The organism is Nitrosomonas sp., from assembly GCA_031316255.1.
Taxonomy (GTDB): domain Bacteria; phylum Pseudomonadota; class Gammaproteobacteria; order Burkholderiales; family Nitrosomonadaceae; genus Nitrosomonas.
This window is the reverse complement of sequence record JALDQW010000001.1, coordinates 1,557,132-1,614,802: the sequence shown is the minus strand read 5'-3', so window position 1 is coordinate 1,614,802 and position 57,671 is coordinate 1,557,132. Positions and strand designations below refer to the sequence as shown.

The 57,671-nt window shown below is 46.6% G+C and carries 50 protein-coding genes and 1 tRNA gene (1 of these 51 only partly in view); 24 read left to right on the top strand and 27 right to left on the bottom strand.

The window, feature by feature from the left end:
• From MRK00_07275 to MRK00_07255, 5 genes are all read right to left on the bottom strand, one after another.
• Positions 1 to 107, bottom strand: the beginning of a protein-coding gene (locus MRK00_07275; GenBank protein MDR4517172.1) for a peroxiredoxin. It extends 442 nt beyond the left edge of the window; only the first 107 of its 549 coding nucleotides appear in the window; the start codon lies at positions 105 to 107; the stop codon falls past the left edge of the window.
• A 135-nt stretch (positions 108 to 242) separates the two neighbouring features.
• A complete protein-coding gene (locus MRK00_07270) occupies positions 243 to 2,774 on the bottom strand; it encodes a hypothetical protein (GenBank protein ID MDR4517171.1) in 2,532 nt (843 codons plus the stop codon).
• Between the two features lie 27 nt (positions 2,775 to 2,801).
• Positions 2,802 to 3,503, bottom strand: a complete 702-nt coding sequence (dnaQ, locus tag MRK00_07265) for a DNA polymerase III subunit epsilon (protein MDR4517170.1) — start codon at positions 3,501 to 3,503, stop codon at positions 2,802 to 2,804.
• 14 nt (positions 3,504 to 3,517) lie between these two features.
• The gene (gene rnhA, locus MRK00_07260; GenBank protein MDR4517169.1) at positions 3,518 to 3,988 is read right to left on the bottom strand and encodes a ribonuclease HI; all 471 of its coding nucleotides are present in this window, start codon (positions 3,986 to 3,988) and stop codon (positions 3,518 to 3,520) included.
• Between the two features lie 22 nt (positions 3,989 to 4,010).
• Positions 4,011 to 4,724, bottom strand: coding sequence for a class I SAM-dependent methyltransferase (locus MRK00_07255; GenBank protein MDR4517168.1), 714 nt, complete (start codon positions 4,722 to 4,724; stop codon positions 4,011 to 4,013).
• A gap of 117 nt (positions 4,725 to 4,841) precedes the next feature.
• Here MRK00_07255 and gloB point away from each other — a divergent pair, with 117 nt between their 5' ends.
• Complete coding sequence (gene gloB, locus MRK00_07250; protein MDR4517167.1) at positions 4,842 to 5,630, top strand: hydroxyacylglutathione hydrolase; 789 nt, start codon at positions 4,842 to 4,844, stop codon at positions 5,628 to 5,630.
• 289 nt (positions 5,631 to 5,919) lie between these two features.
• Here the strand turns inward: gloB and MRK00_07245 are convergent, their stop codons facing one another.
• From MRK00_07245 to mtgA, 3 genes are all read right to left on the bottom strand, one after another.
• On the bottom strand, positions 5,920 to 6,489 hold the full coding sequence (locus MRK00_07245; protein MDR4517166.1) for a cytochrome P460 family protein: 570 nt from the start codon (positions 6,487 to 6,489) through the stop codon (positions 5,920 to 5,922).
• Positions 6,490 to 6,673: 184 nt separating this feature from the next.
• Positions 6,674 to 8,116 carry a magnesium transporter gene (gene mgtE, locus MRK00_07240; protein MDR4517165.1) on the bottom strand — a complete coding sequence of 481 codons (1,443 nt, stop codon included), beginning with the start codon at positions 8,114 to 8,116 and terminating at the stop codon, positions 6,674 to 6,676.
• A 186-nt stretch (positions 8,117 to 8,302) separates the two neighbouring features.
• Positions 8,303 to 9,049, bottom strand: coding sequence for a monofunctional biosynthetic peptidoglycan transglycosylase (gene mtgA / locus MRK00_07235; protein MDR4517164.1), 747 nt, complete (start codon positions 9,047 to 9,049; stop codon positions 8,303 to 8,305).
• Between the two features lie 218 nt (positions 9,050 to 9,267).
• Between mtgA and MRK00_07230 the strand changes: the two genes are divergently transcribed.
• Positions 9,268 to 9,343, top strand: a tRNA-Lys gene (locus MRK00_07230).
• 146 nt (positions 9,344 to 9,489) lie between these two features.
• Here MRK00_07230 and MRK00_07225 read toward each other — a convergent pair.
• The 4 genes from MRK00_07225 to MRK00_07210 all read right to left on the bottom strand — a co-directional run bounded on the left by MRK00_07225 (position 9,490) and on the right by MRK00_07210 (position 13,340).
• The gene (locus tag MRK00_07225) at positions 9,490 to 9,777 is read right to left on the bottom strand and encodes a hypothetical protein (GenBank protein ID MDR4517163.1); all 288 of its coding nucleotides are present in this window, start codon (positions 9,775 to 9,777) and stop codon (positions 9,490 to 9,492) included.
• Positions 9,778 to 10,033: 256 nt separating this feature from the next.
• The gene (locus tag MRK00_07220; protein ID MDR4517162.1) at positions 10,034 to 10,438 is read right to left on the bottom strand and encodes a type II toxin-antitoxin system VapC family toxin; all 405 of its coding nucleotides are present in this window, start codon (positions 10,436 to 10,438) and stop codon (positions 10,034 to 10,036) included.
• A gap of 2 nt (positions 10,439 to 10,440) precedes the next feature.
• Positions 10,441 to 10,683, bottom strand: a complete 243-nt coding sequence (locus tag MRK00_07215) for an AbrB/MazE/SpoVT family DNA-binding domain-containing protein (protein ID MDR4517161.1) — start codon at positions 10,681 to 10,683, stop codon at positions 10,441 to 10,443.
• An 824-nt stretch (positions 10,684 to 11,507) separates the two neighbouring features.
• Positions 11,508 to 13,340, bottom strand: a complete 1,833-nt coding sequence (locus MRK00_07210; GenBank protein MDR4517160.1) for a methyltransferase domain-containing protein — start codon at positions 13,338 to 13,340, stop codon at positions 11,508 to 11,510.
• A gap of 158 nt (positions 13,341 to 13,498) precedes the next feature.
• Between MRK00_07210 and MRK00_07205 the strand changes: the two genes are divergently transcribed.
• Entirely contained in the window at positions 13,499 to 13,744 is a 246-nt protein-coding gene (locus tag MRK00_07205) for a hypothetical protein (GenBank protein MDR4517159.1), read from the top strand.
• Between the two features lie 441 nt (positions 13,745 to 14,185).
• On the opposite strand, the gene MRK00_07200 is transcribed toward MRK00_07205, so the two are convergent.
• Complete coding sequence (locus MRK00_07200) at positions 14,186 to 17,113, bottom strand: hypothetical protein (GenBank protein MDR4517158.1); 2,928 nt, start codon at positions 17,111 to 17,113, stop codon at positions 14,186 to 14,188.
• Positions 17,114 to 17,707: 594 nt separating this feature from the next.
• Here MRK00_07200 and MRK00_07195 point away from each other — a divergent pair.
• The 6 genes from MRK00_07195 (at position 17,708) to MRK00_07170 (ending at position 24,991) form a co-directional block, all read left to right on the top strand.
• Positions 17,708 to 18,973 (top strand): glutamate-5-semialdehyde dehydrogenase, encoded by a 1,266-nt coding sequence (locus MRK00_07195; GenBank protein ID MDR4517157.1) that lies wholly within the window; start codon positions 17,708 to 17,710, stop codon positions 18,971 to 18,973.
• 45 nt (positions 18,974 to 19,018) lie between these two features.
• Entirely contained in the window at positions 19,019 to 20,812 is a 1,794-nt protein-coding gene (gene lpdA / locus MRK00_07190; GenBank protein ID MDR4517156.1) for a dihydrolipoyl dehydrogenase, read from the top strand.
• Between the two features lie 220 nt (positions 20,813 to 21,032).
• Positions 21,033 to 21,437, top strand: coding sequence for a hypothetical protein (locus MRK00_07185; protein ID MDR4517155.1), 405 nt, complete (start codon positions 21,033 to 21,035; stop codon positions 21,435 to 21,437).
• A gap of 209 nt (positions 21,438 to 21,646) precedes the next feature.
• Positions 21,647 to 22,456 carry a RimK/LysX family protein gene (locus MRK00_07180; protein MDR4517154.1) on the top strand — a complete coding sequence of 270 codons (810 nt, stop codon included), beginning with the start codon at positions 21,647 to 21,649 and terminating at the stop codon, positions 22,454 to 22,456.
• The gene (locus tag MRK00_07175; protein ID MDR4517153.1) at positions 22,456 to 24,003 is read left to right on the top strand and encodes an inactive transglutaminase family protein; all 1,548 of its coding nucleotides are present in this window, start codon (positions 22,456 to 22,458) and stop codon (positions 24,001 to 24,003) included. Before MRK00_07180 ends, MRK00_07175 begins: the two co-directional genes overlap by 1 nt.
• On the top strand, positions 23,984 to 24,991 hold the full coding sequence (locus MRK00_07170) for an alpha-L-glutamate ligase-like protein (GenBank protein ID MDR4517152.1): 1,008 nt from the start codon (positions 23,984 to 23,986) through the stop codon (positions 24,989 to 24,991). The genes MRK00_07175 and MRK00_07170 overlap by 20 nt, the downstream gene beginning before the upstream one ends.
• 104 nt (positions 24,992 to 25,095) lie before the next feature.
• Here MRK00_07170 and MRK00_07165 read toward each other — a convergent pair whose 3' ends face one another.
• The 8 genes from MRK00_07165 to MRK00_07130 all read right to left on the bottom strand — a co-directional run bounded on the left by MRK00_07165 (position 25,096) and on the right by MRK00_07130 (position 31,738).
• Positions 25,096 to 25,359 (bottom strand): hypothetical protein, encoded by a 264-nt coding sequence (locus MRK00_07165; protein MDR4517151.1) that lies wholly within the window; start codon positions 25,357 to 25,359, stop codon positions 25,096 to 25,098.
• Positions 25,360 to 25,420: 61 nt separating this feature from the next.
• Entirely contained in the window at positions 25,421 to 25,981 is a 561-nt protein-coding gene (locus tag MRK00_07160; GenBank protein MDR4517150.1) for a transposase, read from the bottom strand.
• Between the two features lie 126 nt (positions 25,982 to 26,107).
• Positions 26,108 to 26,734, bottom strand: coding sequence for a class I SAM-dependent methyltransferase (locus tag MRK00_07155; protein ID MDR4517149.1), 627 nt, complete (start codon positions 26,732 to 26,734; stop codon positions 26,108 to 26,110).
• Between the two features lie 53 nt (positions 26,735 to 26,787).
• On the bottom strand, positions 26,788 to 27,531 hold the full coding sequence (locus MRK00_07150; protein ID MDR4517148.1) for a phosphorylase: 744 nt from the start codon (positions 27,529 to 27,531) through the stop codon (positions 26,788 to 26,790).
• A gap of 8 nt (positions 27,532 to 27,539) precedes the next feature.
• Positions 27,540 to 29,498 (bottom strand): squalene--hopene cyclase, encoded by a 1,959-nt coding sequence (gene shc / locus MRK00_07145; protein MDR4517147.1) that lies wholly within the window; start codon positions 29,496 to 29,498, stop codon positions 27,540 to 27,542.
• A 96-nt stretch (positions 29,499 to 29,594) separates the two neighbouring features.
• A complete protein-coding gene (locus MRK00_07140; protein ID MDR4517146.1) occupies positions 29,595 to 30,455 on the bottom strand; it encodes a VacJ family lipoprotein in 861 nt (286 codons plus the stop codon).
• 89 nt (positions 30,456 to 30,544) lie between these two features.
• Complete coding sequence (locus MRK00_07135) at positions 30,545 to 30,742, bottom strand: hypothetical protein (protein MDR4517145.1); 198 nt, start codon at positions 30,740 to 30,742, stop codon at positions 30,545 to 30,547.
• 360 nt (positions 30,743 to 31,102) lie between these two features.
• Complete coding sequence (locus tag MRK00_07130) at positions 31,103 to 31,738, bottom strand: MotA/TolQ/ExbB proton channel family protein (GenBank protein ID MDR4517144.1); 636 nt, start codon at positions 31,736 to 31,738, stop codon at positions 31,103 to 31,105.
• 325 nt (positions 31,739 to 32,063) lie between these two features.
• Between MRK00_07130 and xseA the strand changes: the two genes are divergently transcribed.
• The 3 genes from xseA (at position 32,064) to MRK00_07115 (ending at position 35,088) form a co-directional block, all read left to right on the top strand.
• On the top strand, positions 32,064 to 33,431 hold the full coding sequence (gene xseA, locus MRK00_07125) for an exodeoxyribonuclease VII large subunit (protein MDR4517143.1): 1,368 nt from the start codon (positions 32,064 to 32,066) through the stop codon (positions 33,429 to 33,431).
• Between the two features lie 87 nt (positions 33,432 to 33,518).
• Positions 33,519 to 33,905, top strand: coding sequence for a DUF423 domain-containing protein (locus MRK00_07120; GenBank protein MDR4517142.1), 387 nt, complete (start codon positions 33,519 to 33,521; stop codon positions 33,903 to 33,905).
• Positions 33,906 to 33,909: 4 nt separating this feature from the next.
• Positions 33,910 to 35,088, top strand: a complete 1,179-nt coding sequence (locus MRK00_07115; protein MDR4517141.1) for a class I SAM-dependent RNA methyltransferase — start codon at positions 33,910 to 33,912, stop codon at positions 35,086 to 35,088.
• Between the two features lie 131 nt (positions 35,089 to 35,219).
• Here the strand turns inward: MRK00_07115 and MRK00_07110 are convergent, their stop codons facing one another.
• Genes MRK00_07110 through MRK00_07095 form a run of 4 tightly spaced genes read right to left on the bottom strand, consistent with a single transcriptional unit; the run spans position 35,220 to position 40,288 of the window.
• Positions 35,220 to 36,641: an FGGY family carbohydrate kinase gene (locus MRK00_07110; protein MDR4517140.1), complete on the bottom strand. Its 1,422-nt coding sequence runs from the start codon at positions 36,639 to 36,641 to the stop codon at positions 35,220 to 35,222.
• 3 nt (positions 36,642 to 36,644) lie between these two features.
• Complete coding sequence (locus tag MRK00_07105) at positions 36,645 to 38,273, bottom strand: glycerol-3-phosphate dehydrogenase/oxidase (protein ID MDR4517139.1); 1,629 nt, start codon at positions 38,271 to 38,273, stop codon at positions 36,645 to 36,647.
• On the bottom strand, positions 38,270 to 39,052 hold the full coding sequence (locus tag MRK00_07100; protein MDR4517138.1) for a glycerophosphodiester phosphodiesterase: 783 nt from the start codon (positions 39,050 to 39,052) through the stop codon (positions 38,270 to 38,272). The genes MRK00_07105 and MRK00_07100 overlap by 4 nt, the downstream gene beginning before the upstream one ends.
• Positions 39,053 to 39,067: 15 nt before the next feature.
• Positions 39,068 to 40,288, bottom strand: coding sequence for an ankyrin repeat domain-containing protein (locus MRK00_07095; protein MDR4517137.1), 1,221 nt, complete (start codon positions 40,286 to 40,288; stop codon positions 39,068 to 39,070).
• A gap of 174 nt (positions 40,289 to 40,462) precedes the next feature.
• On the opposite strand from MRK00_07095, the gene pgeF reads away from it, so the two are divergent.
• The 3 genes from pgeF to MRK00_07080 all read left to right on the top strand — a co-directional run bounded on the left by pgeF (position 40,463) and on the right by MRK00_07080 (position 42,944).
• Positions 40,463 to 41,236, top strand: a complete 774-nt coding sequence (pgeF, locus tag MRK00_07090) for a peptidoglycan editing factor PgeF (GenBank protein ID MDR4517136.1) — start codon at positions 40,463 to 40,465, stop codon at positions 41,234 to 41,236.
• A gap of 68 nt (positions 41,237 to 41,304) precedes the next feature.
• Positions 41,305 to 42,132, top strand: a complete 828-nt coding sequence (locus tag MRK00_07085; GenBank protein ID MDR4517135.1) for a ZIP family metal transporter — start codon at positions 41,305 to 41,307, stop codon at positions 42,130 to 42,132.
• A gap of 140 nt (positions 42,133 to 42,272) precedes the next feature.
• The gene (locus MRK00_07080) at positions 42,273 to 42,944 is read left to right on the top strand and encodes an arginine N-succinyltransferase (protein ID MDR4517134.1); all 672 of its coding nucleotides are present in this window, start codon (positions 42,273 to 42,275) and stop codon (positions 42,942 to 42,944) included.
• A gap of 9 nt (positions 42,945 to 42,953) precedes the next feature.
• On the opposite strand, the gene MRK00_07075 is transcribed toward MRK00_07080, so the two are convergent.
• Complete coding sequence (locus MRK00_07075) at positions 42,954 to 43,313, bottom strand: YajD family HNH nuclease (protein MDR4517133.1); 360 nt, start codon at positions 43,311 to 43,313, stop codon at positions 42,954 to 42,956.
• A 169-nt stretch (positions 43,314 to 43,482) separates the two neighbouring features.
• Between MRK00_07075 and MRK00_07070 the strand changes: the two genes are divergently transcribed.
• The 6 genes from MRK00_07070 to MRK00_07045 all read left to right on the top strand — a co-directional run bounded on the left by MRK00_07070 (position 43,483) and on the right by MRK00_07045 (position 50,146).
• On the top strand, positions 43,483 to 44,130 hold the full coding sequence (locus tag MRK00_07070) for a MotA/TolQ/ExbB proton channel family protein (GenBank protein MDR4517132.1): 648 nt from the start codon (positions 43,483 to 43,485) through the stop codon (positions 44,128 to 44,130).
• Complete coding sequence (locus MRK00_07065) at positions 44,117 to 44,518, top strand: biopolymer transporter ExbD (protein MDR4517131.1); 402 nt, start codon at positions 44,117 to 44,119, stop codon at positions 44,516 to 44,518. Before MRK00_07070 ends, MRK00_07065 begins: the two co-directional genes overlap by 14 nt.
• A 22-nt stretch (positions 44,519 to 44,540) precedes the next feature.
• Positions 44,541 to 45,434: a hypothetical protein gene (locus MRK00_07060; GenBank protein ID MDR4517130.1), complete on the top strand. Its 894-nt coding sequence runs from the start codon at positions 44,541 to 44,543 to the stop codon at positions 45,432 to 45,434.
• A gap of 462 nt (positions 45,435 to 45,896) precedes the next feature.
• Positions 45,897 to 47,072 (top strand): hypothetical protein, encoded by a 1,176-nt coding sequence (locus MRK00_07055; GenBank protein MDR4517129.1) that lies wholly within the window; start codon positions 45,897 to 45,899, stop codon positions 47,070 to 47,072.
• Positions 47,073 to 47,734: 662 nt separating this feature from the next.
• Positions 47,735 to 48,505: a class I SAM-dependent methyltransferase gene (locus tag MRK00_07050; protein MDR4517128.1), complete on the top strand. Its 771-nt coding sequence runs from the start codon at positions 47,735 to 47,737 to the stop codon at positions 48,503 to 48,505.
• 282 nt (positions 48,506 to 48,787) lie between these two features.
• Positions 48,788 to 50,146: a putative O-glycosylation ligase, exosortase A system-associated gene (locus MRK00_07045; protein ID MDR4517127.1), complete on the top strand. Its 1,359-nt coding sequence runs from the start codon at positions 48,788 to 48,790 to the stop codon at positions 50,144 to 50,146.
• Here the strand turns inward: MRK00_07045 and glgB are convergent.
• On the bottom strand, positions 50,094 to 52,325 hold the full coding sequence (glgB, locus tag MRK00_07040) for a 1,4-alpha-glucan branching protein GlgB (protein ID MDR4517126.1): 2,232 nt from the start codon (positions 52,323 to 52,325) through the stop codon (positions 50,094 to 50,096). The genes MRK00_07045 and glgB overlap by 53 nt on opposite strands.
• A gap of 147 nt (positions 52,326 to 52,472) precedes the next feature.
• Here glgB and glgC point away from each other — a divergent pair, with 147 nt between their 5' ends.
• The 3 genes from glgC (at position 52,473) to MRK00_07025 (ending at position 57,644) form a co-directional block, all read left to right on the top strand.
• Positions 52,473 to 53,753: a glucose-1-phosphate adenylyltransferase gene (gene glgC / locus MRK00_07035; protein ID MDR4517125.1), complete on the top strand. Its 1,281-nt coding sequence runs from the start codon at positions 52,473 to 52,475 to the stop codon at positions 53,751 to 53,753.
• A gap of 23 nt (positions 53,754 to 53,776) precedes the next feature.
• Complete coding sequence (locus tag MRK00_07030) at positions 53,777 to 55,477, top strand: glycoside hydrolase family 57 protein (GenBank protein MDR4517124.1); 1,701 nt, start codon at positions 53,777 to 53,779, stop codon at positions 55,475 to 55,477.
• Between the two features lie 127 nt (positions 55,478 to 55,604).
• Complete coding sequence (locus MRK00_07025) at positions 55,605 to 57,644, top strand: DUF1926 domain-containing protein (protein MDR4517123.1); 2,040 nt, start codon at positions 55,605 to 55,607, stop codon at positions 57,642 to 57,644.
• Positions 57,645 to 57,671: the final 27 nt, after the last annotated feature.

Sequence of the window (57,671 nt, the reverse complement as noted above, 5' to 3'; positions counted from 1 at the left end):
AAATCAGGCGCCAATTGTCCAGGCTCAAGTGAAACCCGTTTAGAGGAAAAGAACCATAAAACCATACAGGCTATTGTCAACACGACGATGGCTAACACCCATTCCATTTACTGCTGTTCCCTTTCAGACTCAATTGATCGAAATGATATAAAAAGGCAATCATAGGATAATTTCCACCGGGATGCCAGTACTCCTTCAACTGGATAGCCTACTGGATACCAATGAGTAATCATCCATAACATTTACCAACTCAAGGCGATCCGCGCAGCAGCTGTATTAAGCGGGGTAACCAAAACGCCACTTGAATTTACAGCAATTATGCGCTCTTCCGCGCCATAATTTACCTTTACCTGCATACCTATCGGCATTCCAAAAACATATAAGGTGCGCTGTTTTTGTTTCGACAAATGACTCCCGGATATGATTTCAAATTCACCATGCGCCACAGTCTCAGCAAATACCACAATGTTTTGTGCGGTTTCTATGCCTTTTGCAGCCATGCCGTTGATCAGCAGATGATTGGGTTTATCAGCACGCGGCGCATTCAGGCTGGGTGATAAGACAATAAGGAACTCATCTCTCAATCGCGGTGCTCCGGGTTGAACTTCAATACGCCACATTCCGATATCAAACCAGGGATGAAAGGAAGCCCCACTTGAAAAATTCTCGCCATCCAGCACGGTTTCATCGCCATCAGACTCTACATAATACTGATAATCAGGCCCGCCAACCAATCTGATCTTTGCATCTTCCGGGTAAATACGGTCAATACGCAAATGTCCGGAATCATTCTTGATTAAAGCAACAGAATCGGTTGTCTCAGAAATTCCATTGGTCAATTCTCCCTTCAGCGCTGTAGCATTCTTCACTTGAGGCTGATTCACTGTATGCAGCAGCCATTTCTTGGTATACGACGGATCCGTACTTACGACACGATCGTAAACCAGCACACGGTCTTCATTGGCCAAATACACCAGATCGCGTTTAACTTCATTGACTTTCCCGCCGCGACCGCCTTCATCATGAGCCGGTGTGTTATAGGCATTCGTCAGATCCGAGGAAATATAGGTATATTCCCTGTCGATCGTGTGAAAATGGTTTATTTTACCGCCACTTAAATACGGGGCAGCATTGTGTTTCCTGCGCCAGTCGTTGACACTCTGTACTGCACTCCCGGTAGGAAAAACTATTCGCTGCCCACCGTCAGATACATTTTGTTCAAAAAAACGGTTCGGTTGCACCTTCTCATGCGGCCTTAAAATTAACAACGAATTCTTTGCAACAGTCCGAATGGAATAGTTGAGCCGGTTGGCGCCGAAGTATTCGCCGTATGCACTGCTGTTTATCGCCAGGGGCGCGCCTTTAAATATCGTAAAATGTCCGGCGTCGTAATGGCCATGATGCGTGAATATGTGTCCCGCACGGAAACTGATAAACGTGGCCTCAGGCGACCAATCCGAGCGAATATAAGCCTGGTTAAGGCCGCCACGGCCAAACAAATCAGCAAGCGGTATCTGCGTTTCAAAATAATTCAAATTTGCGGTGTTTTGACGCAACACTTCGTACGAACGAGTTAAAGCCGTATTCGCAATGGTCGGATCGTTAAACAGCCTGATTCCCCAACGATATCCGTGAAAATAACTTTCCGCACCATGCAATTGTTGTAAATAGTTCGAGTAATTCACAAACACCGGCTCACGCGTGGTCTGAGCAATGATGTCGATAACTCGGCGCGTTTCATCTTTGAGATCAACCCTGGAGCCCTCGTCACCCAGATTCTCAATCCGATTATCGGGACGAGTGGCATAGATATGCCAAAGTCCAATACGTTTTAAAATATATACAACGCGTTCTGTGTGCTGTGAATTGGTCAACCCATTCACATAGGCGCTCGCAGCCAGGCTGATAATAAAACCGCGATTTTGTATCCAGTAATTAAAACCTTCCGGCCATCCCTCGGTAATTTCAAGTGCCTTGATCACATCGAGAAAATGGCCTTGAGCACGTGCGATTAATTGATAACGATGTTTATCTTCAGGTGTTGCGTTGAGGGTTACGGCATTCAGCCAGGCAATTGACGCCAGCGAAGCGCGTCCATGCCACAACGATGGAGAGGGATCATCGAGCAATCTCAAGTAACTTTGTAGAAGCTGCTCAATTTTTGTTTCAATTTGTACGCGATCATTTTGTGACAAACCTGAGTAATTCGCAATTAAATTATAAGCGAATGCCAATTGCCAGCCATATTGGTAATTTCCACTTGCTGTAGGTGTTTCTTGCTTGAATTGCTTAAGATTCTCAATGAGTTGCGATGCAGTTTGCTGATCACCTTGACTGACCCAACAAGCGGATAACATCAGGATATCGGAAGACGGTTTGCAAGGATCAAAATCAAGGATACCGATTTTGGAGTACAAAGCAATGCGCTGCGCAATTAAATCCGGCATTCCCTGACCGGACCAGCCGGATAATTCAGGTAACACTATCCGTGGATAACTGACACGAATCCGGCCATCCAATATGTGGTCTGAGAATCTAGGGGCTGGTGCTATCGCTTCAACCAACCCGGGCATGTTAATTGGACTCTTTTCAACAGCCCTGACAAGCAATTGATTGGGTGTCAGCTGAAAATATTTTAAAGCTGCAATAAAACCAATAATTACAGCAATATGCGCAAATACCCCAACAACAATCAAATAACCTGTAACTATACGTCGTAACAGGCCAGCTTTTGCAGGATAGAAACGGCGCCTACTGTCTTCTTTTAATCGCATAAGGTATTATTATTTGCCACTTCAAACTCATAAACCCAATTTTTTCCATACACATCGATGATTACTTTCTTTTTCAATACGGTCTAACTGTTCGGCGTGCAGTTGAAGTTCTATTTCAGTTGCAGATAAGACACTTAAATTAAGGTTTTTTATCTCATCGGCACCCTGATTACAGATCGGACTGACAATATCCAAATCCATTAACAGAGTCTCTTGACCGCGCGTCATGGAAAGATACACTTCTGCCAGGAGTTCCGCATCAAGTAAAGCGCCATGCAGCGTCCTTTTGGAATTATCGATTTTATAACGCTCGCACAGGGCATCAAGATTATTACGTTTACCGGGATGGAGTTCTTTTGCCAGCTTAAGTGTATCGGTGATTTGTAAACAATAGGCATTCACTGTGGACAATTTTTCCAGGCCCAGTTCATGATTTAGAAAACCCACATCAAAAGGGGCATTATGAATAATCAGTTCAGCATCATGGATAAAATCGAGAAAGTCTTTGTATATTTCCCTGAATTTGGGTTTATCCTCCAGAAAAGCGCGGGTCAAGCCATGAACTTGCAGCGCGCCTTCATCACTCTCCCGTTCCGGATTCAGGTAGTGATGAAAATGGTTGCCTGTTAGCTGTCGGTTACAGATTTCAACCGCCGCAATCTCAACTATACGGTGCCCGAGCTTGTATTCCAGTCCTGTTGTTTCAGTATCCAGTACAATCTGTCGCATATGAATCTCAGTAATTATTCAGCTTGACACTTAGCATTGATTTTTTCCACGCCCTGGTTAGCCAGCATATCCGCCCGCTCGTTTCCTTCATGTCCGGCATGTCCACGCACCCACAACCAGGTGATATCATGGTTCTGCGATAACTGATCCAGCAGTTTCCACAAATCAACATTCTTGACCGGTTTATTATCGGCCGTTTTCCAGTTGCGCGCTTTCCAGGTTTGTATCCATTGGCTGATACCTTTATGCACATATTGCGAATCTGTATGCAGGCGCACATTGCAAGGGCGTTTTAGCAGCTCAAGCGCACGGATTACGGCAAGTAATTCCATCCGATTGTTGGTGGTCAGTTTTTCTCCGCCAAATATCTCCTGCTCACGTGCCCCGTATTTCAATAATGCGCCCCAGCCACCGATACCCGGGTTACCTTTGCACGCACCGTCAGTATAAATTTCGACTACCTTGTCTTCTTTTTCCTTCACCATACTTAATCTGAATTGATCATATTCATGGCTTTATTCGCTGGGTTGCCGCTGCTATTTTCTTCTTGCCCGCCAAGCTGTTTTTCCAGCCCGGCTTAATAATTCGCATACCATACTTATGTTTTACCGCATGCAAAAAGTAAACACCCCCAGAAATAGGCCACCAACGGTCGCCGGCATCTTCCATAAACTTAAATCGTTGACGCCAGTTTTTCTGCTTGAAAGGCGGCACGTAGCAGCATAGTTTTCCACCTTGCATTTCAAAATTGAACAATTTTAACCAGTCCTTTAAGCGGGACAGTGTAATAAAATTCCCATTCCATGGAAATTCATTCTGGCCAGATACAAAATGGTGGTGCAGCCCCCACAGGCTGAAAGGATTAAATCCTGAAATAACAACATGCCCTTCCGGTATCAAGACACGATATACCTCTCGAAGTATTTGATGTGGATTTTCATTAAATTCGAGCACATGCGGCATAATTATCAAATCAATCGTGTCACCGGCTATAGGCAGATAATCACAAGCAGAGATCAGCGAGTTATTTTTTTCAGTCCCTACAAAAAAACGCAGGGGCATCCTGTTTGTTCTCAGGAAATCATATTGCGGCATACCCATTTGTATGGCGTTATAGCCAAAAATATTGGCGACAACCTGATCGAAATATTTAAATTCATTATCAACAATATATTGCCCCAGCGATGTTGCAAACCATTGTTGAGCTGTCTGTATGGTCATGCCTGAAAAATGAAAAACGGTTTTAACTACGTTTTAACTACAGTAATCTGATACTATATTCTAAATTAAGCTAAACAGCAGATTCTTTCAATTCTACATCAATAAACCCCCGGCATGATGGCGCTTCAAATCAGTCCAATACCCGCATTTAGAGATAATTATATCTGGATTATCCATAATTCCAGGCATGCGATAGTTGTTGACCCGGGCGACGCCACACCTGCATTAAATTATCTGCAATCGAATCAATTGCAGCTTGAAGCAATCCTGATTACACATCATCACAGCGATCACACTGGTGGCAATCAAGCACTACTGGATCGATTTGACGTACCTGTTTATGGTCCGAAGCTGGAAGCAATTTCAACTGTAACACACCCTGTTCAGGAAGGTGACACAATCCATATTTCAATGCCGCAACTTTCACTTGAAATTATCGAGATACCCGGCCACACAAGTGGACATATCGCATATTTCGGATCTCCACAACAATCCCAAAACAAAAATATCCTATTTTGTGGAGACACGTTATTTGCCAGTGGCTGCGGGCGCGTTTTTGAAGGAACGCCGCAACAAATGTATCGATCCTTACAAAAACTGGCAGACTTGCCTGAAGATACACTGGTATATTGTACGCATGAATACACACTGGGAAATATCGCCTTTGCCAGGATTGCAGAACCGAATAATGTCGACCTGGAAAAACAGGAGCACCGTGCAAAACTGTTACGCAACAAAAACACGCCCACATTGCCCACAAGTATAGCAATCGAGAAAGCCTGCAACCCTTTCTTGCGATGTCAGCAACCGGAAATCATCAAAACCGTCAGTCAATATGCAGGAAAAATGCTGAATAAACCGGTAGATGTTTTTACCGCATTACGAGAATGGAAAAACAGTTTTTAGATTTGCCTGAGACGATTCTCAATGCGTGAATTATTTCTGTTGCTCCCAGAACAGGCCAGACACGGCATAAGTCACGAGGTTTGGGATTCCAAATGAGCGGGCTACGCTACACTCACTCTGCTTTGCCGGGATAAAAATGGATGCTAATTGATACAGTTCATTGCCCCGAGCTAAGTCAGAAACAATATAAAAAAAAAACGGTTAACTGAAATAAATCCAGTCAACCGTTTTTTCTGTTACGTTTATCAATCGAAAAACGATTGATCATGATGTCAACAAGCAAATAGACTTATGGTTTGGCTGCACGAAGAACAGGATAGAATTGTGTGAATACCTGGTCCTGTTCTGCATTCTGTTGATGACATGCTGAACATGCTGAATCTTCCTGAATTGCGCCGTGTCTGGAATCTTCAGGAAAACCAAAATACGCCCAGTTTCCTGGCCTGTCCGGATAACGTTTCGCGCTCTTGACCATTGCAGCCATGCCACCGTATTCTCCCTGGAAATAACCGTTTCCACTCGGTGCTGCCTTGCCGCCAACACTGGTCAATTCTTTAACAATCACTGTATCATCACGAAATTCGCCGGTTTTTTTCCAGTGTGCGTAACTGCCTGGATCAATATAAACATTATGAAATTCTGGAAATGCTGCAGCGCCGTCATTCATATCATTCGGTGTAACGTTTGAACCAATAAAGACCCACTCGCGATGATTTCTAGGTGTATACAACTCGTTATCTTTTGTGAAACGGCCATATAATCTTTCGCCGGAAGCAATTGCTTGAGTTGTCACACCCAGCATACTCGCCACCAGCAGTGGAGCAATACCGCATAATAAAGTTTTTTTCAACTTTGACATAAATAAAGCCCTTTAAATGGTTAATAATAGTTAATGAAAAGCATAGAAAACAACTTAAACAGTATGTTTTCTTACGCTATGTTAGTCAGACATCCTATGCACGTCAAGTGGCATACAAGGTTCAGTGAAAAATCAACTGGAACAGAGCCTAAGAAAAATTTTTGTATTTATTCCCCAATACTGCTTAAAGCAAAAACAGCGTGGCCAGACTCAGAAAGATGAAAAATCCGCCACTGTCGGTTACCGCCGTAATCATGACACTGGAACCCAAAGCTGGATCACGGCCTAGTTTGCGTAACGTAAGCGGAATCAGTACACCCAATAACGCCGCAAGCAGCAGATTCAGCAGCATCGCCAGCATCATGACAAGCCCAAGTTCAACGTTTTGATAGATCGCAAAAGTGAAGATACCCACAACTGCACCCCAAATCAGGCCATTAACCGCGCTCACCCCGATTTCCTTACTGATGAGCTTCCAGGCGCTGCTGGTATTAATTTGCCCCAAAGCAAGCGCACGGACAATCATGGTAATCGTTTGATTGCCTGAATTGCCACCAATACCGGCAATAATGGGCATAAGCGCCGCCAATGCCACCAGCTTTTCTATTGAATCTTCAAATAAACCAATCACACGCGATGCAATAAATGCTGTAACCAGGTTAATCGCGAGCCATACCCAACGGTTTTTAACGCTCTTCAACACAGGCGCAAAAAGATCTTCTTCTTCGCGCAGACCCGCCAGATGCAATGCTTCATTCTCGGCTTTGTCACGAATAAAATCGATTACAGAATTAACAGTAACCCGGCCGAGCAATTTCTTATCCTGATCAATAATAGACGCCGAAACCAGATCGTATCGTTCAAACGCATGCGCCGCATCCTGTGCCTTATCATCGGGATGCAGCGTCACCATCTCCTTGGTCATCACATCGGCAACCAACATATCGGGGTCACTGACCAATATCCGGTTGATCAGCAACACACCCTTTAAACACTCATTCCTGTCGACCACAAACAGCTGATCTGTATGATCCGGCAATTCTTCCAGACGGCGCAAATAACGCAACACAACTTCAAGACGGACATCTTCACGCACTGTAATCACGTCGAAATCCATTAACGCACCCACAGAATCTTCCGAATACGACATCGCCGCACGCAACTGTTCACGTTCTGCTATGGGCAACGAACGGAACACGTCTTCCATAACAACCTGTGGCAAATCTGGAGCGAGATCGGCAATTTCGTCCGCATCCAGTTGTTCAGCAGCCGCCACGAGCTCGTGTGTTCCCATGTCAGTAATCAGTGTTTCGCGCACTGCATCGGAGGCTTCCAGCAATACGTCACCATCGTATTCCGGCTTGACCAGTCCCCAGATTAGCAGCCTGTTCTCTAACGGCAAAGATTCCAACAAGTCTGCAATATCCGCCGGATGCATTTTATCCACCAGTTGCTGCAACTCAATCAGGTTCTCTTTTTGGATGTACGACTCTGCCAACGCCTCGCCCATATCATGCTGCATATCGACAAAACCCTGCAGAAGCTTGTACTTGTTCAACAAGGTATAAATACGCTGCAACTGGATATGCAGTTTTTCGTTTTCTTCGTTTTTATTTTCTTCAGTCATGGCATGTTAATTAAATTGATGATAGTGACTATTAGCCGCATAACAAAACAGTACGGTTTTTGCCGCATGCTCAACTTTCTCGCTGTCCTGCAATTTACCGTATACACATAGCATAAATGGTACACCCCAAGCGTACACATTGTGATATTTGGCCAAAATCGTTCTCATCCCCGCGATTTCAATCTTTTAAGGTATTTTCGCCGAATGTAGCCGACTGAGTAATACATCTCTTTTCTTCAACAAGTGCTGCGAATTCCGATTCGCATCATAATAACGTGGATTGTTAACCATTGCGGCCAGATAAGTCGCCTGATCTTTTGTCAGCGAAGCAGCTGAACGCCCATAATAATGCTGCGCTGCTGCTTCTACACCGAACACGCCGTTTCCCCACTCGATAATATTCAGATAAATTTCCAGTATGCGCTGTTTCGACATAATTGTTTCCAGCATTACTGTTATCAGCGCTTCCTGTAGCTTGCGCCAGAGTGTTTTCTTCTCGGATAAAAACAAATTTTTAGCCAGCTGCTGGCTGATGGTGGATCCACCGGCTGTTATTTTGCCTTGCGACAGATTCTTTTTAAACGCGTTCTGAATTGATTCATAATCAAAACCGTTATGCTGGAGAAACTTGCTGTCCTCAGCAACTACAATGGCACGCTTCATTTCATAGGATATTTTCCGGTAAGGTATCCATGTATGACGTAAAGTAACGTTAGGGTCTTCGTTTCTCAGCATTTTCAACTGACTCTGCATAAACGCACTGCTTGGCGGATTGTTATGCTTCCAATAAAGCACATGGCTCATCAACCAGAGTTGATACATGATCAAAACATAAGCAACCAACAAAAAAGACCGCCATAGCCATCTGCTGACCAATCCGTTGATATTTCCTTTTTTCTTTCGCGCTTTAACTACTACTTTTTTCTTCTTCATCTCAATGCTTTAATTTGCTTATAAATCAATATTTTTTATACCATGATTTACCTATAATTTTACCGGCTTATGATCTGCATAATAAACCCTACAACACGTCTTTTAACGATTCACCCCCTGCACCCCTTGCTTTAGAATAGGCGATTAATCCACTCAGAATTATTACAAACCAATTTGGTATTACCTCTCAAATCAGGTATACTACTCGCCTTTATTTTGGGTCGTTAGCTCAGTTGGTAGAGCAGCGGACTTTTAATCCGTTGGTCGAGAGTTCGAGTCTCTCACGGCCTACCAAACAAAAAAACAGTGGTTAACAACATGCTAACCACTGTTTTGAACAAGCAATACTGCTCTACTCTCTAAATTCCAGCTTAAACTGGGTGTGTTTGATGGATTAACACCTATAATCTATTCATCTCCACTACAACCCAAAATTTAAATTAAGGCATATATTTGATAACCGCAATAATAATTCCACCCACCGTTAGTGTAGTGGTAAACGACCATATCAAAAAACGGTCAATACGCAAGGTTAAAACTTCAAAACGTTTATCGAATTGTTCAAACCGTTTATCCACTTGTTCAAAGCGTTTATCGACTTGATCGAAGCGTTTATCGATTTGTTTAAAGCCTTCAATCATCAGTTCCCGCTGATGTTTTAACTCTTCCTCAACCCGAACGATTCTTTCTCTGATTTCCAGTTCATAACGCACATTATTACTACCCATATCAGGCTGTTGCACTGATATGGGTAGTAATAATCAGGTTCCTGATTTCTTCAATGTCTTCTTTTGCAAGTGCCATAGTTTATTACCAGCTTTGCTGTTGTAGAAACATTTTACATCAATATGTTTTCTTTATTATTAGTTCCAGCAATATTTTACTCTGCATGCTGCACAGAAACTTGGAAAATTCATAAGCACTCTCTCAATCTTACCGAACAACCTCAAAAATGCTTTAAGGGCGCTCCCATCTTCTCATCGATCAGGTCAGCCAGTTTTCTATTACAAGATCAGGCACTCGTGAGAATTCCTTGATATTGGCTGTAACCACAATAAGTGCTGCAGTCAATGCATGAGCTGCAATGAACATGTCATTGGGGCCAATAGGTGTTCCCTGAACGCCTAAACGAAAACGTATATTTCCGTAATGATTATCAGCGGGTGTTTTTAATGGCAAAATAGTTAACACTGAAAGAATCAGGTCAACTTGCTGTTGTAATGGTTTTGAACCGGATTTAATAGCACCAAATCGAAGTTCCGATGCGACTATTATACTTGTGCATACAGCATCTTCTCCAACATCAGAAATTTTTTCCGCTATGATACCTCGCGGCTTACGAACCAGATCGGAGAGTATGTTGGTATCGAGCAAATAACGAAGCGACATATTCAGAGAGTCGTATCTTCCAGCGATGACAAGTCTTGATCGACATCCGGAAAAGGATCATCCAGTTGCGGCAGCCTGGCTAGTAGTGAGAGCAAGCGTCCCTTAGAAACGGGTTCAATAATCAAGCGACAACCTTCCTTACGGATAATGGCTTCCGTCCCTTCCAACTCAAATTCTCGCGGGATGCGTAGCGCTTGATTTCGGCCATTGCGGAACAACCGGATATGTCTTTCAGTTTGCGGCATTTTAATAACTCAACATGAATGTATATGCCTCAGCCTATGCCCGGTTTCTTTATTTGTCAAGTGTTTCTGCATTATGGCAGAGCACACAAGCAACTCCAGCCTACCATCAATTAACTTTCCCCAAAAACTGCTACCAGGGCACCTCTTTCAAGAAACAATTATAACTCTTTGATTATATGATGCATAAAAATTCCTACTTATCGACTTTATATTTTGTTTCTTTCAAACGCCTTTCGGGAGAATCCCGATTACTACGCTAAAAATCCATATTTCGTCACAATACGTCGTTGTTCACAAAAAATATCTCCTTATATATCAATCATATGCTGCGTCAATATTTTTTGCTATCAACAAGAACTGGCCTCGTCTTGTTTAAAACTCTAAATTTTTTAGAGGCGCCCTTAATATTGTTATTCCAGCTTAACTTTAATTCTGTTCTTAAACCTTTAAACAATTACAAGAGTGTCAAATCTATATTTAATTTTTACAGAATTTTGTCTTATGCTTATCGCTGTTATATGAAGTATGCTTCATTTTCCACATTCCATCCGATTACCGGCTTCATTATAGAAAGTATAAACCTGACCTACGCTCACACTCAATCTTGCTGAACAACATCTACAATGCTTTAATGAAAGACCTTCGCTTGTTTTAATGCAAAACCTGACGTCTTTTTTGTGTGATGTCCTTTTCCGTCTTTTTCACATATACATGGGGGTTCAAGATTTCTATAGATCAACATTCTGTATTGCATTAATGTTGGTCTCATCGACCATCTTGCTATGTCATTTCTTAATGAGAAAGTTGCGATTGCTTTCAACTGACTAAACTTGAGTTTGTAGCAACGGAAAATGCTGTTCGGCTAAGTTACAAATTTCATCATGCGTAATTTCTGATTTACTTGCAACAGCCCATAAATCATAATGTGGGTGACCTCGATTAATCGCTGCAGTAGTCATGAATCCGGCCTGGCGCAAAGTTCCAATTAATACTTTCTTAGTAAATCCGCATTTATGTGCCATGTTGAAATTGCCTTGCTCAATAAAGGGGCGATATCCATAAAGTATATCAATTGGCGCTATAGGACCGGCAGGTGATGTATAGGCTGGCTCAGTCAGTTTATCGTTCGCCACCAAGGCACAAACTGATTGCAGATCAGGACAAGTGATTACTAAAAAACCATTCGGCCTGATTACTCGCAGGAATTCCTTAAGCGCTAGCGTTACTTCGTGTGCATACAAATGTTCAATATTGTGGCTAGAAAAAATGGCATCAACTGAAGCGTCATTTACATCCGCCATATTTGTCATAGTGCCTACAATATCGGGGTTAACTGTTTCATCAACATCTAACCTGATTTCCCGCCAAAGACTAGTATTGAACCCTGGAGTTGTGTGCGCCTTATCTCTTGATCCACAACCCACATGCAGGACAACTTTCTCCATTGAATCATCGCCCATACGCATTTTCACCTTTTGTACGCGTTTTGTTTCAAACATACTATTAAATGCTGCCCCCAAGTTTTTAGCAAACTGATTTGCATCCATTAGGGGGGATTTCCGTACATTCTCCCTTAAACTGAGTCGTAATTTAGCCAATCCAGACAAATCGGTACATAGCTCAACTGCCTTCCTAACATATTCATCAGTATTTTCTGCCACCCATTCTGAAAGACCTGCTGCAGTAAGCATACTTGCACCTTGTTGTGCAAGTAGCGTTTTACCTGTCAGTGTTAATGTCGGCACTCCCATCCATAGCGCCTCGCAAGTCGTCGTTCCACCTGGGTATGGAAAGGTATCCAGAATCACGTCAACATTTGCATAGCTGGCCAAATATTCCTGCCGTGATTGTGGTCCGTACATCGTTACCCGCTCCATATTTATTCCGAATTGCTCAAAACGTTTAATAACCTGCATTCTTGTCTCTGGACACCCCAATTGTTTGTTCTGAATCCGAAATCGCGCATGCGGCATCAGTCTGAATATTTCAGCCCATAACTTCAAAACATCATCGTTCAATTTTGACAGCATTTGATAGCACCCAAAAGTGATATATCCATTTCTGATCGCTGGTAACGATGTTACATTCAACGAAGCGTTATCAGCCGGTGGTGAAAAACACATCCGCGTTTCCGGCAAATACCAAATTTCTTCGGTGAAATGTGAATGGCTGGATTCAGGCACAGAAATTGGATCAGCTAAAAGATAATCAATACAATCCAGGCCTGTAGAAGCAAAGTAGCCTAACCAGCTCACTTGTATGGGCGCAGGCCGCCAGGCAAATAATGAAAGCCGGTTAAACGCTGTGTGCCCTGCCAAATCCACCAATATATCTATTTTATCTTGATGTATTTTAAACGCAGCTTCTTTATCAGTTAGGCTTGCAATGACATGCCATTGGCTAAAAAAGGGTTTTATTCTTTCTGTTAGCTTATCTTCCAAATCTCTAGTTGGATAAGCAACGCATTCAAACTGATTCCGGTCCAGATAACTCAGCGTATTCTCCAGGAAAAAGCCGACTGGATGCGACTTTAAATCACCTGATATAAAACCGATTCTTATCGGTCGTGATGCTTTTTCACCAAGAATATCCTGATGATTCTGAAAAGGTTCCGCTGTTGCATTAGCCTTTTGTCCGTATATTTTTGCTTCTGCCAAATACACTTCAGGTAAGCAATTCGCATCCGCACTGAGTGCATAAAGCAAATTACTGTTAATCTCAAGATCATTTGGCTTCAATAAAAGCGCTTTTCTATAATATTCAACCGATTTATCAAATAAACCCTGGTGCTTGAAAACATTGCCAAGGTTGTTAAGTGTTTGTGCGTCCTTATGATCCAGTTGTAGCGCCAATTTTAAATGCTGTTCAGCAGCAACGAGCTGTCCTGTCGTTTGCAGAATATTGCCCAAATTATTATGCGCATTTTTATAGTTTGGATTTAAAAGTATTGCTTCCCGGTATGCATTTTCCGCTTCTCCAAATTTTCCTTGGATTTGCAGCGCATTTCCAAGGTTATAGTGAGCAACCGGCAACTCTGGTTTATACTGAATCGCCAATTTGAAAGCTTCGATCGCATTTTTCTGATCTCCCAATGCGTTTAATGTAATACCCAGATTACAATAAACTTCTGCACAGTTTGGCTTTCTTGCAATAAATCTTTGGTAGATTTCTTTGGCCTGTATCAATGCTCCGTTTTGCTGCAAGATTGCACCCAGATTTAGGCAAGCATCTACATTATCGGGCTTCAAATTTAGCATCTCTTGATAATGCTTAACTTTTTCGTTTAAATCGCCTGTCATATGTTTATCAAGTACAAATTAAAGGCTTGTTATATCTTAAGCCTGATTTGTAGCACTTCGCATCAGATGTGATTAAATTGCTGATCAAACTCAACCTTACCATAATTCACACATGAAAAAACCCTTGGTTATTTTCATAACCAAGGGTTTTATGTCTATCAAGTGAACCCTAACACGAATTCACTTTGATGGTTCGCTCAATATTAGGTCGTAATGAGCATCAGATCACCACTCACTATGGTAAAGTCGGCAGCGAGTAAGGTATCTGTTGCAATACCGGTTAAGGTCACTGCAAATTCACCAGCCTCAATAATTTTATCGCCATCAGTATCCTGATAAATATGTGCAACTGTGGCGCTATCGATATTGACGAAGAAGTCACCAGCATTGGTAACCGTTGTGGTTCCCAGGACAACATCGGTATTACCCGCTGTTACAGCCGTTGCCTGAACTTCTGTATCAAACTCTGCAGAAATACCTGCGGCTGCACCCAGTGTCGCACCATCCAAACCGGTAATGGTATCTGTCAATGTTGCGCTGATACCCGTGGTTGATGAATCACTCACTGAATCTCCTGCTGCGAATCTAAATACCAGACCGTCATTAGCACCATTACCAATCACATTGTTGGTAATCGTATCGGCACCTGCACCACCGATGACTGTTGTTCCGGATGTTCCACCCTTCTTAGCTGTCAAAGTAATGGCGTCATTACCGGCTCCGGTATTGATGCTGTTACCACCAATCACGTTATCGGTTACGGTATCAACATTGGTGCCGCCCAGGAATGCAAAAGCATTTGTTTTTGCTGCTGCAGCATTAAATGTTAATGTTCCTGTAAGTGCCGAGAAATCGAATGTACCATTAACGCCAAGTGCCTGAGCGCCCGTCGTAATGCTTACATCGCCACCGCCCGTTACCGTCAGGTTTGTCATGCCGGTAATATTTGCCATTGAGGTAAAGGTAGCATCATCAATTGCATTCATGGTGATGTTCTCAACACCAGCCATGGTGATATCACCACCAGCAACCAATGCTTCTGAAGTGGTCGTATCTCCATCTGAAATGGTCAATGCCAATGTATCGATAGTGCCGACCATTGTTGCATCTTTAATGCCTAATGTGGTTGCACCCAAAGCGCCGATTACCGTTACATTTCCAGCTTGCGTCGCGTTCATGTCTGTAACATTGGAGCCCGCAGCGCCCAGCCAGATACCGGTAATTGTAGAGCCGGTAATCAGGTCCATATCGATCGCTGCAGCAGCCGATGACAGAATTTCAAATCCTTGATAAATAGCACCTTCAGCTGTTGTATCAATGTGTGTGGCGTTTGCCAGTGTCAACACATCCTTGTCACCACCACCTGCATTTACTGCGCCTGTTTGACCACTCGTACTTGTTGTCACCATGTCCTGACCAGCACCACCGGTAAATGTAGCCGCTACAGTTGCTGACAACGTTGCTGATACACCACCTGCTGTTAAGCCTGAAGCATCTACTGACGCAAAGTCAGTATCAAGTAGGCCTAATACAACTGCTGAATTTTCAGCTGCCGAAGCTGTTGCGGCAACGTCTGCTGCCGCACCGCTCACTACCAGAGACTGAGCTGCTGTATTGGTACCGATCGAAAGGCTTGTTGCATTCAAGGCCGCTGACGCATTGATTGTAGTAGTTGTAACAGTACCGTTTGCAGTAATTGTGCCAACTGTATTGGCTGCACCGCTTGAGTTAATTGTCAGCGAGGTTGGATCCGCAGCAGCTGCGCCATTAACTACAATGGCGCCAGTACCTTTTGTACCACCAGAAATATTCAGTACTTGTGCTGTTGCACCAGCTGTATAGGTTGCTGTTGTCGCTGCGTTCTGTACTGAACCATTACCAACCACACCAACACTACCACCTGCCGGCAGATTCGTAACTGTAAGCGCACCCAGACTCTGGAAATTGTTGACTTGAGTTACACCAACTGAACTTGATGCATCGAATGCAAAGGTGTCAGCAGCCGCTGAACCGCGCAGATTGAATATTTCAACTTCACTTACCAACGCACCATTGGTATTTGTTACACCGGCACCAGAGGTATTCGTAATATTGAGGGTATCAGTCGCTCCACCGCCTACGATGGTGTCAGCACCTGTTAGTGTTGAGGTCGTACCTGTTCCAACAAAACCGCTGATGACATCAGCACCTGATGTGCCAGGAATGTTATCGGCACCCGTCGTCAGGGTAATCACTGGCGACGCTGTCGAGTCCAGCAGAGTTGTGGTTGTCGTTAGCGTTTCACCGCCAACAACAGCCTGAACACTGAAGGTCTCAGCCAACTCGGTTACGCTATCATCTGAACCGGTAACGGTGAATGTTGCTGTTGTACTACCTGCTGCGATAGTTACTGTTACAGGATTAAATGTACCTGAAACAAAGTCATTCAGGTTTGTCGTGCTGGTACCCTGATCTGCCGCTGCAGAATCGCCAGGAACAACTGAAAATACGACATCGGTATCTTCGGTAACTGGTTCACTGGCTGTTACTGTGTATGTCAGTGCGCCACCTTCAGTTACTGAGTCCGCTTCTGCTGTCAATGTAAAGCTGGTCGGAACATCGATTACTATGCCACCCGCAGCCAATAAGGCGATTGCAGCCTCTTCTGTCAGCACAGAATCAGTTGGAATATTTTCCACATTCAGTGGAGCGGCCAGTTCTTCAAGTGTGGTCGAAGGGAAATTAGCCGAATATGTACTTGCTAATTGCGCCTTATTGGCTAACAGGTTGGCCCAAGGCACGAATGCCGGAAAGTCGGCAGCCAATGTTTCAGAAGACAGAAACTGAACTGCAGCATAGACAACATTACCCACATTAGCGCCACCATCCAAAGCATTATGGAAGTATGTATGAGCCAGTGAACCTGGGCTTTCTGGGGCGGTTTCATCATTAACAAAGCCGAAGTTGGTCATCAATGAATCGACTCGTTCTTCTACAGTAGCTTCAGGTAAAAATGTGGCCAGTTTTACCGCAAAGGCTTGATTACCATTCGCTGTTGCAAAGCTATTCATTATTGCGAGCAGGTCACTGCCAGACGCAATACCGAACATTCCTGCAACAATCTTGTGAATTTGAGTTTCCTGGTTATCCATGGGTGCTCCCTTGTAAAATTAAAATCAAAAAAAATTGCAAGCTTTTGCTCTGACTCTTTATGCTTGAATATCTAAAATATACTTCACATGCTCACACAAAAAGCTAGTTAGAACGCATTTTGCACAAAAGCAACAGGCTTGGCAAGTGGCGTAGCGATGTTTTTTCAATGTTTATACCAAGATTGTCGCATATTTACAACGTCAAGAAAAATTAAAGCGCTTTTCAGTGTAACCTTGCTCACGCATTTTCTTGATTAAAAACATAAGCTGCTGGAAATATATACTTTTACTCTGAAGTGCAGGAATATATCTAAAACACTTTCCAGCAAAACCTCAAAACAACCTGCCATAAACACCTGTTATTTCAACTTCAAATTCGCCCACGCACTAAACCTTCGCCACAATTCCAATAATGCATCTGCTAAATCAGTCAGTTGGTCAGAATTCAACAACTTTCTCGCAACGCAATTTTACAAATAAGAAACTGAACAAAAACTGAATGAAGTTACATGTAATTCAATGCCGTATAAGCCAACACAAGTCATCTTATACTATAATAACAAACAATCAGCCTTACCCATGCAAAGCGAATTTATGAGCATTACCACTATTAAACAATATATGCAGTCCATTGGCCATGAAGCACGCACCGCGTCCCGATTGATGGCTAGAGCTGAAACAGCAGACAAAAACAAGGCTTTGATCGCAATGGCGGATGCGATCCGGCGCGATGAACAAAAATTGTTGGCCGCCAATGCGAAAGATCTGGACGCTGCGAAAGCAAAAGGACTGGAAGCGGCGATGATTGACCGCCTGACGCTATCGCAAAAAGGCATTGCAAACATGGCGGAGGGACTATTACAGATTGCCGCACTCGCCGATCCGATAGGCGAAATTTCGGGGTTGAATTACCGTCCGTCCGGCATACAGGTAGGCAAAATGCGCGTACCGCTCGGGGTGATCGGCATTATTTACGAAGCGCGTCCGAATGTCACTGCCGATGCAGCCGGACTCTGTCTCAAGGCCGGCAACGCGGCGATTCTGCGCGGTGGTTCCGAAGCGATCCACAGCAACCAGGCGATTGCAGTCTGCGTTCGCGAAGGTTTGATCGCTGCCGGCCTACCTGAAACGGCGGTGCAGGTGATCGAAACCACCGACCGGGCTGCCGTGGGCGAACTGGTTACTATGCATGAATTTGTCGATGTTATCGTGCCGCGCGGCGGCAAGGGGTTGATCGAACGCATTTCCAATGAAGCACGTGTTCCGGTAATCAAGCATCTCGATGGCGTTTGCCATGTTTATATCGATGACCAGGCGGATTTTGACAAGGCGATCCGAATTGCCGACAACGCCAAAACACAACGCTATGGCACTTGCAACACGATGGAAACGCTGCTGGTGCATCGCAATATTGCGAAAACAATACTGCCGGCACTCGGTAAAATTTATCTGGACAAGGGCGTCGAACTGCGCGGCGATGAAACAGCCCGCACCATCATTGCGCAAATGAATCCGGCAACCGAGGACGATTGGTCGACTGAATATCTGGCGCCGATTTTAAGTATCCGTGTCGTTGACAGCTTGGATCAGGCGATTGAGCATATCAACCGTTATGGTTCGCAGCATACCGATGCGATTGTCACTGAAAATTACACCCATGCACGTCGCTTTTTGCGCGAAGTGGATTCCAGTTCGGTAATGGTCAATACCACCACGCGTTTCGCGGATGGCTTCGAGTACGGCCTTGGGGCTGAAATCGGTATTTCCACCGATAAAATTCATGCGCGCGGCCCGGTGGGACTGGAAGGTCTGACCAGCCAAAAATTTATCGTTCTGGGTGACGGGCAGATCAGGCAGTAATGATTGTGGTGCATTGGTAATTAATCGACTCTCTCAAAATACACTATGGCTCAGATTGTTGAGATAAAAGTTCCCGACATTGGCGATTTCAGCGATGTAGTCGTAATTGAGGTACTTGTTTCGCCCGGCGACACCGTGTGGGAAGAAACCTCGCTGATCACGCTGGAAACCGACAAAGCGACGATGGAAGTACCTTCGCCAAAGGCTGGAAAAATTAAATCCGTCGAAGTGAAAGTAGGAGACAAGGTCTCTGAAGGTTCGCTGATTCTGACGCTGGAGGCTGTCGAACAGGAGGAAACCACTGAACCAGAACCGCCTTCTGGTAATGAACGAATTGCGCAAAAATCCGATGAACGTCAAACGATACAGCCATCGCAGCCCGCCGTACACACCGAAACGCAACCTGTCCCGTCACCTGAAAATATTCAGCGCGGAGATTTTCACGCAGAAGTGGTGGTGCTCGGCGCCGGGCCGGGCGGCTATACCGCTGCCTTTCGTGCTGCCGATCTAGGCAAACAGGTCATCCTGATTGAGCGCTATGACACACTGGGCGGCGTCTGCCTGAATGTCGGCTGCATTCCCTCCAAGGCGCTGTTACATGCTGCAAAAATTATCACCGAAGCTGAAGAAGCCGAAAATCAGGGTATTGTTTTCGGTAAACCCAAAATTTCGCTCGACACATTGAGAGCATGGAAAGAGTCCGTTATCGGGAAACTGACCAAAGGACTAAAAGCGCTGGCCAAACAGCGTAAAGTCGAGGTCTTGCATGGCATGGGCAAATTTATCACACCACATATGCTGCAAGTGGAAACTGGCAAAGAAATCAGAACCGTTTCATTCGATTACTGCGTTATCGCAGCGGGTTCTAGCGCCACGCATACTCCAGGCCTTCCCAATGACTCGCGCATCATTGATTCTACCGGCGCACTAAAGCTCAAAAAAATACCCAAGCAAATGCTGATCATCGGCGGCGGTATTATCGGCCTGGAAATGGCTACAGTATACTCAGCGCTGGGCAGCAAAATAAGCATTGTTGAATCTATGGATCAACTCATTCCAAGCGCGGATGCCGATCTGGTCAAACCGCTAACCCGGCGAATCAAGAAACAGTATGAGGCCATTTATCTGAGCACCAGAATAACTAGGATTGAAGCAAAGAAATCAGGCATGGCAGTCAGTTTCGAAGGCGACAATGCACCTGACACAAAAACCTATGACTGCATCCTGATGGCGGTAGGCCGCCGTCCAAATGGGTTTAATATCGGCGCCGAAAGTATCGGCATCCAGATTGATGAAAAAGGCTTTATTGGAGTCGATCAGCAGTTGCGCACCAATTTTCAGCATATTTTTGCCATCGGCGATATTATTGGCAACCCCATGCTTGCACACAAGGCAACCTATGAAGGAAAGCTGGCTGCTGAAATCATTGCCGGTCATAAGGCAGTATTTGATGCACGCACAATTCCTTCGGTTGCATACACAGATCCCGAAATCTCCTGGATGGGATTGACCGAAAAAGAGGCCAAACAGCAGGGTATTGAATATGAAAAGGCCAGCTTCCCATGGGCCGCCAGCGGCCGGGCAATCTCCATGGCGCGTGAAGAAGGGTTGACACAACTGATTCTGGACAAAAAAACACGCCGCATTCTGGGCGCAGGGATTGTCGGAACCAATGCCGGTGAACTTATTGCTGAAACTGTTCTGGCACTTGAAATGGGTGCGGACATGGAAGACATCAGCCTAACTATACATCCACATCCAACGCTGTCTGAAACGGTCTTTTTTGCCGCCGAAATCGCAGAAGGCACGATTACCGATTTATATGCGCCCAGAAAATAAACTCTTTTTCAATCGCCGCCATTCAATTGATTTTTTTCGATCACCCTGTTTAAAGTTAAACTGGCTTTGTCTTACTACACCTGTTATATTTCTTAATAGGTTACGGATTGAAATCTCGTTGATGGATCATAATTATTAAGTAACATTCGATCTCAACACTATCAATGCAACGCGCTACGATCCAGGAATCATGGACTTATTTGATAAACATAAAATGCCAATGGGACTAAAATACAAAAATATTTTGACCAGCATGCTGATGCTGTTTTTATGCGTTATCTCAATGCATGCGGGCGCCACGCATATTTCAAAACCCGTTCTTGTTGAACCAAGCACACAGTATACCGTTGGCGAAAAAATTGTAATTAACGGCTGGGTGGATTACAACGCGCTGCCAACAGCGGATGTGTTACTGAATTTTCAGGTCACCACTGCATCGGGTGTTGTAATCACAGAAAAATCATATCCGAGCGATAAGCAGGGACATTTTCAGTTTGAATTTGACAGCAAGGGTCAGCCGCCTGGCACCTATAAAATAATCGTTACTTCCCATTGCCTGGAAATTCATCGCGCTATTTGCTCCTACAACAGTGAAACACTGATTTTCGATCTGAACAATCCATAACGACAAAGGTCTATACATTACTTTATAACTGCAAAATGTCGGTTGGAAGCTTGAACGATAACCGATAAAATTGATAACAAATCCGGTTTTTATCTTTCGACGGCCGTACAAACTAAACGCCTCTAATTTCACATTAACGCAGGTTATACTCAATGCTGTTTTTCACCAGAAAAATACCACTTTTCCCAAAATCAGTATTACCTGGTCTAATGATTTGCATCAGTATCGGCATTTTATCTGGATGCAAATCTATTGACCCTCAGTCTTCAGATAACGAATCAAATCAGGCCCTCTTTTTTTGGCAAGACAATCTGGAACAACGTTTAATAGCACTGGATAACCGCGAAGAAGCGCTGATAATGCGAGAAGCTGCTATCAGCGCAAGAGAAAGCGAACTGGTCACATTGTTTTCGGAATTATTAACACAGAAAAAAGCATTGGAAGACCAGCAGGCACAACAGAACCGGCAGGATCAAGTGACGAGAACACCCACGCCGCAGGCAGCTTCTCAAACAACAAAACCCGTCAAACCAAATCCGCGGACTTCATCAAACACACCTCTTAAAAACCCGAACAGTCTAGATAAAAGAACGGTTCTGGGTGGACTGGAATATATCTATCTTGATCCACCCGGAATTAGCCTGAGCGCCCGGATTGATACCGGTGCACAGACGTCATCGCTGAATGCACTCGATATGATTGAATTTGAACGTGATGGCAAACCTTATATCAGATTCAATATTATTGACCCGGAAACGGAAGAAAAGATAGAACTCATACGCCGGATTCGCGGCTATACCAAAATTAAAAAACACAAAACAGAATCCCAACGCCGCCCCATTGTCCGTTTACGTGTAATACTGGGCGACCTGGACGAATTGATCAGTTTCACTCTGGTCGATCGCAGCAAATTCAAGCAACAGATTCTCATGGGCAGAAATTTCTTACGCGACCTGGCGATTGTTGATGTCAGCAAGGAATATACTTTACCCAAAGCCAAACCTGGCACCCAGCAATAATGCATTCCAGAGCCAGACTTTATACCGTTGTCATACTGATTCTTTCGACCGGAATTGGACTGATACTCTATAAACACCTGGTGTTGGGTTTTCCTTTAATGCCAGATGCTAAAAAATTTGTCTGGACAATCGAAGCAAAAATTGATTTTCAGGCGCAAGGCGATCCGGTAATCGTATCATTTGCCCTGCCGCCAAAAGAACCCCATCTAACCTTCATGGAAGAGGATTTTGCCTCGCCAGATTATGGCTTTAGTGAACTTTCATCAAAAAATTTCCGCCGAGGTCAATGGAGCAAAAGAACGGCTCTGGGTGCTCAAACCGCTTATTATCGGTTGAGCGTTTATGAGAATGACAAAATGATCGAGACCCAACCCACTGATGCACCTAAAGAACCAACAAAGCCCGAACTGGACGAGGTATTTCTGACGGCGTCAATAACTTTGCTCGATCAAGTGCGCGCCAGATCCGCAAACTCGGAAATTTTTACACGCGAATTAATCCAGACACTGAATTCCCCATCGCCCAACCAGAACCAGCGTTTGCTGCGTAATGACAAAGCCGGAGAGGATTACAAAACCGAACTGATTCTGGATTTACTGGCACTGGAGGGTATCAGCGCACGTGTTGTGCGTGGTCTTTTTCTCGAAGATGGACGCAGACGGCAATCACTGACTAATTTTGTTGAAATCCATGATGGCAGCCAATGGATTTTATTTAATCAGGACACCGGCAAAAGCGGCAAGCCGAAGAATTTCCTGATCTGGCAACGCGGGGGACAATCCTTATTGGATGTCGTTGGCGGTAAAAATTCACAAGTTTCATTTTCAATTATCAAAAATGTTCATACAGCCAGGAATCTGGTTGTTGGCAGCGGCATAAACAAAGAAGCCGGACTCATCGATTTTTCAATCTACAGCCTGCCGATTGAGCAGCAAAATGCCTTCAAAATGATTTTGTTGCTACCTATCGGTGCGTTAGTTGTTGTTATTATGCGCATCCTGATCGGCATTCGTACTTCCGGCACTTTTATGCCGATTCTGATTGCCCTGGCCTTGATCCAGACCACGCTGATAACAGGCATAATCATCTTTCTGATAGTCGTCAGTACCGGATTGCTTATCCGTTCGTATTTATCGAGACTGAATCTGTTGCTGGTTGCACGCATATCAGCGGTCATTATCGTTGTAATAACCATTATCGCAAGTATCAGTATTATCAGTCACAAGCTCGGTTTAAGTCAGGCATTACAGGTAACGTTCTTCCCCATGATTATTCTGGCATGGACAATTGAACGCATGTCCGTGCTCTGGGAAGAAGATGGGCCCCGAGAAGTATTTATCCAGGGTGCGGGAAGCCTGTTGACTGCGGTCATTGCCTATCTGTTCATGACTAATCGAACCGTTGAATACCTGACTTTTAATTTTCCGGAACTGATGCTGGTCAACCTAGCATTGATCCTGATACTGGGGCAATACACAGGCTATCGATTAACCGAACTTTATCGTTTTCATTCGATGGGCAGGCATCATGTTGTTGGCAAGCGTTAAACGACTCAGAAGCATGGGCATTATCGGCATGAATCAGCGCAACTTTGGTTTGGTCTCACGTTATAACCCGCGCCATCTATACCCACTGGTTGATGACAAACTAAAAACCAAACACCTTGCTCAGCAAGCCGGCATCACTGTTCCCCAGCTCCTCGGCACCTTGCACTACCAGCATGATGTTAAACAGCTCAAAGACATACTGAGCGCCTATCAGCAGTTTGTTATCAAACCCGTCAAAGGCAGCGGCGGCAAGGGCATTCTGGTTATTACCGAGCAGGATCACAACCTATACTATAAACCAAGTGGTGATGCTGTTAAGCTGTCACACATCGAACGTCATGTTTCAAATATTCTGAGCGGACTGTACAGTCTTGGCGGCAAACCGGATTCAGTCATGATCGAATCGTTGATACAAATCGATCCAGCCTTTTCTGATTATAGTTATGAAGGCATCCCTGATCTTCGCGTGATTGTCCTGAGAGGGTATCCTATTATGGCTATGCTGCGGTTAGCCACACATGCATCTGACGGCAGAGCCAACTTGCATCAGGGTGCTGTCGGTGTTGGTATTGATATTGGTACAGGTGAGGCATTACATGCCGTGCAACACGGTAATCCGGTTTATTTCCACCCGGATACGCGCAAATCCTTTTCTAATTTAACTGTGCCTCACTGGGATAAACTGCTCAAACTCGCCGCCGCATGCTATGAAATGACTGACCTGGGCTATTTAGGCGTTGATATTGTTCTGGACAGAGACCAAGGACCCATGATTATCGAATTGAACGCCCGCCCAGGGTTGTCCATTCAGGTAGCCAATTTCGCTGGACTTGCGCCCCGTGTTGCACTTGTTGAGGCGCTGGATCATGTTGATCCTAATCCACGGTCACGCGTGGAATTCAGTCAGAAGAATTTCGCTGCGCTTCGAAATCTCATCCGTCCTCGAAGACGGACTATGAAATCTACAATTGCAATGGCTTTTAATTAGTTTAGATATTCGGTAAATCACTCAGATATGGATTTGTAGTTTGAGGGAAATTTGAACCTACCGGGGATATCCGGTAGGTAGCAGTTAGTAGCTTTTTTATTGACTCAAGATGACTGGTTGGAAAGAAAATACATTTTAGTTGTTGGATCAACTGTCAATTCGATCCAGCTGTTTTCAAGGCTTCCAGAAACCTCTACACGCGTGAAGTTTCTGGTTATAGTGCCGTCATCGTTAAACATTGCTTTATCCATTTTGAAATAATGAGAATCCCCGTACACTAAAAGCACCTGACCTGTAAAATTATGCGTTTCGCTCACCAAGGTGTTAAAGAAATCGGTGTAGCCATTGTTTGCGTCTAATTGAAGCAAACAATCGTCCTGATAACCGCCGTCACTTAATTGCTTCGCGCCGTACAGGCGATTGATAATTCTAATCGCAAGCTTGCTGTCTTGCTGGATAGATGATGTTCTTTTCCTGTACCGTGGTGTCAATATGAACCGCATCTTCCAGCGCTGCCTTGCCATGCAAACCAACACTCATCCGGAATATGCGCTCTACACCTTCAGCGCCAATGCGCTTGCGAAAATGCACCAGTTCGGTGCTATGGCAAGGCAATTTCCGCTGGAATTCTTGCATGCCACAAAAAGCCTGGTAGTACGGGTTACGTGTCCACTGCAATACCACCGACTCATCGCTCAAGTTCTCCAGTTGCTTGAGGATCAGCAACCCAACCATCAAACGAATTGGCTTGCTCGGCGCGCCGATGCCTTCGGTGTAATGAACGCTAAACGCTTCGTCAAAGGTATGCCAGGGAATAACGGTTGATAGTTTGAGCAGCGGATCAGAGGGATCAGAGGGATCAGAGGGATCAGAGGGATCAGAGGGATCAGAGGGATCAGAGGGATCAGAGGGATCAGAGGGATCAAGCTGCAACAAAAGGTCTGTTTCATGCAAACTGGGTTGATGAAAAGCTTTATTGGGTGTGAGCATCGATAAATCACCATTTCGACCAGAAACAAGCGCTTATTCTAGCATTTTCTGGTCGTTTTGAACAGCAAAAGACCGGATAATTACTATGAATATCATATGCTTGAGTATATTTTAAGGGCCGACTAATTATTCCCGAATGAACATCTGGAAATGCTGACGATCAATGACATCGTAGTCAGCTATCAATCGATAACCGGCAGACTCCATCTCGCGCCGAACATCTTCTTTTGCGGTACCATGTCCCAGAAAACCGAAAAAAATACCGTGTGGATGAAAATCCACAATCGCCACTCGCCCATTAGGTTTGAGATAACGGCTCAATGATTTAAAATAAGCTGATCGGTCTTTCATGTGATGGTAAGTGTTGCAGCTAAATACGAGATCCACAAGCTCTGGAAGTTTGGGGTCGTTGGGCTCGGCCCGGATTGGCAGCACATTGGTTATGCCGCGGGATTTCATTTCCTTGTTGATAAAATCCAGTGCGTCGTCATTAATGTCAACGGCATATACTGTTCCTTTTGGCCCGACCGCTTTTGCCAAAAAACCGGCAAAATATCCCCCGCCCGCACCCAAATCTGCCACCCGAGAGCCTGGTTCAATGGCAAGCTTCGTTATGACCACCTGCGGTTTCTGCCATCCGTCCCGTGCCGGATCATTCATGCGCTGGTACACTGATTCTGTACAACCAGCGAGCCACAAACACACAATGAACATTACACTCGTTTGTTGAACGTTCAATGCCGAGTAATTCATGGTCGCTCCTTATCTTGTTTAACCGAAGCTTTTTTCTCAGGCTGATTATGTCATTACCGGTTGTAACCAACAACATCATCCAGGCCGGATAACGCGTAACCGAAATCCAGGCCGGTCAGTGCGGCTGTTTTCTTTAAAGTGCTACACGCAGCACGCATGCCCATTGCCAGATGAAAAAGCGTTTTCAATGATATCGAGCCATTGAATATGAGCGGCAGTAACTTCCAGATATCGGCCGTGCCGTCGGCGCTCACTGTGCCGATTAACGCCGTCGGTGGAGAGAAAGCGACCGGATCAACAATAGCGCGAACTGCAATAAAAGGTATCTCTTTTTGTGCTGCAAATTCGGCTATCGCTGCGGTTTCCATGTCGGCCGCACAGGCGCCTGTCAATTGACCTAATTTAAGTTTGTCCTGCGCAGAGGTCAGTGCGATGGCGCTGTCTGATAACGCGCCGCCGGAGATACGCAAACCCGGCGCTAACTTGGCGATGATGCGATCGCGCCATTCATGAGTCACCGGAAAATGCATATCTGTTTTATGAATTGTTTTAGGAAGTATCAGGTCTCCCGGAGTTAATTTATCTTCCAGTGCTGCTGCTACGCCAAAACTTATCAATCCGTTTACGTTGATGCCGGCAAGTTTCCGGGCCGCAGTTAGTGCGGCTTCACCACCGATGCCGCTCATGCAGAGCCAGGTATTGGGTCCGATTTGAACAGTTTCCTGCAATGCGGTCTGTTCTTTTGACAGACAAGCCGCCTCTGCTTTTAATGCGCATATAACGCCAATTCGGGGCATCTATTTTACTAATGGGTTAAAGCGCGATATCGTGCCAAGGCCCATACCGGAAAAAACTTGGAGTATCCGTGGTATTTCAGATAAAAAACACGTGGAAAACCGGGGGCAGTAAACCAGGGCTCTTCCCATAAACCATCAGTGAGTTGGTTGCATAACAAATAATCAACGCCTGCGCGCACTGACGGGCTGTCTACTTCACCTGCAGCCATAAGACCAAGTAGCGCCCAGGCGGTCTGAAAAGCAGTACTGACTTCAAACCTGCCAGCCAGTTGCTGATCGAAATAGGAGTCATTCGTCTCGCCCCAGCCGCCATCTTCATGCTGAATGGACTTTAACCACTGGACTGCGCGTCTGATAGACATATGGTTCCCATCCAGTTTTGCCAATTTTAATGCCTCCAGCACAGACCATGTGCCATAAATGTAGTTTGTACCCCAGCGGCCAAACCAGGAACCGTCCGCTTCTTGTTCTTTCAGCAAAAATTCGATAGCGCGTTGGGCAGCGTTTCGATGTGCCGGATCATCGCTCAGACTAAGAACGCACACACACCGGGCGGTAACATCACTGGTTGGCGGGTCGATCAGGGCGCCATGATCGGCAAATGGAATTTCATTGAGATAGTGATGGGTGTTATCCACATCAAATGCTGCAAAACCGCCATTGCTTGACTGCATGCCGGCTAGCCAATTGACAGCGCGTACAAAGGATTGTTGATAAGCTTGCACATTGCCCTGCATTTGCGCCTGTGCCAGTGCCCAGGCAACGGCAGCTGTATCGTCAAGATCAGGGTAATGGGGATTGGCATACTGAAAAGCCCAGCCACCACCGGGCAATGCAGGGCATTTATCACGCCAGTCGCCCGCTTCATCCAGTATTTGTTTTGTGAGCAGCCAATCCAATGCAGCATGCACAGACTTCTGATCCGTTTCAGTATCCTCCTGCAATGCCAGTCCACTTAATACTGTATCCCAAACCGGTGAAGTACATGGCTGGCACCAGGCCTGTCCCCCTTCATCAATTAACAAACCTTCCAATGCCCTGCGGCATTGAACACGATTGGGGTGATCTTCGGCATAACCCAGCAATGCCAATGCCTCATAGGCATTCACCATGGCCGGAAAAATTGCACCTATGCCACATTCGCCATTTAACCGTTCCAGCGTCCAGCGTTCAGCACGGCGAATCGAATAGCGGCGCATAAATTCGGGTAAGCGCGGCTCAAACCTGGATAAAATACGTTCGACCCACATAAAAAATCGTTTTAAACGCGTTTCTGCTTCGGGAAAATAATTTTTTTCCTGTTCGGGAGGAACAGTAAACAACTCACGAATATCGACATTACGTGGATTGACCGCTTTCGCTTTCAGTGTACATAAAATAGAAAGCGGCACCATGACGGTTCGCGACCAGTATGATATCTTGCTCAGATGAAACGGAAACCATCGGGGCAACAACATTAGTTCTGTCGGAACAACGGGTACGCCTCTCCAAGGTATCTGTTGATACATTGCCAGCAACAAACGTGTAAATACATTTGCCTTGGCCGCACCGCCGTGCTGAAGAATTGCCTCACGTACACGAACCATATGCGGTTCATCCGGTGAATCGCCCACCAGTTTTAAAGCATAATAGGACTTGATGGAACAACTGATGTCGAACTCTCCACCATAATACAACGGCCAGCCATGGTGCGTTTGATCCTGTTTCGACCGGATAAAACGTGCTATTTTGTTTTCCAGCGCAACATCCACTTCATCCATAAAATGCATCATCAGGATATATTCTGCGGGTATCGTGCAGTCGGCTTCCAAGGGAAAGCACCAGTGCCCATCCGGGTTTTGCAATGCTAATAAAGCAGAACGCGCCTTAATAAACTGTTCATTCAATGTTGACGGGCTAATTTCGTCTTTTTCGGTCAAACCGGCATCTTCCCGGTTTATTCTCAAGCTCTCGTGCATTCCATTCATAGCATCATCGATATGATTAAAATAATTTTCAGGGAAATATATATTTTACCGCTTGTATTTCTTTGTTTTAATCTATTTTTGTTTTTTCTTAATCATTTATTCAATTGATTGGCTATCTGGAGCGTCACTGCCCGGAAGCTTCTTTTCCGGTTTTACTTCAAAGGGATTATCCAAAAAAGGTTCATCATCATACAATCTGAGCGGCGGGTTGCCATCATAGATTAAAAACTCCCGATGTTGTAACGACGCTTCCCGCACGAACAGATACGGATCGAGCGCCGCCTGATCGCGTATGCGCATGGGTCCAGCCAGGCGCGCACGCTTGTCAATTGCGCCCAGCACAGTCAGCGGAACAAAAACAGGCGCACCGACGACAATACCGGCATAGAAAAGCATATTGGTTACAACGGTTACCGGTACGCCAACGACATCGCGTTCACTGCTCGGCCCCAGAATCGGAATAAATAAATAGGAACCGGAATCGACTCCCCAGACCGCCAGTGTCTGGCCGAAATCTTCATCATGTTTTTCCAGTCCCATATGCGTTGCCATATCAAACAGACCCAACATCCCGATTGTGGAATTGACCAGAAAGCGCAGCCCGTCTGCGAAACCCTGTTTGACCTTGCCCTGCAAAAAAGCATTTAAGACGACATTCGGATACGACAGATTATCGTAAAAATTACCGATTGAGCGCTGAGCGGCATTTGGCACATAATCGACATAGACGTCCACCACCGGTTCAAATAATACCCGATCCACTTTATCAGTGAAATTATAGGAAACACGATTAATATCCTCATGCGGATCAACCGGATCCACTTCAGTATTTTCTTTCTTGGACAGCGAAGAACAGCCTTGAAGAATCACTATCAAGAGCAGCAAAAAAACCATTCTCGGCAGATGTGTTGTTTTTTCTGCTTTCATACGACTAAAAGCCTGATCATCCTCGTTCATTAACCAATACAACCGGCCACTTTATAAAAAACCGCTATTTTAATATGAGACGCTATCGCCATGTCACAAAATTAAAATACAGCACCAGACTAAATGCTCTGCCGAACGGGTAAACGCCGCGTAATCAGCCCCTTACTATCCAACCAATCAATTTCATCAACCAATGCCTGGTAAACTAAATTCTGTGGCAACTTTAACGCCTTGACTGTTTTCTCGCTATCAAAATACATGGAATAACGCGCCAATCGCACACCGGTTAAACGCGCCTTGGGTTGACGGTGCGTCACAAAATCCGCAAGAAATTACGAAACGGCGCCTGCCATTAAAGCGACTCAGTAAGGAACACGTATTTTCGGCATCGCAAGTCCGGCAATTTCTTCAATCATTCGCAACAATTCACTGAGCGTCATATTTTTATGTCCCAATAAATATAACGCTCACCAAATCGGCCATGCTCGACTGTCAGGTAGTTTAGTTTGGAACATCTTTTAACGCTTTTCTGACGGTCCCAGCGTCACATATCATCCCACGCAAGTAACTGTTTGACGATATAAAAAAACGCCACCTGCGCGACATTATATCCGGCGGCTCTTAAACAGCCTGATCTATTTATTCAAAATCAATAGATTACATATGAAAAAATAAATTCAATGCATTTGATCGATTCTGGAGCCTACCGGTTTACGTTCTCCCTGAATTGTTTCGACCAACTTTAATGCTTGTAATTCCATTTCAATGGCCAGTGCATCAACTTTTGCCCGGAAATGGCGGTAGAAAATCATACTTGGAATTGCGACCAAGATACCAAAGGCCGCATTATAGAGGGCAACCGAAATACCATAGGCCAGCTGCGCCGGGTTACTGCCCGCTGGCGAGCTTGACCCGAAGATTTCTATCATGCCAACGAGGGTGCCAAACAAACCCATCAATGGACTCAGCGCGGCAATGGTACCTAATGTCGTGAGATAGCGATCCAGATCATGCGTTACCACACGGCCGGCTTCTTCGATCGATTCCTTCATTATCTCGCGCGAGCTATTTTCATTTTGCAATCCGGCTGCGAATATCTGCCCAAGCGGAGAATGCTGCTGCAGTTTTGAAATCATATCCAGCGTAACACCACTTCTTTTATATTCATTCAATACCCTGGGCAATAAATCCTTTGGCGCGACGACACGCTGACGTAATGACCAAATCCGTTCACCAATAATGCCCACAGCAATGATGGAAGCAAAAATAATAGGCCAGATCGGCCAACCAGCTGCTTCAATTAACGATAACACGCAACACTCTCCTCATTCACCAGATTGAAATAATTATCAGGTATTTTAATCCCCAAACCCATTACATAATGTATCCTGCCAATTTGTTTTCAGCAAGATGATCTATTTTTTGTCCACAAATTCTGTGTATAACTGTGTGAATAACACTTGCGAATTGATAATAAGACCCCAATACAAAAAAGAATTTTTTACTTCGCCAAAATTTGAGTCAATTTAATTATTTTATTATAAACAAAGTGTTACAATAAAAGCATGATTCATAACACTTAAAAAGCCTTGTGTTTCCATATTCATCCAAAGATGTGGATCATTTTTGAATATTCCTATGAGTTTGTTACCCACACCTGAGACTGTACATAAGATTATAACGGTAAGCGAATTGAATCGTATTGCAAAAGCTGTTCTTGAAAACAATATCCCTTTACTTTGGGTAAATGGTGAGATTTCAAATCTTAAGCGATATCCATCCGGTCACTGGTATTTTTCACTCAAAGATGCCAATTCACAAGTCCGTTGCGTCATGTTCCGGCACAAAAACCAGTATATCGACTGGCAACCACGCGAAGGCATGCAAGTCGAAGTGCTCGCACTGGTATCGCTTTATGAAGCGCGCGGCGATTTTCAACTGAATGTTGAATCCATACGCAGCGCTGGCCTGGGTAAATTGTTTGAAGCATTTGAACAACTCAAGGCACGGCTGGAAAATGAAGGTTTATTTGATCCGGCACGCAAAAAAAACCCGCCCACTTTTCCCAGGCAGATCGGCATCATCACATCTTTGGCTACGGCAGCATTGCGCGACGTCATTACCACCCTGCGACGCCGCATGCCCATGTTACCGGTGATTATCTATCCTGCGCCCGTTCAAGGCAAAGAAGCTGCGCAAAGTATTGCCGCATCGATTGCAATTGCATGCAAGCGGCAAGAATGCGATGTCTTGATCCTGTGCAGAGGCGGGGGCAGCATTGAAGATTTATGGGCATTTAATGAAGAAGTTGTCGCCCGCGCAATTGCAACCTGCTCAATCCCGGTCATCAGCGGCATTGGTCATGAAACCGATTTCACTATCGCCGATTTTGTTGCCGACAAGCGCGCCCCCACGCCGACAGGTGCAGCAGAATTGGCTAGCCCGGCAATTGAAACATTACAACAGCAACTGAAAAAGCAACACCAGCATTTGCAACGCGCAATGATGCGCCACCTGGAAAACCGCATGCAGCGCATCGATGTCTTTGCACACCGGCTCATTCACCCGGGAGAGCGACTCAAAAGCCAGTTTGTGCATTTTCAACATTTACAAGAACGTTTAATGAGCAGTTGGACGTATCAAGTCGAAAAAAAACTATGGAAAATCAGGGAATACCAACAACGCATCGAATCAGGCCGTCCGGACATCCCCCGTATAAAGGAGCAACAAAGCAGACTGGCAGCCCGGTTACAACAAACTGTCGCACACTACTTTGGCGCCCTGGACAATAAACTACAGCACCAGCATGTCAAATTAATGCACCTAAACCCACAAACAATCCTAGACCGGGGTTACTGTATCGCCTACTCGTCGCAAGAATCGGTAGTGCGTAATGCGAATCAAATCCGTATTGGCGAAAAAATTCAGGTAAAATTCGCGAAAGGGAAGGTCGACGCAACAGTAATAAAAATCAAAAAAAAAAAATCTGATACGCCAACAACTTGAAAATGACAAAATCTCAGAAAGAATTTCAGCGATTTGACACCCCGAAAATCATTTACGATCAACAATTCCCAAAAAGGAAAAAAACCAATGCCTAAAACTTTTCTCTTACTGGGCGCCATAAACACCTTTCTGTGCATCGCACTTGGCGCTTTTGGCGCACATGGCTTAAAAAACATACTCAGCAGCGAAATGCTGGCCATTTTCCACACCGGCGTACAGTATCATTTATATCACGCTCTGGGCCTGCTCTTTATCGGGTTGCTGCTGTTAAATTATGCCAAATCACGTCTTATAGCGCTGTCCGGCTGGTTTATGTTACTGGGCATCGTCCTGTTTAGCGTTAGTCTGTACGTGTTAAGCCTGACTGGAATAACCAGCCTTGGAATGATTACGCCATTTGGCGGCGTTTCCTTCATGATCGCATGGGCACTGCTTATCATTGCGCTCTGGAAAGAAAACAGCGCTGCGCAGTAAGCACTTGAATGCGCATTTACTCAGTTTTTTTGCGCCGTGCCCACGGGGGCTTGAATCTGTTCTGTCCGATGAATTGATAAAAACAGGCGCCGACGCGGTTCGTCCGGCCAATGGCGGCGCATACTTTCAGGGAAACTGGCAGACCTGCTATCTAGTCAACCTGAATAGTCGCATCGCTAGCCGCGTTTTATGGCAGGTAGCCAAAAAATCCTACGCTACAGAAACGGACATCTACAACATTGTCCTGTCATTGCCCTGGCAAGAATGGTTTCCTCCCGAATTAACCCTACGTGTCAATCTGGCCGCTATCAAATGTCCGTTACGCAGCCTGGATTTTATTACGTTGAAAATCAAGGACGCAGTCTGTGACAAATTCCGCAAAACAACCGGCAAACGCCCCAGTATTGATACCGTAGAACCCGACATCCGTATTCACGGTTTCCTGAATTCACAGGATTTTACTGTCTATCTGGACACATCCGGAGACGCGTTATTTAAACGCGGAAATCGAAAATCTGCGGGAGAAGCGCCATTACGTGAAAACCTGGCGGCCGGCATTCTTTATCTGACGGGCTGGCAACCACACACGCCTTTACTCGACCCCATGTGCGGCAGCGGCACTTTCCTGCTCGAAGCCGCTCAAATTGCACTAAACATCGCGCCCGGTTCACAACGCCGCTTTGCCTTCGAGCAGTTCAACCATTTTGATCAGCAGCTATGGCAAACGCTCAAGAACAAAGCGCATGCAGAACAACGCCCGTTAGTAACGCTGCCAATTTACGGCAGCGATCTGTATGGTTATGCGCTGGCTAATGCACGCACTAACCTGGAAGCGGCCGGACTACTGGATGCCGTACACTTGAAACAAGCCAATATTCTGGAAATTTCAGCGCCGGAACCGCATGGTACTTTAGTGATCAACCCGCCATACGGCGTTCGCATCGGCAAAACCGAATCTTTAAATACATTTTATCCGGAAATTGGCAATATACTGAAAAACAAATTCAGCGGATGGAATGCCTATATCTTGTCTGCCGATCCGGCGTTACCCAAAACAATCCGGCTTAAAGCATCACGCCGCACACCTTTGTTTAACGGCGCACTGGAATGCCGGTTGTTCGAATACAAACTCGTTTCGGGCAGCATGAGAACAATGGATAAAGTCAAGATTCAAGACCACTGACAACGGTCACGGCACGCCACCCCAAGGCAGGTTCCAGTTCATTCACAAGACGTGCTCGCCGCTAACCGCCTCATTTGGCGGCAACAGGCCTGCAACGCCTGTTGCAGTCAAGTAAGCTATCGTATCTTGGTCTATCCCCTGCTTTCCAGCAAACCATCCAGCCATCTTTTCCACTGATGATATTTCTTTATCAACGCACGGTTTCTAAACACCACTTCGATTTCTTTCGCTCGTAGATGTATATGGATTTTATCGTGTGCCGCAAACAATGCGGCACCGAGAAGACTTGCCTCCTTTTGCTGCAAATGCATTACCGGGAAAGAGACGCATTGCGCGATGCCTTGTTGCAGGCAGGCCAGTTCCGACAGACCGCCGGAGAGATATACCTGAGTGAGCGGCATCTGCCGGTGATAGTCTTCGAGAATACGCACCACCCTGAACACAATTGCTTCGAGTAGCAGAACGGCGGTTTGCCGCGTTGTCAGCGCTTCCGTGGATACGGAAAAACAAACCCCCAGGTGACTGTTGAAATAGGGCGCACCAAGACCACTGGGTTCGGCAAGACACATAATATCGCTGGTTGCGAATTCGTCTATTTTGCACGTGCGAAACGGATAGGGCGCCAATGCTGCGGCGATTGAATTTAATGTGCCCTCGCTGGCCATATAGACAGCACGATGCCGATCTTGATAAACCAGGGTATGCAGATAACCGTCCAATGGTTGAACATCCCCTTTCAAACAGCGGATCACAAATCCGCCGGTGCCCAGATTGACCAATGCCTTTGATGAATCGTTCATAACGCTCGCAAAAAGCGCTGCGGATTGATCGCCAACGCTCGCCTGCAACATCAGGGTATCGAGCACGGACAGATTGAGCCGCGCCGAAGGCATGATCCGAGGCAGAATTCGGGACGGAATGTTAAAGAGACTGCACAACTCTTCAGACCATTGTTGCTGATGTATATCCATGAGTAGCGTGCGCGCAGCCATGGATACATCGGTGCAGAAATACTGACCGTTACTCCAGCGCCAGATCAGAAAGGTATCCAGCGTACCCGCAAGCCAGATACCCTGTATCAGTTTCTCACGCCAGTCCGGATGATCCCTGAGTAAAACACTGAGCTTGGGCGCAAAGTAGTATGGCGTCAGGCGCAACCCGGTCAATGCCGGAATCAACGCCGCGATTTTTGCAACCTTTGCGGCTTTTCCAGTTTCATCATAAAAATGACTACCGCGGCTGTCCTGCCACGAAATCAATGGCGTAACCGGTATTCCGCTCTTTTTATCCCAGATCAGAAATGATGATCGCTGGCTGCAAAGCCCTAATGGCGGTTTCGACTCAGTATTTGCAAGGCATTCGGAAAGCGCCGCTTCAGCGATTTCAAGGTAACGCAAAGCATCGCTTTCATAGCGTTCACCCTGATGTTCGATCTCAGGTGCCGGCCGGCTGACAATATTCCGAAGTTCACCATGCTGATCCAGTAACGCGGCCTTGATCGACGTTGAACCCAGGTCAAGCGCTATAGCAACTTCCGGCGCATTGATCGGCATAATTCAGAAATAAGGCCCTGTCCGGCAACGCGCGATTTCCTGCCGGCGCCGGATTTCATCCCAGTGCAGCGCACCTGAAATTTTGTCAACAATCCGATGCAAGTCTGCTTCAGTCAATTTCGCCAGTATCAGCAGCGGAATACGGCGGCGCAATAAGTCATCCAAATGCATGACCATTTCGTTCGCGGCGCAAAATATCAGGTCTGCATCAATAAACGGCAGCGCCGGAATAATCCGGCCGGCCAGGGCAGGCTGCAATTCGATGGCGTTCAGTATTTCCGGGACGTTGCGACCATGACGGCGGATTAACCACAACGCGCTTTCCGAATCGACGCCTAATTGCACGGCTCGTTCCTGGATTGCCGCTGACCAGGCGGGATAATTCTTCCACAAGTCCTGAAAATCCTTCGAATGTTGCGGCGACCAGGGGAAAAACCGGTCCAGCGTCGTACAAGACATTTGAACATTGCGTTGTTTGCAAACCTGATCGACAATCTGCGCGGCATCCTGACGTGCGGACGTCAATTTGCCGCCAATTGAATAATGTACACCATTCGATGCCGTTTTCAGTACCCAGTCGCGGCTTACCGATGAAGGCGCAGCGGTCACAGCAGATGACGCCTGATGTGCTTGTTCATCCTGCTTTAGCACGCGTACTCCGGCAAATGCGGCAATGATATCGTCTTGTGTCCACGGTGTTCTCAGATAATCATTCACCGCGTTGAGCAAATATTGCACTTCCGATTTTTCAACGTCGATGCTGTCCAACGACCCCTGATAAGCCGTATCAGTGGTACCCAGCAGCGTCAACCCATACCATGGAATCAAGAAAAACACGCGCCCATCCGATCTGGCCGTAAGCAGCAAGGCTTCATTTTTGAGCATGGCCGGCATGATCAGGTGTATGCCCCTGGTCAACAAACAGTTGACCTGATCCTGACTATCCGTCGCCAGCCAGGGGCCAGTCGCATAAACAATTTGATGCGCACGAACTTCGTGTTCTTCATCGGTCAGCCTATCATGAATTTTTGCGCCGCTGGCCTGCCCGTCATTTTCCAGCACATGCATCAACGTACAGTAGTTCACGCAAACAGCGCCGGCATCGATTGCGCCGCTGACGAGCTCCAGAACCAGCCGCGCATCGTCGGTTTGCGCATCAGCATACGTAAAGCCGCTGCTTAACGATTTGGTATTCAGAAAGGGAAAGCGTTCACAAAAACGCCGATGACTAAAAAAACGATGCCGCATCATGGCTCGCTGACTCACAGCCAGAAAATCGTACAGCATCAGGCCAAGCTTTAAACGCAACGCGCCGACACGGCTATGCGCATAAACCGGCACGCCAAAACGCAGCGGCCAGACACGATGCGGGGCCACCTTCATCAGCATTTCCCGCTCAGCCAGGGTTTTACGCACCAGTTTGAATTCATAGTGTTCCAGATAGCGCAAACCGCCGTGCACCAGCTTGCTGGAAGCTGATGAGGTCGCATTCGCCCAATCGCCCTGGTCAATGAGCGCCACTTTCAAACCACGTAGCGCCGCATCATAGGCTGTCCAGGCGCCATAAACCCCGCCGCCGCAGACAAGCAAATCAAATGTTTGATGCCATAGCGGCGACGGATGGCGTTTCATGCGCCGTCCGATAACGCCTTGCGATTTTCCAGTGCTTTATGCGGCACATCGCTGATCAGAATATCCACACCCAGCCGCAGTGCTTTGTCGATATCGTCATCGGTATTACAGGTATAAACAGCAATGCATTTGTCTTCCCTACGCAGCAGATCAACAAGCGCTTGATCCAGCATGGCAATCGGCAGACAAAATCCATAAAGAAAAGCGCATTCGTTTAATGACTGGCGCACATCATTTTCGGTATGGTGATCATCCAGATTATAAATCAGCGGCGCTCGGGACCGGTAACGATGCGCATAGATCAGACTGGGCAGATTGAACGATGAAACCATAATCCGTTCATTGATTTGATCGTCAGGGACAGAGCCGATCAAATCCAGTACCTGTTGCATTTTTATTTCATGGCGGGAAACAGGTTCCCAGTCACGGTTCTTGACCTCAATCAGCAAACGGCAGCGCTGGCGGAAATCGTTCAGAAATGTCTGCAATAGCATAATTCCTTCGCTGCCTGTCTGGGGAAAATTGAGTGTTTTCAACTGTGCATAGTCGAAATCATCGATATGTTTATCTGGCATGCCAATCTTGCCAAGAAACCGGTCATGCCAGAGCACCGCGACTTCATCCCGGCTCAACTGCACATCGGTTTCAATTCCGTCGATCGCATCGTTCAGCGCCTTGTCAAACGCCAGCCGGGTATTTTCCATAGCCTCGGCACTTGCGCCGCGGTGTGCAAAAATCAAACATTTTCCCGTTTCTTGATCAGGTATGTTCGTCGACATGGCGATTGCCTCAAATTATTGATCCGTGGCAGACTGCAACAAAGCAATAATGCTTTCATCACGCGCGATTTCCAAAGCGGTCTTACCGCTATTGCTTTTGATTGCCGGATCGGCGTTAAAATCGAGCAACAGCTTTACCGCCTCGTTGTGATCATGCATCGCCGCCCACATTAATGCGGTAATACCGTCATCATTTTGCTGGTTAATCTGGGCGCCTTTTTCGAGCAACACTTGAATGACCGGAACATGGCCATTTTGTGCAGCCAGAATCAACGGTGAAAAACCGTTTCTGGCTTTATGATCGATACTGGCGCCATGCTCGATCAACAACTGAACAACTTCCGCCTGGCCGACCAGGGCTGCCAGCGTTAATGCCGTCGCCTGATTCTTGTCCTGCTGTTCAATCTTTATGCCTTTTTCCAGTAACATTTTAACAATATCCACGTAGCCATTCTGCGCTGCGACATGCAACGGCGTCGTCTGGTTGATCGCAATCAGATTTACCGGCGCATTGCTAGCGAGCAGGGTTTTAACAATGCCTGTGTGGCCGTTACGGACTGCCATATAAAGCGCTGTAGTACCATCGGATGCCTGCATGTCTATTGTTGCATTTTTAGCCAGCAGCTTGTCGACAATAGCATCCTTCCCGTCCAGCGCCGCAATCATGAGCGCCGTCACTTTCTCTTCCGTCTGCAGATTCACCTTGGCATTTTTATCGAGCAGGGCGTCAACAATAGACTCATAGCCACCCTGAGCAGCAACCATGAGCGCCGTAATTCCGTCGCTGGTTTGCAGATCGACATTGGCGCCTTTCGCCAATAACGCCTGAACGATTTTTTCGTGTCCGTTTTTGGCGGCAACAATCAAGGCTGTCGCGCCACCGGAATTCTGCGTGTCCAGTGACGCATCTTTTTCCAGCAGCATTGCGACAACATCATCGTAGCCATACTGTGACGCAACAATGAGCGGAGTAAAGCCCTTCTCATTTTGCAGGTCGGGCGTAACGCCTTTATCGAGCAATTCCTTGACGGTTTTTTCTTTTCCAGAAAAAGCCGCTTTAAATAACTCGGTTTGATCATCGGATGCGCCTACTGCACTGACCGCTGGGGCGTTTTGTGCATTTTGCGCGTTTTGTGGATAGGCAAAACTGTTGGCAGCCGGTAAAAATAAAACGGCTGCTAAAAATATAAATGATTGACGCTTCAAATAGTGTTTTAATTTTTCGATATAATTCATTAAGAGCACCTGTGTGTCTGGCAACTTTTTTCTTATGTTATCAATTTCAGGATAAGCTGACTTGCGCACCCCCCCAACCGGCTATTTTACCTCAGAATTCCGGGCGGGACATTTCAGTTTGACCAAATCTGAATATAGGTATTTATTTTTAATTGTTTTTTCAACTGCTCAACAATGATTGACTGCATTATCCCAGATTGGCCTGCACCCGAACATGTTAAAGCACTGTTTACCACGCGGCGCGGCGGTGTGAGTAGCAACTGCGCCAGAGGCAATTTTGCAACACTCAATCTGGGGGCGCATGTCAATGATCTTCCGGTTGACGTGGAAAAAAACCGGGCGCGACTGCAAAAATATTTGCCTGGCGCCCCAAAATGGCTCGACCAGGTACACGGCACCAGATATGTCTGGATGGAACACGCCGCCGAACCGCCGGCAAAGGAAAAAGGCGATGCCGCCTTGAGCCGTCAGCGCAACACGGTCTGTGCGATCATGGTCGCGGATTGTTTGCCGGTTTTTTTATGCGACACCGCTGGCAGCGTCGTCGGCGTCGTGCATGCCGGGTGGCGCGGACTCGCTGCCGGCATCATCGAACAATCAGTTGCCGCACTTCAGGTTAACCGCGGCAAATTGATGGCATGGCTGGGGCCTGCTATCGGACCTGATCATTTCGAAGTCGGTAAAGACGTCAGGGCGGCTTTTGTTACACAGGACCCTGGCGCGGCCAGCGCTTTCGCTGAAAAGACCAGTCCATCCACACAAACAGAAAGAAAATGGTCCGCGGATATCTTCCAGCTCGCCCGCCGTCGTCTTGAGAATGCCGGCGTTACGCAAATTTTTGGCGGCGGCATCTGCACGTATAGCGATCCGGCGCGTTTTTTTTCCTACCGGCGCGACACTGCAACCGGCCGCATGGCTGCGCTCATCTGGCTGGATAAAAACACATAACACCTCAAATGAGTTCATGCCTGATGTGCAAAAGCGTATAATCCCGCCTTTCCATTTGATTTTACTTTATGTCTACGCTTTCCTGGATCATCCTGGCCAGCTTTATCGGTGGCGTCCTGAGCCTGCTCCTTGCGGCCATGCTTACACTCAACACACGGGCAACCTGGGTTTCAAGACTTGTCTCATTTGCAATCGGCGCACTGCTTGGCGCCGCGTTCCTGAATATCCTGCCTGAGGCGTTTGAGCGTTCTGATGATCCTGCACAAGTTACCGCCTTGGTGTTGTTTGGCATTCTGCTGTTCTTCATACTGGAAAAACTTGTATTGTGGCGCCACTGCCACCTGGAAGACTGCGAGGCACACGATCCGGTCCATGCAACTCATGGAGCGCCCAATGTCGTCGCCACGACCGTCAGCGGTGCTCATGCTCACGAGCACGATCAGGGCCGCAGCGGCATGATGATCATGATCGGCGACACTTTTCATAATTTTGTCGACGGCATCCTCATCGCCGCCGCTTTCATGGTGGATGTACAGCTCGGCATCGTCACGTCCATCGCCATTATTGCCCATGAAATTCCACAGGAAGCCGGTGATTTCATTATCCTGCTCAATTCAGGCTATACACGGCGAGCGGCATTCATGATGAACCTGTTATCCAGCTTTGCCACGCTGGTCGGCGGGGTGTTGGCTTATTTTATGCTGAATAAACTTGATTTCATGATTCTGCCACTACTGGGGCTGGCGTCCGCCAGCATGATTTATGTCGCGCTGTCAGATTTAATCCCCGGCTTACACAAGCGTCCCGAGATCGGCGCAACAGCGCAACAGGTCACATTAATCCTGCTCGGAATCGGCTTGATCTGGTTTGTCGGTCTGTTTGCGCATGGGCATTAGCCCGTTAATGTTTTCACTTCCTTGAGAGATGGTTGATCTTTTTTCGGTAATTTCATAAAAAATCGGACAATCGGGTAGAATAGCCATTGATTTTTCAAACTAAAATGAATGCTTCTGATAACAAACCAGAGAAACGATTTATGCACTGGACGCATGTAATTCTGATTGTTTTGTTGACTATACTGGTCACCATTGCGGGCACCTACTGGGCGCTCAAAACGTATATTTTCGCTTCCGACTTTACCCCGGTAACACTCAGCGCAAAAGAGGAAAGCGCGCTTGAGACCAAGCTGAGTGCACTGGGTTACGAATCCGGTTCTTCAACAACCGAGCACTCCAAAGGTACACAACCGGCACAAAAAGATGAATTTGATGAAAACGGCTTTCTAAAACCGGAAGCGTATTCCGAAAAAAATGCAACGCGTGCAGTCAGCTTCACAGAACGGGAATTGAATGCGTTGCTGGCCAAAAACACCGATCTCGCCCAAAAACTGGCCATCGATCTTGCTGAAGGACTGGTCAGCGCAAAGCTGCTGGTTCCGTTTGAAGAAGATTTTCCGATGCTTGGCGGAAAAACGCTGCGCTTTAATGCAGGAATCGGCCTGACATATGAAAACGACAAGCCCATCATCGTCCTCAAAGGTATCAGCATCATGGGCGTACCCATCCCCAACAGTTGGCTGGGCGGGATAAAAAATATTGATCTGGTCAGCGAGTTCGGCGCCGATCCGGGATTCTGGCAATCCTTTTCCGAAGGCGTCGAGAATATCCAGGTGTCAGACGGCCAGATTACGATCAAGCTAAAAAAATAGCCCGATCAGTCATGATTTTTTATTCAGCATATCTTTAAGATTTGCGAAGGGATTGTGAGTAGCTACTGATTCTGATTCGCGGATATCGGTGCGGTCCATAAAGTCCTTGAGTTTGGCGTGCTCATTTTCATGACAATACGTGCACAGCAGTTCCCAGTTACTGCCATCAGGCGGATTGTCATCATGATTGTTATTTTTGTGGTGTACTTCGAGCAATTGCAGATTTTTATGGTCAAAGGTGCGCGCACAGCGGCCGCACACCCACGGAAATAATTTCAGCGCCTGCTCCCGATAGCCCTTGGCACGCTTTTCCGCATTACGCCGCGCTTCAAGGATAACGCGGTCCAGTTTGCCGGTTTCTTTCGCCATATCAGATTTCCCCTTAAACGCTGCCGAATATGGCAGTATAGCGATTTTTCGGTATCGGTAAGCAATATTTCTTCACATGATAAATCGGCATGCATCAACCTGATTTTTTATAGCTTGCATACCTCAAAAAGAATTTTTGAAGTGGACTTTTCCAATCCGGAGTTAATTTATGGAATACCTTAACCAAGCCTGGGTCATATTAAAACTGGGGGGATACATTATCATCCCGTTATCGCTGCTCGGCATCATCGCGCTGGCGATCATGATTGAAAAAGCATTTGTCTACTGGCGTTTTGCCCGGCTTTCGCGCGACCTGGCCAACCTGATCGAGACCTACGGTTTCAAATGGGAAGATCTGGAAAAAATCCTGTCCGGTCTTGACCGGCGTCATTATTACAAGCGATTTTTTGAAGTCGTGATTGCAAACCGGCACCAGCCGTCCTGGTGGACCGAATCGCGTGCAGCCGATGAAGCGCAGATCATCGAAGAATCGCTGGCGCGCCGGCTCTGGGCGCTGGACACCATCGTGACCGCAGCACCGCTGCTCGGTCTCGTGGGCACCGTGATTGGCATGATGAGCGCGTTTCAGGTTATCGGCAGCGAAGGCATTGTCAATCCGACCGCAGTAACCGGCGGCGTTGCCGAGGCGCTGATTGCAACCGTGATCGGCCTCATTATCGCGCTGATTGCACTGTTCGGATTCAATTATTTCTCCCGCCTGCAATCGCAAACCATGGATGAAATGGAACGGCTCGGCACGCGCCTGATCGACCATATCCGGCTGGATCAGAAGGAAGAACCCCATGAAACTGCGTAAATCCAGAATACCCCGTAAAGGCTATATCCAGATCATTCCCATGATCGATGTCATGTTCTTTCTGCTCGCCACATTCATGCTAGCATCGTTGTCGATGCAAAAACTGGACTCACTGCAAGTCAATCTGCCCAAAGGTCAGGCCGAAAAACTCAGCGAGGAAAAACCGGTCACGCTCACGCTGACCAAAGACAGCGAAATCTTTATCAATCAGGAACCTGTTACCCTAGACACGCTGGCCAAAACACTCAAACCGCTGATCCAGAACGCCCAGCCGAAACTCATCGTTTCAGCAGACAACGAAGCCCCGCAAGGCATCGTCGTGCAGGCCATGCTGCAGGCGCGGCATGCAGGCGTGCAGCAGTTTCTGATCGCGGTGCAGCACAAGTAAATCCGCAATGCACGCACGACCCATGGCAATGCCCAGCTCAAGATCGCTGGAAGTCCGTCTCTGGTGGCCGCTGCCGCTGGCGGTACTGATCTGGCTGCTGATCATCTGGGTTTTCGGATTTTTTATCGCACAAACCGATGACGAGATTGATACCGCCATTTCAATCCCCGATGCCATCGAAGCGGAATTTATCGAATTACCGGAACGCTCGCAGCCGCAGGAAGCAGCCCCACCACCACCCAAGGGTGTTGAAACACCGCCCGAACCCGCTCAGCGGCCCGAACCGGCGCCGCAATTGAAAACACCGCCATCACCGCGCGTCCGCCCCGCCTCGCCGCCCAAGCAACCGCCCATCACACGCGATGCCATTGAACCTGCAAAAACGCCGCAAAAATCGGATACCCCCGCGCCGACCGATTTGTCCGAGTTTATCAACCAGAGAAGGCCGCAACCACAACCTCAACAGCCTGCCACCCCGAGTCGTCCGGCCGGTATTTTCGACGGTCCCGAATACGCCCGCAACAACACTACCGAACCGCAGCCCTCGGCGGAGGAAATCCGCATGGCAAAAGTGCGACGCAACCTGCAAACGCCCGGCACCAGCGGCATTTTCCAGATCCTCGAAATACGGTCGCATTACGCCCGTTTCTCGTTTCGCGCATGGACCACCAACGTCAGCAATCCGCGCCGTGAAATCATTCAGGTCGAAACAGAACCCGGCGGCGACATCGAACGCGCCGTTATCCGCCGCATGATCCAGCTCATCCGCCAATACCACCAGGAGGACTTCAACTGGGAATCCCACCGTTTGAACCGCGTCATCGTCCTGTCCGCACGCCCCAGGGATCAGGAAGGGTTGGAAGATTTTCTGATGCGCGAGTTCTTTGGAGAGCCGTTACCGCCGTATATGCGGTAGGATGTGCCGATGCAAGGAGGCGCATCGTTCGCGATTTGATGCGCCTTGCGGCACATCCTGCCCCCTGAGTCTTTTTACTGCGTGCTTCCTGATGATACCAACGCAAATCATTTACCAGATCGCCGGTGTTGCGGCTGGGTACAATTGTTTGGTCAGGTGACAGCGAATCATACCTATCCGTTTTGCTCGCTCTGATAACGTAAGGTAAATGTAATCAGCATAGAACAGCCAACGATTGTTATTGTTTCCGAACTTTATGGAATCGGCAGAACATACTTTTTTCAGAAAGTAGCACGCCAGCATCGAAAAATTAATTCAGTGATGTGTGCTCAATGCCGATATTTCAGAAGATTTTATTCAATTTGCGAGGATGCGCAATCACGGGTTAGTGAAAGATCTTTTCAAGATGGGCAATCCAACGCAAAACAAGGTGGAAACTGTTAATCAAGCAAGGAAAAAATGATGAAGCTCGATCTCAAGAATGTAAAGCAAATCGTTACGATTATATGCAGCGCGATTATACTCGGCGGCGGAGCATGGTATGCCATGGAGATTGTTATGGAGGATCAACCACTGTCATCAGAATCTTCACCGTTGCCAACCGCGTCGCTTCCTCAGCCAACAGCAGTTGAAGCTAAAACAGAGGTAGTGGCAGAAGGAGAGACCGATGCAGAGATGCAGGTAGAGACAGATTCTGATTACCCACCTTCCGCTGTAGTGGAAAAATCGCCCGGCCAGTTGATCGATGAAATCGTTACTGCCTCCGGTTTGCATAAACAGATCAGGGAAATTCCCGACAAGATTATGATGGGTGCCAAACAGTCCTCGGCAATGCCGCGCGATCCTGACGCAGTTAAACAGGTTGAAAAAATTATGACAGAATCGTTCAAACCGGAGCACTTTCATCAGCGCATCCGCAAAGCACTACTAAAGGATTTTGATCATGATCGTATTGCAGGATTATTGAAATCTTATCATTCACCGCTCGTGAGAAAGATGCAGGCATTTGAACAGCGCGATATTCAATCCGATGCGTTCGAAAGTTTCATGGATGGGCTTGCTGATGCGCCATTATCGGAAGAACGGTTCCGACTGGTTCGCAAATATGATTCCGCCACCAATATTACCGATTTCGCTGTCGAACTCGTGGCCGGAACGACACGCGCCATGATGATGGGAGCGACAAGCGGTGACATGAACAAAATGACCGCATTTGATGCGGATTTTGCGAAGCACAGAAAAGATTTGACCGACACGATGCGCAATGTGATGCTGGTAACACTGGTTTATGTATACCGGGAAGCCAGCGATGCCGAACTTGCAGAATATGTTGATTTCTTCACTTCCGAAGACAGCAAGTGGTTTGAAACACTCTCAATGGCTACGCTACTTGAGGAATTTCATGCCGGTGCGCAATTTGCCGGGGAACGTCTTGCTGCATTAACTCAGACAAAACATGCAAGCGCCGACGAATCAGCACTCACGACCGTGGATGTACAGCACAACGATACTGCCCCAGATACTCCAAGAAAAACCAGGACACCCACCTTGACAGCGAGATCGAATCTGGACGCTCGAATGTGCCTCAACCTTGCCAGTAACGTCGAGATACAACGCTGTGCCGAGGATTTTCGCTAAGTAAGAATCTATTTGTTCGCGGGATTACCTTATCCCGCAAAGGACAAAAGCGCAAAGATCAAAGGTCAAAAATCCCTGGCAATACGAAAACTGACGTTGTAGAGCGCAATACCAGCGCAGTAGAGTAGGCGCATCAATTGTGATCCGATGCGCCTGCCGGCACATCCTACTCCTGCGCAAGGAAATGATCCATGTGATCAGCCAAATGAACCAGATACAGTGCTTCTTCGGGCGGCATGGGGTTACGCAAAAATTCAGCAACCCCCGAGGATATTCAGCTGCGTCGACTTACCGCTGCCTAAGCACCCAGCAGCACGACCAGATCGCCCTTAAACAGATCGAGATCGACACGGCGGCATGCACCACTGTCTCGCCAACCCGACAAACCCAGGTCAATCCGCGTCCCTGAAAAACAACATCAGCCGTCATGGCGCCATTCCGCTTTTACCAAATTTACGATTCACTCTACACAAAGTAAAGAATTGATTGTGAACAGTATAGTCTCAAGTGCATGCTATACTTTGACGTAAAGCTGTATGAGTCACCCTGTAATGGGCATCTCTAAAAATTCAGCGTTTAAAACACAAGGCGGCGCGGATGCTCGCAAATATGGATTCTTAGAGTTGCCCTAAAAATAACCATTACACGTTTGCCCCACACTTATGAAAAATATGCTGGAACATGTCGCCAAATACCTTTTTCGTTTTACCTATGGTCGCGATCCTAAAGGCGAAGGTCCACGAATCAGGAAAAAATTTGCATATTTTACCCCCGAAGATTACTACCAGGCGTCAATCGTTTCATTACTTAAAAAAAACGACAAATGGCTCGACATTGGTTGCGGCAGGAATATTTTTCCAGACAATCAAAGGCTCGCAAGGATTCTAACCAAAAGAGCAAAAGAGACAGTGGGTGTTGACCCGAGCCCCAATGTACTGGACAACGAATTTCTCGATCACTCATATTTGGGCTATACAGACAGCGTCAAAGAAGAAAATCATTTCAACTTGGTTACGCTGCGCATGGTGGCAGAACATGTGGCCGATCCCGATGAACTTGTCGCCCAGATCGACAGGGTTTCCGCACCGGGCGCACATGTCATTGTGTATACGATTTACAAGTGGTCGCCTATACCCATCATCACCAAGCTTACGCCTTTCTGGGCGCATCATGCCCCCAAACGGTTTTTCTGGAATGTGGAAGAACGGGACACTTTTCCCGTTGAATATAAAATGAACACAAAGTCGGAGTTAAATCAGATTTTTCTTCGCAGGAATTTTGAAAATATCGGTTTTATGTATCTGGACGATTGCCGTACGCTGGCTAATTTCAAGCTGGCGCTGTACGCAGAGTTGATCTTGAGAAAAATCCTGAATTTCTTTAATCTGCACTACCCGGAACTTTGTATCTTAGCGATCTATAGAAAAAAATAAAATCGGGTTCTTCGCAGAAAGCGTACCAAACTATTACATGAAATTCGGTGACTCAAATGAGTGCATGGCCAAAGTGAATTATCAATCCGTTTAATTTAAGGATACGATATCAGCAGCACTTTTCCGGCAAACAAATTAAGAATTTATGGCTATTTCTTCATAAAAATGATATCCCAACAACACTTGGCACACTTTTATCGAACCTTTTACAATGTGTTTTCTTAAGATGTCAATCAGGGTTTTACTTCAAATAAACACCCCCCAGGTTTTGGGAGAATGCAATTGAGAGACCTGCTCGTTTTTGCGATTGTTTTTGGCGCATTACCTTTTGTCTTTAAAAGACCACACTGGGGTATTTATCTTTGGTCGTGGATTGGCTACATGAACCCGCATCGACTCAGCTGGGGTTTTGCCTATACTTTTCCATTTGCATTCGTCATCGCTATCGTCACGATTCTTTCATTTTTTGCCTCATCAAAAAAACTTAAGTTCTTTTGGACACCTGCAATTGGCTGGCTTGTTCTGTTTAATGTCTGGATGTTGCTGACTACCATTTTCTCCACAAATCCGGACGATGCATGGGTACAGTGGGAAAAAGTCATCAAAATTCAATTCATGACTTTCTTAACGCTATGGGCGTTAACTGACAGAGAGAAGTTACATATTTTTGTCTGGATAATTGTCTTATCCATCGGTTTCTTCGGTTATAAAGGAGGCATATTCACCCTGCTGACCGGCGGTGAATCACATGTACTCGGCCCGTCCGGTTCTTTTATTGAAGGCAACACTGAAATTGGCCTGGCGCTCGTAATGATTGTGCCGCTTATCTGGTATTTATATCTTCATACTGAAAACAAATGGATTCGTTATGGCTTGATATCCGCTTTGCTGTTCATTCCGATTGGAATTCTCGGTACTCAGTCTCGCGGTGCTTTTCTAGCAATTGTCGCAGTTGCAGTATTCTTGTGGTTTAAAAGTTCAAAAAAAGCAGTCATCTTCTTTGCTTTGCTATTGTTGTCACCTTTTGCTTTCATGGCCATGCCGCAGTCCTGGCATGATCGAATGGCCACCATAGAGACTTACGATGAAGATGCTTCAGCTGTAGCACGACTCAGATCCTGGGAATTTGGCTATAAGATGGCACTCGATCGTCCTGTCCTGGGTGGCGGCTTTGAAAGTTTCACAACCGAAAATTATCAACGTTATGTTCCACACCAGGTAGAATCAGGCGACGCATCATTTCATGACTATCACAGTATCTACATCGAAATCCTTGCCGAACATGGCTTTGCTGGTCTGTTTATTTTCCTGATGCTATTTTTATATTATTGGCGGACAGCAAATAAAATCATAACAACAGTCAAGCTGACCGGACAAAATAAATGGGCGCTTGATCTGGCGGCAATGCTGCAAGTCTCATTCATTGGCTATGCCGTCGGCGGAGCATTTTTGGGATTGGCTTATTTTGACCTTTTTTACCATTTTCTTGCCATACTGATTCTGACTCAAAGAACCCTGGAAGAAAAAAGGAATCTGAACGCTTCAGAAACAGAACATCATTCGGACGCGTCAAACTTCAACCAGCCTGCTAACCCTGCGCCTGCAAAGAAAAAACGACACCGGCCAATGGCGGCAGAATAATTTTAAGCGAGTAAGGCAACCCCATCCACGGTTCATGGTTCGAATTGATATATCCCGCATTCCCCATATTGCTGCCACCATAATAAATGGAATCACTGTTAAAAATCTCCCGATAAACACCGTCTTCAGGCACGCCGATACGGTATTTTTCACGCGGAACCGGTGTGAAGTTGAGAATCACTATGACAAAGCGGCCATCTTTCGACCGGCGCAAATAACTGATAATCGATTGATCCGCATCATGGCAATCAATCCAGGAAAAACCTTCCGCGGAAAAATCAAGTTGATGTAACGCAGGCGTTTTGCTGTAGATATGATTCAAATCGCGCAACGCGGCCTGAACACCCGAATGCGATCCAGATTCCAGTAATTTCCAGTCAAGCTCACGGTTGACGTTCCATTCGCTTACCTGCGCAAATTCATTCCCCATGAAATTCAGTTTTTTTCCGGGGCATGTCATTTGATAAGTCAGCAGCAAACGCAAATTGGCGAACTTCTGCCAGTCATCACCGGGCATTTTGTTGATCAAGGAACCTTTGCCATGCACGACCTCGTCATGCGAGAAAGGCAGCACGAAATTTTCCGTATAGGCATAGAGCTGACTGAATGTCAGTTGATCATGGTGATAGCGCCTGTAGACGGGATTCTGTTGCATATACGACAACGTATCGTGCATCCAGCCCATATTCCATTTCATGGAAAATCCTAGACCGCCCACATAAGTCGGGCGCGAAACCGCAGGCCATGAAGTGGATTCCTCTGCAAGCGTCAATGCACCCGGAAATTCCTCATGCACCATAATGTTAAGCGCGCGCAAGAAATCGATCGCATCCAGATTTTCACGTCCACCAAACTGATTCGGCAGCCATTCGCCTTCATTACGCGAATAATCCAGATACAGCATGGAAGCCACCGCATCCACACGCAATCCATCCAGATGAAATTCAGCCAGCCAGAAATGCGCACTCGATATCAGAAACGATTTCACTTCGTTACGGCCATAATTGAAAATGTAAGTGCCCCAATCCTGATGAAAGCCTAAACGCGGATCTTCATGTTCATACAAGGCGGTGCCGTCAAAACGCGCCAGCGCAAAATTATCCTGTGGAAAATGCCCCGGCACCCAATCGAGAATAACCCCGACACCCGCCTGATGACAGGCATCCACGAAGTATTTAAAATCCTCGGGGGAGCCATAACGGCTGGATACGGCGAAATAGCCGGTTGTCTGATAGCCCCAGGACTCATCGAGCGGATGTTCTGAAATCGGCATTAATTCAATATGGGTATAGCCCATATCGAGTACATAAGGCAATAAATGCTGAGCAAGTTCGCGGTAGGTATAAAACCGCCCATCCAGGTGCCGTTTCCATGACCCGGCATGTATTTCAAGAATATTTACAGGCGCATGCAGCCAATCCCATTTGGCGCGGTTTTCCATCCACTGCGTATCATGCCACTGAGAAGTGCTATTTTCGGCAGGAACCAGCGCGGCAGTCTTGGGGCGCAACTCATAACGGGTTGCATAGGGGTCGGTTTTAATTAAAACTTCACCGCTATGGCGATTACGGATTTCAAATTTGTACAATGTATCCGGCGGCAACTCCGGGATAAACAGCTCCCATACGCCACTGGCATGATGCACCGCCATAGGGTTGACGCGACCATCCCAACGATTAAAATCGCCCACGACGCTGACACGCTCTGCATTTGGCGCCCATACCGAAAAACAAACGCCGTCAACACCTGCATTCGTAATGCGTTGAGCACCCAGCGCCCGATAGGCCTGATTCAATTTGCCCTGATTAAACAGGTACAAATCATGATCGGTAATCTGCAACGCGAATGTATAAGAATCGTAAGCTTCAATGATCGGCACCGCCTGGCCCGCATGATTTTCAGCCTCAACTTTGAGGCGCACGGGCATTGACGGTTGTTTTTCTCCGCACCACTCGAATACACCCTCGGCATGAATGCGCGCCATCTTTTCAAAACCTTGAGCGGTTTTAATCCAGACGGCATGAGCATCGGGCCGGAAAACCCGCGCCCGGAAGTCGTTCAACGTTTTATGAACGCCCAGATACGCAAATGGATCATGCAGCCGGCCGGCCAAAAGTGCTCCGAGCAACGGATCAATGACCGTATCGGGTAATGACTGTTTCAATTTACTAGATGACATGCTGAAATTATAACGTGTCTTTGGTTTGCTTATTGACAGATATCATAGTACGGTACTATATACTGAAAACAGAAAAATCGACTCTAAAAATTTCTGATAAAGTCAGCACAAGAAAAAAAGCGCATCTATTTGAGCGGGAGGTCACTGATGGAACAAAAGTTCAACCTGGATACTACAAAGAGCAAAATTACCGGTAATACCATTGCGCTGATATTGGCAGGTGGCCGCGGCACCCGTTTGAAACAGCTTACCGACTGGCGGGCAAAACCGGCCGTGCCGTTTGGCGGCAAGTTTCGCATTATCGATTTTCCGCTATCCAATTGTGTCAATTCCGGTGTGCGCCAGATCAGTGTCCTGACCCAGTACAAAGCGCAAAGCTTAATTCAGCATATTCAGCGCGGCTGGAGTTTTCTGGATGGACGGTTTAATGAATTTGTCGAACTGGTTCCGGCACAGCAACAAATCAAGGAGTCCTGGTATCAGGGCACGGCCGACGCCGTTTTCCAGAATCTCGGTATTCTGAGGCTGCACGATGCCGATCATGTTTTGATTCTGGGTGGAGACCATATCTATAAAATGGATTATGGAAAACTGCTGTCAGAGCATGTTGAAAAAAATGCCGATCTAACTGTCGCCTGCGTGGAAGTCCCTCTGGAAGAAGCAAGCGCATTTGGCATTATGGCGGTTGACGATGACTGGCGCGTCGTCGATTTCATGGAAAAACCGGAAAAGCCGCCCGCCATGCCCGGACATCCCGACAAGGCACTTGTCAGCATGGGAATCTATGTATTTAATACCGCTTTTCTTTTTGAGCAGTTAATCCGCGATCACAACACCGAATCCTCATCGCACGATTTTGGCAAAGACCTGATTCCGTATCTGGTGCCGCGTAACCGGGTTTTTGCGCATCGTTTTATGGACAGCTGTGTAAACATGGTCGGTGGAATTCCCTACTGGCGCGATGTGGGTACAGTGGATGCTTATTGGGAAGCCAATATCGACCTCACGACCATAACGCCAGACCTGAATTTGTACGATAAAGACTGGCCGATCTGGACTTATCAGGAGCAATTGCCGCCCGCCAAATTTGTTTTCGACGATGAAGAACGCCGCGGCCAGGCGCTCGACTCGATGGTTTCCGGCGGCTGCATTATCAGTGGCGGCACCGTGCGCCGTTCCTTATTGTTTTCCAATGTACAGGTGCGCAGCTTTAGTCACGTTGAAGATTCTGTGATTCTGCCCAATGTCGATATTGGCCGTAACGCACATTTAAGACGAGTGGTAGTTGAAAAAAATTGCCACATTCCTGAGGGACTTAAAGTCGGTTTTGATAAAACCGAGGACAGCAAGCAATTCCACGTCACTGAAAAAGGCGTCACACTCATCACGCCGGAAATGCTAGGACAGAAAATACACTACCTGCGTTAACACTCTAAAACTTATTGTTATCCATGCGCCCTGTTAAACTCGTTCTGTTGTGGCATATGCATCAACCCGATTACCGCCACTACGATACCCGTGAATTTGAAATGCCCTGGGTATATCTGCATGCCATCAAGGATTATGCCGACATGGCCTACCACCTTGAGGCACACCCCCAAATCAGGGCGGTTGTCAACTTTGTGCCGATACTGCTTGACCAGATTGAAGATTATGTTGAGCAATTTTCTTCGGGGCAGATTCGCGATCCCCTGCTACGCCTGTTAGCCAAACCGGATCTTGGAAAAATTTCCGACGATGAGCGCGAGCATATCTTAACGAATTGCTTCAAGGGCAACCACAACACCATGCTCAAGCCCTATCCAGCGTATGAACGGTTGCATGATCTGTATGATACCTTGCAAAAAAAAGCAGCCGACAAACTGGTAAACTTTTCAGAACAATATTTTGCCGATTTGCTTGTTTGGTATCACCTGGCATGGACAGGCGAAAGTATTCGGCGTCAAAACGAAACAGTCATGCAACTCATGGCAAAATGCGAGCACTTTAGTCATGCTGAACGAATGCAACTCTTTAACCTGATAGGTGAACTCATTCAGAAACTGATACCCCGCTACCGCAGACTTGCCGAAACAGGCCAGATTGAATTATCCACAACACCACATTTCCATCCGCTATCGCCCTTGCTCATGGATTTTTCCTCTGCACGCGACAGCATCCCGGATGCCCTGCTGCCCGTCACCCCGCAGTACTCCGGCGGCCGCAGTCGCGTCGCTTTCCATCTTGCTTCAGCGATAGACAGCCATCAAAAACGTTTCGCCACCAAACCAACGGGTATATGGCCCGCAGAAGGTGCGGTATCTTCCACTCTTGTTCAAATACTGGCGGAATCAGGCTGCCAGTGGTGCGCCAGCGGCGAAGGTGTACTGGCAAACAGCTTGCGCATGTCCCACCCGGACACCCCGTTACCAGACCGTAACCGGTATTTGTATCGTCCATACCAGATACAGGAAATAGAAAATGTATCCTGTTTTTTTCGTGACGACCAGCTATCCGACCTCGTTGGTTTTGAATACGCCAAATGGTTCGGACGAGACGCGGCCGAGCATTTTATTCAGTCAGTCGAACAAATCGCGCATCATGCATTGGCCGAAGAAAACCCTGTCGTCAGTGTCATTCTGGATGGCGAAAATGCCTGGGAATATTATCCCTACAACGGATACTACTTTCTTGACGATTTATACTCGCTACTGGAAAGTCATACAGAAATCTGCACCACGACATACCGCGACTCTATTGCTTCACCCGAACATGCAGAACAGGTTGTTTCATTGCCTGTTTTATCAGCCGGCAGTTGGGTATATGGCTCATTTTCAACCTGGATCGGTGATCCGGAGAAAAATCATGCCTGGGATTTGCTCTGCGCAGCAAAGCAGAGTTACGATCTTGTCATACAAAGCGACCGCCTGACTGATGAAGAAAAAAACGACGCCAGCCTGCAGCTCGCTTCATGTGAAAGCTCCGACTGGTTCTGGTGGTTTGGCGATTATAATCAGGCCGATACGGTTACCCGATTTGATCAATTATACCGGGACAATCTGGCGAATCTTTACCGCCTGCTGAAATTGCCCGTACCGTCCGCAATACACGAACCCATCAGCAAAGGCGATGAACATGCCGTAGAAGGCGGCTCCATGCGCCGGTCATCCTAAAATTGTTTTTTTATCGCGCCACCACTGCCCTGTCGGTCAGATAAGCATCCAGTTTTTACGTGCTGCGTATAGCCGATTTTGTCGTTTAAGCGTATAGTACATAAAAAAACAAAGCGGGAACAACTCTATGCAGCGGCCAGTATCATTACTCTTTGGGGTTCATGCACATCAACCGGTCGGTAATTTTCCTGAAGTACTGGAAGATGCGCACATACGCTGTTACAAGCCCTTTCTGGAAGTGCTTTCCCGTTATCCCGAATTTAATTTCGCCATTCATTTCTCGGGCTGGCTGCTTGACTACCTGTTCGAATTTCATCCGCAGGACATGGCATTACTCAAGAAAATGGTCAATCGCGGACAGGTGGAATTATTCGGTGCTGGCGACACCGAACCGGTACTTGCAGTCATTCCCAATCGCGACCGCATCGGACAAATCGAAACCTTTTCCAGGAAACTTGCAGAAAAACTCGGTCAACGACCACAAGGCGCCTGGCTGACTGAACGCGTTTGGGAATCTACCGTAGTACCCGCACTGACCGATTGCGGTATCCGTTATGTGATTGTCGACGACTATCATTTTCTCTGCGCAGGAAAAACCACCGCACAGCTGAACGGTTTTTATACCACTGAAGAAGATGCGCGCGCACTCGATATTTTTCCGATCTCTGAAACACTGCGTTACAAATTGCCCTTTTCTCCCGCACATGACGCAATTGCCTATATTGAATCGCTCGCAGATAACACTTCGAATACCGGAAACAATGCGCATTTTGCAGCAGTTTATTTCGACGATATTGAGAAATTTGGCATCTGGCCTGAAACTTACCAGTGGGTTTATGAAAAAGGCTGGCTTGAGCAATTTATTCAGGGCGTTCTGGCATCACCTAAAATTACTCCCTGTCATTATCGGGATTACCATGCCACCGAAAAAACAAAAGGCATTGTTTATCTACCGACCACCTCGTATATTGAAATGAACGAATGGACATTGCCTGCACAGTCTGCACGGATTTATGCCGACCTGATCAATCAATCGAAGGTATCCGGGTGTTACGAACAAAACAAGTCATTTCTACGCGGCGGCATCTGGAAAAATTTCCTGTCGCGTTATCCCGAATCAAACTGGATGCATAAGCGAATGCTCGGACTTTCCACACGCCTTGCCACATTACCCGAAAACCGGCGCACGCCTGAAATGCAACACAATCTGTATGCTGCACAAGCCAATGATGCCTATTGGCACGGATTATTCGGTGGCTTATACCTTCCCCACTTGCGCCGTGCAATATACAACAACTTGATTAAACTGGAAGCCATGCTGGATGCCTGTGAACCACGCAGCAATTCTTATTTGCAGGATATCGATATTGATGGCTCTGACGAAGCCTGTTTACACAATAATCACTTGCAAATTATTTTGAAATTGGATCGCTACGCCAGCATTGCAGAATTTGATGCCTATCAACTCGCTCACAATTTTGGCGATACGCTGCAACGCCAGACTGAACACTATTTTCACAAAATCCAGCTGGACGGACAAAGTCCGCCCGAACACCACGGCCTCGGAGAACACAACAATTCCGGCAATGGCATCAGTTCCGCGCATGACCGTGTCGTCAACAAACATATCATCAATGCGATCGACCTGGAGCCTGACAACCATCCACGGAACTTGTTTGTAGACCGTCTGGGTGGCATATTGGTTGATTATCGGCGCACTGATCCCGATTCCAGCACTATCCGTTTTCAGACCGGAACCACCCCGCTCCAGATTCACAAACACTATACATTGACGGACAATCAGTTGCACGCATCCTATCGGTTTTCCAACAAGGCGGATAACCGCTTCAGTACTGAAATCAACCTTGCCATGCCCAGTTGCGATGGCATGGGCGGTCGTTACATCCATAAAAACAAGATACTCGGGGGCTTTGGTCATATACTTGTATTGACCAAATTGACCGAAATTACACTCGACGACGATACGCTTGGCGGCAGCGTTTCATTAAAAACTTCCGCCCCCGTTCAGTTACACGCACAACCCCACTTCACAGTCTCCCAATCAGAAAGTGGATTCGAGAAAATCATGCAGGCTGTAACGCTGTTATTGGAATGGCCGATTCAATTCAAGGACTTTACCATTACACTGACTATCGATAAAAAATAACGCATCATTCTCTGTTTCATTCATTCT

What these genes read in the sequence shown, in the direction of transcription:
- MRK00_07025 (MDR4517123.1), top strand. Translation starts at nt 55,605, where the DNA reads ATGCAGCGGCCAGTATCATTACTCTTTGGGGTTCATGCACATCAACCG.
- MRK00_07180 (MDR4517154.1), top strand. Translation starts at nt 21,647, where the DNA reads ATGATTTGCATCAGTATCGGCATTTTATCTGGATGCAAATCTATTGAC.
- mtgA (MDR4517164.1), bottom strand. Translation starts at nt 9,049, where the DNA reads ATGAAGAAGAAAAAAGTAGTAGTTAAAGCGCGAAAGAAAAAAGGAAAT.
- MRK00_07080 (MDR4517134.1), top strand. Translation starts at nt 42,273, where the DNA reads ATGCACTGGACGCATGTAATTCTGATTGTTTTGTTGACTATACTGGTC.
- MRK00_07120 (MDR4517142.1), top strand. Translation starts at nt 33,519, where the DNA reads ATGCCTAAAACTTTTCTCTTACTGGGCGCCATAAACACCTTTCTGTGC.
- MRK00_07070 (MDR4517132.1), top strand. Translation starts at nt 43,483, where the DNA reads ATGGAATACCTTAACCAAGCCTGGGTCATATTAAAACTGGGGGGATAC.
- MRK00_07105 (MDR4517139.1), bottom strand. Translation starts at nt 38,273, where the DNA reads ATGAAACGCCATCCGTCGCCGCTATGGCATCAAACATTTGATTTGCTT.
- MRK00_07215 (MDR4517161.1), bottom strand. Translation starts at nt 10,683, where the DNA reads ATGCCGCAAACTGAAAGACATATCCGGTTGTTCCGCAATGGCCGAAAT.
- MRK00_07065 (MDR4517131.1), top strand. Translation starts at nt 44,117, where the DNA reads ATGAAACTGCGTAAATCCAGAATACCCCGTAAAGGCTATATCCAGATC.
- MRK00_07160 (MDR4517150.1), bottom strand. Translation starts at nt 25,981, where the DNA reads ATGCTCACACCCAATAAAGCTTTTCATCAACCCAGTTTGCATGAAACA.
- dnaQ (MDR4517170.1), bottom strand. Translation starts at nt 3,503, where the DNA reads ATGCGACAGATTGTACTGGATACTGAAACAACAGGACTGGAATACAAG.
- MRK00_07170 (MDR4517152.1), top strand. Translation starts at nt 23,984, where the DNA reads ATGTTGTTGGCAAGCGTTAAACGACTCAGAAGCATGGGCATTATCGGC.
- MRK00_07150 (MDR4517148.1), bottom strand. Translation starts at nt 27,531, where the DNA reads ATGCCCCGAATTGGCGTTATATGCGCATTAAAAGCAGAGGCGGCTTGT.
- shc (MDR4517147.1), bottom strand. Translation starts at nt 29,498, where the DNA reads ATGAATGGAATGCACGAGAGCTTGAGAATAAACCGGGAAGATGCCGGT.
- lpdA (MDR4517156.1), top strand. Translation starts at nt 19,019, where the DNA reads ATGGCTCAGATTGTTGAGATAAAAGTTCCCGACATTGGCGATTTCAGC.
- MRK00_07030 (MDR4517124.1), top strand. Translation starts at nt 53,777, where the DNA reads ATGCGCCCTGTTAAACTCGTTCTGTTGTGGCATATGCATCAACCCGAT.
- MRK00_07110 (MDR4517140.1), bottom strand. Translation starts at nt 36,641, where the DNA reads ATGCCGATCAATGCGCCGGAAGTTGCTATAGCGCTTGACCTGGGTTCA.
- MRK00_07225 (MDR4517163.1), bottom strand. Translation starts at nt 9,777, where the DNA reads ATGGGTAGTAATAATGTGCGTTATGAACTGGAAATCAGAGAAAGAATC.
- MRK00_07270 (MDR4517171.1), bottom strand. Translation starts at nt 2,774, where the DNA reads ATGCGATTAAAAGAAGACAGTAGGCGCCGTTTCTATCCTGCAAAAGCT.
- MRK00_07175 (MDR4517153.1), top strand. Translation starts at nt 22,456, where the DNA reads ATGCATTCCAGAGCCAGACTTTATACCGTTGTCATACTGATTCTTTCG.
- MRK00_07060 (MDR4517130.1), top strand. Translation starts at nt 44,541, where the DNA reads ATGGCAATGCCCAGCTCAAGATCGCTGGAAGTCCGTCTCTGGTGGCCG.
- glgC (MDR4517125.1), top strand. Translation starts at nt 52,473, where the DNA reads ATGGAACAAAAGTTCAACCTGGATACTACAAAGAGCAAAATTACCGGT.
- MRK00_07085 (MDR4517135.1), top strand. Translation starts at nt 41,305, where the DNA reads ATGTCTACGCTTTCCTGGATCATCCTGGCCAGCTTTATCGGTGGCGTC.
- gloB (MDR4517167.1), top strand. Translation starts at nt 4,842, where the DNA reads ATGGCGCTTCAAATCAGTCCAATACCCGCATTTAGAGATAATTATATC.
- glgB (MDR4517126.1), bottom strand. Translation starts at nt 52,325, where the DNA reads ATGTCATCTAGTAAATTGAAACAGTCATTACCCGATACGGTCATTGAT.
- MRK00_07195 (MDR4517157.1), top strand. Translation starts at nt 17,708, where the DNA reads ATGAGCATTACCACTATTAAACAATATATGCAGTCCATTGGCCATGAA.
- MRK00_07245 (MDR4517166.1), bottom strand. Translation starts at nt 6,489, where the DNA reads ATGTCAAAGTTGAAAAAAACTTTATTATGCGGTATTGCTCCACTGCTG.
- MRK00_07100 (MDR4517138.1), bottom strand. Translation starts at nt 39,052, where the DNA reads ATGTCGACGAACATACCTGATCAAGAAACGGGAAAATGTTTGATTTTT.
- MRK00_07200 (MDR4517158.1), bottom strand. Translation starts at nt 17,113, where the DNA reads ATGGATAACCAGGAAACTCAAATTCACAAGATTGTTGCAGGAATGTTC.
- MRK00_07140 (MDR4517146.1), bottom strand. Translation starts at nt 30,455, where the DNA reads ATGAACGAGGATGATCAGGCTTTTAGTCGTATGAAAGCAGAAAAAACA.
- rnhA (MDR4517169.1), bottom strand. Translation starts at nt 3,988, where the DNA reads ATGGTGAAGGAAAAAGAAGACAAGGTAGTCGAAATTTATACTGACGGT.
- MRK00_07155 (MDR4517149.1), bottom strand. Translation starts at nt 26,734, where the DNA reads ATGAATTACTCGGCATTGAACGTTCAACAAACGAGTGTAATGTTCATT.
- MRK00_07055 (MDR4517129.1), top strand. Translation starts at nt 45,897, where the DNA reads ATGAAGCTCGATCTCAAGAATGTAAAGCAAATCGTTACGATTATATGC.
- MRK00_07095 (MDR4517137.1), bottom strand. Translation starts at nt 40,288, where the DNA reads ATGAATTATATCGAAAAATTAAAACACTATTTGAAGCGTCAATCATTT.
- MRK00_07050 (MDR4517128.1), top strand. Translation starts at nt 47,735, where the DNA reads ATGAAAAATATGCTGGAACATGTCGCCAAATACCTTTTTCGTTTTACC.
- MRK00_07220 (MDR4517162.1), bottom strand. Translation starts at nt 10,438, where the DNA reads ATGTCGCTTCGTTATTTGCTCGATACCAACATACTCTCCGATCTGGTT.
- xseA (MDR4517143.1), top strand. Translation starts at nt 32,064, where the DNA reads ATGAGTTTGTTACCCACACCTGAGACTGTACATAAGATTATAACGGTA.
- MRK00_07075 (MDR4517133.1), bottom strand. Translation starts at nt 43,313, where the DNA reads ATGGCGAAAGAAACCGGCAAACTGGACCGCGTTATCCTTGAAGCGCGG.
- mgtE (MDR4517165.1), bottom strand. Translation starts at nt 8,116, where the DNA reads ATGACTGAAGAAAATAAAAACGAAGAAAACGAAAAACTGCATATCCAG.
- pgeF (MDR4517136.1), top strand. Translation starts at nt 40,463, where the DNA reads ATGATTGACTGCATTATCCCAGATTGGCCTGCACCCGAACATGTTAAA.
- MRK00_07255 (MDR4517168.1), bottom strand. Translation starts at nt 4,724, where the DNA reads ATGACCATACAGACAGCTCAACAATGGTTTGCAACATCGCTGGGGCAA.
- MRK00_07185 (MDR4517155.1), top strand. Translation starts at nt 21,033, where the DNA reads ATGGGACTAAAATACAAAAATATTTTGACCAGCATGCTGATGCTGTTT.